The 57,671-nt window shown below is 69.4% G+C and carries 44 protein-coding genes, 2 pseudogenes and 1 riboswitch (1 of these 47 only partly in view); of the genes and pseudogenes, 14 read left to right on the forward strand and 32 right to left on the reverse strand.

The features are described 5' to 3' along the window. The 4 genes from AC0VYD_RS15305 to AC0VYD_RS15320 form a co-directional block, all read right to left on the reverse strand. Window positions 1-169, reverse strand: partial view of a rhamnulokinase gene (locus tag AC0VYD_RS15305; RefSeq protein WP_475476207.1) — the start only. It extends 1,346 nt beyond the left edge of the window; the window shows 169 of its 1,515 coding nt (coding positions 1-169); the start codon lies at window positions 167-169; its stop codon lies beyond the left edge, outside the window. Next, window positions 166-2,202, reverse strand: a complete 2,037-nt coding sequence (locus tag AC0VYD_RS15310) for a bifunctional aldolase/short-chain dehydrogenase (protein WP_475476208.1) — start codon at window positions 2,200-2,202, stop codon at window positions 166-168. Before AC0VYD_RS15310 ends, AC0VYD_RS15305 begins: the two co-directional genes overlap by 4 nt. Before the next feature lie 56 nt (window positions 2,203-2,258). Continuing rightward, window positions 2,259-3,494, reverse strand: coding sequence for an L-rhamnose isomerase (gene rhaI, locus AC0VYD_RS15315; protein WP_475476209.1), 1,236 nt, complete (start codon window positions 3,492-3,494; stop codon window positions 2,259-2,261). Window positions 3,495-3,740: 246 nt separating this feature from the next. Further along, the gene (locus tag AC0VYD_RS15320; RefSeq protein WP_475476210.1) at window positions 3,741-4,637 is read right to left on the reverse strand and encodes a helix-turn-helix domain-containing GNAT family N-acetyltransferase; all 897 of its coding nucleotides are present in this window, start codon (window positions 4,635-4,637) and stop codon (window positions 3,741-3,743) included. 93 nt (window positions 4,638-4,730) lie between these two features. Here AC0VYD_RS15320 and AC0VYD_RS15325 point away from each other — a divergent pair, with 93 nt between their 5' ends. The 3 genes and pseudogenes from AC0VYD_RS15325 to AC0VYD_RS15335 all read left to right on the forward strand — a co-directional run bounded on the left by AC0VYD_RS15325 (window position 4,731) and on the right by AC0VYD_RS15335 (window position 8,407). Further along, window positions 4,731-6,065: an FAD-dependent oxidoreductase gene (locus tag AC0VYD_RS15325; RefSeq protein WP_475476211.1), complete on the forward strand. Its 1,335-nt coding sequence runs from the start codon at window positions 4,731-4,733 to the stop codon at window positions 6,063-6,065. 125 nt (window positions 6,066-6,190) lie between these two features. Further along, a pseudogene (locus AC0VYD_RS15330) lies at window positions 6,191-7,288 on the forward strand (MFS transporter). A 66-nt stretch (window positions 7,289-7,354) separates the two neighbouring features. Beyond that, the gene (locus AC0VYD_RS15335; RefSeq protein WP_475476212.1) at window positions 7,355-8,407 is read left to right on the forward strand and encodes a flavin-containing monooxygenase; all 1,053 of its coding nucleotides are present in this window, start codon (window positions 7,355-7,357) and stop codon (window positions 8,405-8,407) included. 52 nt (window positions 8,408-8,459) lie between these two features. Here the strand turns inward: AC0VYD_RS15335 and AC0VYD_RS15340 are convergent, their stop codons facing one another. The 3 genes from AC0VYD_RS15340 to AC0VYD_RS15350 form a co-directional block, all read right to left on the reverse strand. Continuing rightward, a complete protein-coding gene (locus tag AC0VYD_RS15340; protein WP_475476213.1) occupies window positions 8,460-9,539 on the reverse strand; it encodes an ArsO family NAD(P)H-dependent flavin-containing monooxygenase in 1,080 nt (359 codons plus the stop codon). Between the two features lie 117 nt (window positions 9,540-9,656). Beyond that, entirely contained in the window at window positions 9,657-10,751 is a 1,095-nt protein-coding gene (gene arsB / locus AC0VYD_RS15345; RefSeq protein ID WP_475476214.1) for an ACR3 family arsenite efflux transporter, read from the reverse strand. After that, window positions 10,751-11,035, reverse strand: coding sequence for an ArsR/SmtB family transcription factor (locus AC0VYD_RS15350; RefSeq protein WP_475480276.1), 285 nt, complete (start codon window positions 11,033-11,035; stop codon window positions 10,751-10,753). Before AC0VYD_RS15350 ends, arsB begins: the two co-directional genes overlap by 1 nt. A 141-nt stretch (window positions 11,036-11,176) precedes the next feature. Between AC0VYD_RS15350 and AC0VYD_RS15355 the strand changes: the two genes are divergently transcribed. The 5 genes from AC0VYD_RS15355 (at window position 11,177) to AC0VYD_RS15375 (ending at window position 16,000) form a co-directional block, all read left to right on the forward strand. Then, entirely contained in the window at window positions 11,177-11,587 is a 411-nt protein-coding gene (locus AC0VYD_RS15355) for an arsenate reductase ArsC (RefSeq protein WP_475476215.1), read from the forward strand. 256 nt (window positions 11,588-11,843) lie between these two features. Then, entirely contained in the window at window positions 11,844-12,296 is a 453-nt protein-coding gene (locus tag AC0VYD_RS15360; RefSeq protein WP_475476216.1) for a helix-turn-helix transcriptional regulator, read from the forward strand. Window positions 12,297-12,306: 10 nt separating this feature from the next. Beyond that, entirely contained in the window at window positions 12,307-12,717 is a 411-nt protein-coding gene (locus AC0VYD_RS15365) for a VOC family protein (protein WP_191269248.1), read from the forward strand. 56 nt (window positions 12,718-12,773) lie between these two features. After that, a complete protein-coding gene (locus tag AC0VYD_RS15370) occupies window positions 12,774-15,179 on the forward strand; it encodes an ATP-binding cassette domain-containing protein (RefSeq protein WP_475476217.1) in 2,406 nt (801 codons plus the stop codon). A gap of 305 nt (window positions 15,180-15,484) precedes the next feature. Next, window positions 15,485-16,000, forward strand: coding sequence for a hypothetical protein (locus AC0VYD_RS15375; RefSeq protein ID WP_475476218.1), 516 nt, complete (start codon window positions 15,485-15,487; stop codon window positions 15,998-16,000). A 344-nt stretch (window positions 16,001-16,344) separates the two neighbouring features. On the opposite strand, the gene AC0VYD_RS15380 is transcribed toward AC0VYD_RS15375, so the two are convergent. The 6 genes from AC0VYD_RS15380 to AC0VYD_RS15405 form a co-directional block, all read right to left on the reverse strand. Beyond that, a complete protein-coding gene (locus AC0VYD_RS15380; RefSeq protein ID WP_191269243.1) occupies window positions 16,345-16,725 on the reverse strand; it encodes a VOC family protein in 381 nt (126 codons plus the stop codon). A 214-nt stretch (window positions 16,726-16,939) separates the two neighbouring features. Beyond that, window positions 16,940-17,758 (reverse strand): ABC transporter ATP-binding protein, encoded by an 819-nt coding sequence (locus tag AC0VYD_RS15385; RefSeq protein WP_475476219.1) that lies wholly within the window; start codon window positions 17,756-17,758, stop codon window positions 16,940-16,942. After that, window positions 17,755-18,789 carry a FecCD family ABC transporter permease gene (locus AC0VYD_RS15390; RefSeq protein WP_475476220.1) on the reverse strand — a complete coding sequence of 345 codons (1,035 nt, stop codon included), beginning with the start codon at window positions 18,787-18,789 and terminating at the stop codon, window positions 17,755-17,757. The genes AC0VYD_RS15385 and AC0VYD_RS15390 overlap by 4 nt, the downstream gene beginning before the upstream one ends. Beyond that, window positions 18,786-19,829 carry a FecCD family ABC transporter permease gene (locus AC0VYD_RS15395; protein ID WP_475476221.1) on the reverse strand — a complete coding sequence of 348 codons (1,044 nt, stop codon included), beginning with the start codon at window positions 19,827-19,829 and terminating at the stop codon, window positions 18,786-18,788. Before AC0VYD_RS15395 ends, AC0VYD_RS15390 begins: the two co-directional genes overlap by 4 nt. Further along, a complete protein-coding gene (locus tag AC0VYD_RS15400; RefSeq protein ID WP_475476222.1) occupies window positions 19,826-20,854 on the reverse strand; it encodes an iron-siderophore ABC transporter substrate-binding protein in 1,029 nt (342 codons plus the stop codon). The genes AC0VYD_RS15395 and AC0VYD_RS15400 overlap by 4 nt, the downstream gene beginning before the upstream one ends. Window positions 20,855-21,197: 343 nt before the next feature. Continuing rightward, on the reverse strand, window positions 21,198-21,962 hold the full coding sequence (locus tag AC0VYD_RS15405) for a helix-turn-helix domain-containing protein (RefSeq protein ID WP_475476223.1): 765 nt from the start codon (window positions 21,960-21,962) through the stop codon (window positions 21,198-21,200). 97 nt (window positions 21,963-22,059) lie between these two features. Here AC0VYD_RS15405 and AC0VYD_RS15410 point away from each other — a divergent pair, with 97 nt between their 5' ends. Beyond that, entirely contained in the window at window positions 22,060-23,040 is a 981-nt protein-coding gene (locus AC0VYD_RS15410; RefSeq protein ID WP_475476224.1) for an ABC transporter substrate-binding protein, read from the forward strand. Between the two features lie 51 nt (window positions 23,041-23,091). On the opposite strand, the gene AC0VYD_RS15415 is transcribed toward AC0VYD_RS15410, so the two are convergent. Together AC0VYD_RS15415 and AC0VYD_RS15420 are read right to left on the reverse strand one after the other, a co-directional pair. Next, entirely contained in the window at window positions 23,092-23,484 is a 393-nt protein-coding gene (locus tag AC0VYD_RS15415) for a VOC family protein (protein WP_475480277.1), read from the reverse strand. A gap of 92 nt (window positions 23,485-23,576) precedes the next feature. Next, the gene (locus AC0VYD_RS15420; protein WP_475476225.1) at window positions 23,577-25,154 is read right to left on the reverse strand and encodes an MFS transporter; all 1,578 of its coding nucleotides are present in this window, start codon (window positions 25,152-25,154) and stop codon (window positions 23,577-23,579) included. Window positions 25,155-25,241: 87 nt separating this feature from the next. Between AC0VYD_RS15420 and AC0VYD_RS15425 the strand changes: the two genes are divergently transcribed. Then, window positions 25,242-25,655 carry a winged helix-turn-helix transcriptional regulator gene (locus tag AC0VYD_RS15425; protein ID WP_475476226.1) on the forward strand — a complete coding sequence of 138 codons (414 nt, stop codon included), beginning with the start codon at window positions 25,242-25,244 and terminating at the stop codon, window positions 25,653-25,655. 259 nt (window positions 25,656-25,914) lie between these two features. Here the strand turns inward: AC0VYD_RS15425 and AC0VYD_RS15430 are convergent, their stop codons facing one another. The 14 genes and pseudogenes from AC0VYD_RS15430 to AC0VYD_RS15495 form a co-directional block, all read right to left on the reverse strand. Next, window positions 25,915-29,925 (reverse strand): MMPL family transporter, encoded by a 4,011-nt coding sequence (locus AC0VYD_RS15430; RefSeq protein ID WP_475476227.1) that lies wholly within the window; start codon window positions 29,923-29,925, stop codon window positions 25,915-25,917. Then, the gene (locus tag AC0VYD_RS15435) at window positions 29,922-30,623 is read right to left on the reverse strand and encodes a response regulator transcription factor (protein WP_475476228.1); all 702 of its coding nucleotides are present in this window, start codon (window positions 30,621-30,623) and stop codon (window positions 29,922-29,924) included. Before AC0VYD_RS15435 ends, AC0VYD_RS15430 begins: the two co-directional genes overlap by 4 nt. A gap of 199 nt (window positions 30,624-30,822) precedes the next feature. Continuing rightward, window positions 30,823-33,345, reverse strand: a complete 2,523-nt coding sequence (locus tag AC0VYD_RS15440) for an alpha-L-arabinofuranosidase C-terminal domain-containing protein (RefSeq protein WP_475476229.1) — start codon at window positions 33,343-33,345, stop codon at window positions 30,823-30,825. Between the two features lie 903 nt (window positions 33,346-34,248). Next, on the reverse strand, window positions 34,249-34,404 hold the full coding sequence (locus AC0VYD_RS15445; RefSeq protein WP_475476230.1) for a hypothetical protein: 156 nt from the start codon (window positions 34,402-34,404) through the stop codon (window positions 34,249-34,251). Continuing rightward, window positions 34,401-34,643: a hypothetical protein gene (locus tag AC0VYD_RS15450; protein WP_475476231.1), complete on the reverse strand. Its 243-nt coding sequence runs from the start codon at window positions 34,641-34,643 to the stop codon at window positions 34,401-34,403. Before AC0VYD_RS15450 ends, AC0VYD_RS15445 begins: the two co-directional genes overlap by 4 nt. A 304-nt stretch (window positions 34,644-34,947) precedes the next feature. Further along, window positions 34,948-35,235 carry a hypothetical protein gene (locus AC0VYD_RS15455; RefSeq protein ID WP_475476232.1) on the reverse strand — a complete coding sequence of 96 codons (288 nt, stop codon included), beginning with the start codon at window positions 35,233-35,235 and terminating at the stop codon, window positions 34,948-34,950. Between the two features lie 686 nt (window positions 35,236-35,921). Beyond that, on the reverse strand, window positions 35,922-36,293 hold the full coding sequence (locus AC0VYD_RS15460; RefSeq protein ID WP_475476233.1) for a hypothetical protein: 372 nt from the start codon (window positions 36,291-36,293) through the stop codon (window positions 35,922-35,924). A 435-nt stretch (window positions 36,294-36,728) separates the two neighbouring features. Further along, window positions 36,729-37,103, reverse strand: a complete 375-nt coding sequence (locus tag AC0VYD_RS15465; RefSeq protein ID WP_475476234.1) for a transposase family protein — start codon at window positions 37,101-37,103, stop codon at window positions 36,729-36,731. Then, complete coding sequence (locus AC0VYD_RS15470; protein ID WP_475476235.1) at window positions 37,057-37,401, reverse strand: transposase; 345 nt, start codon at window positions 37,399-37,401, stop codon at window positions 37,057-37,059. Before AC0VYD_RS15470 ends, AC0VYD_RS15465 begins: the two co-directional genes overlap by 47 nt. Further along, on the reverse strand, window positions 37,398-37,700 hold the full coding sequence (locus tag AC0VYD_RS15475) for a transposase (protein WP_475476236.1): 303 nt from the start codon (window positions 37,698-37,700) through the stop codon (window positions 37,398-37,400). Before AC0VYD_RS15475 ends, AC0VYD_RS15470 begins: the two co-directional genes overlap by 4 nt. A gap of 16 nt (window positions 37,701-37,716) precedes the next feature. After that, window positions 37,717-37,908 (reverse strand): annotated as a pseudogene (locus AC0VYD_RS15480) (transposase); the annotation flags it as partial. 547 nt (window positions 37,909-38,455) lie between these two features. Continuing rightward, window positions 38,456-38,947 (reverse strand): hypothetical protein, encoded by a 492-nt coding sequence (locus AC0VYD_RS15485; RefSeq protein WP_475476237.1) that lies wholly within the window; start codon window positions 38,945-38,947, stop codon window positions 38,456-38,458. Between the two features lie 11 nt (window positions 38,948-38,958). After that, entirely contained in the window at window positions 38,959-46,122 is a 7,164-nt protein-coding gene (locus AC0VYD_RS15490) for an RHS repeat-associated core domain-containing protein (protein ID WP_475476238.1), read from the reverse strand. A gap of 76 nt (window positions 46,123-46,198) precedes the next feature. Beyond that, window positions 46,199-49,720, reverse strand: coding sequence for a LamG-like jellyroll fold domain-containing protein (locus AC0VYD_RS15495; RefSeq protein WP_475476239.1), 3,522 nt, complete (start codon window positions 49,718-49,720; stop codon window positions 46,199-46,201). Between the two features lie 510 nt (window positions 49,721-50,230). Then, window positions 50,231-50,410, forward strand: a riboswitch (cobalamin riboswitch). Window positions 50,411-50,435: 25 nt separating this feature from the next. Here AC0VYD_RS15495 and AC0VYD_RS15500 point away from each other — a divergent pair. The 3 genes from AC0VYD_RS15500 to AC0VYD_RS15510 are packed head-to-tail and all read left to right on the forward strand — an operon-like array spanning window position 50,436 to window position 53,640. Next, window positions 50,436-51,482: an ABC transporter substrate-binding protein gene (locus tag AC0VYD_RS15500; protein ID WP_475476240.1), complete on the forward strand. Its 1,047-nt coding sequence runs from the start codon at window positions 50,436-50,438 to the stop codon at window positions 51,480-51,482. Between the two features lie 8 nt (window positions 51,483-51,490). Further along, window positions 51,491-52,582 carry a FecCD family ABC transporter permease gene (locus tag AC0VYD_RS15505; protein ID WP_475476241.1) on the forward strand — a complete coding sequence of 364 codons (1,092 nt, stop codon included), beginning with the start codon at window positions 51,491-51,493 and terminating at the stop codon, window positions 52,580-52,582. A 20-nt stretch (window positions 52,583-52,602) separates the two neighbouring features. After that, entirely contained in the window at window positions 52,603-53,640 is a 1,038-nt protein-coding gene (locus tag AC0VYD_RS15510; protein WP_475476242.1) for a FecCD family ABC transporter permease, read from the forward strand. A gap of 68 nt (window positions 53,641-53,708) precedes the next feature. Here AC0VYD_RS15510 and AC0VYD_RS15515 read toward each other — a convergent pair whose 3' ends face one another. Together AC0VYD_RS15515 and AC0VYD_RS15520 are read right to left on the reverse strand one after the other, a co-directional pair. Then, the gene (locus AC0VYD_RS15515; protein ID WP_475480278.1) at window positions 53,709-54,575 is read right to left on the reverse strand and encodes an NPCBM/NEW2 domain-containing protein; all 867 of its coding nucleotides are present in this window, start codon (window positions 54,573-54,575) and stop codon (window positions 53,709-53,711) included. A 610-nt stretch (window positions 54,576-55,185) separates the two neighbouring features. Then, complete coding sequence (locus AC0VYD_RS15520; protein ID WP_475476243.1) at window positions 55,186-55,689, reverse strand: SMI1/KNR4 family protein; 504 nt, start codon at window positions 55,687-55,689, stop codon at window positions 55,186-55,188. A gap of 177 nt (window positions 55,690-55,866) precedes the next feature. On the opposite strand from AC0VYD_RS15520, the gene AC0VYD_RS15525 reads away from it, so the two are divergent. Beyond that, window positions 55,867-56,646: a DUF4097 family beta strand repeat-containing protein gene (locus tag AC0VYD_RS15525; RefSeq protein ID WP_475476244.1), complete on the forward strand. Its 780-nt coding sequence runs from the start codon at window positions 55,867-55,869 to the stop codon at window positions 56,644-56,646. A 116-nt stretch (window positions 56,647-56,762) separates the two neighbouring features. On the opposite strand, the gene AC0VYD_RS15530 is transcribed toward AC0VYD_RS15525, so the two are convergent. Further along, window positions 56,763-57,548, reverse strand: a complete 786-nt coding sequence (locus AC0VYD_RS15530) for a sporulation protein (RefSeq protein ID WP_475476245.1) — start codon at window positions 57,546-57,548, stop codon at window positions 56,763-56,765. Window positions 57,549-57,671 lie beyond the last annotated feature (123 nt).

Here is a 57,671-nt window from a genome sequence, read left to right on the forward strand (position 1 = left end):
TGTCGCCGCCACGGCGCGGAACGGCCACCGGGGTGTTGGCGAACCGGGCGACCTCCTCCGTGCGCAGGACGCCGTCGAGGAGGTGACCGGTGATCACCCGGCCGCTGGAGGCCCCCAGGTCGATCGCGGCGTGCACCGCCGCATCCCTCTTCTCGGGCACGGCGCTCACCGCAGGAACGCGGCGGCCACGCCGCTGTCCACGGGCACGTGCAGTCCGGTGGTGTGCGACAGCTCCCCCGCGGTCAGCGCGAACACCGCGTTGGCCACGTGTTCGGGCAGCACCTCGCGCCCCAGGAGGGTGCGCTTGGCGTAGAACACGCCCAGCTCCTCCTCCTTGACCCCGTAGACCTCGGCGCGCTGGGCGCCCCAGCCGCCGGCGAAGATGCCCGAGCCCCGGACGACGCCGTCGGGGTTGACGCCGTTGACGCGGATACCGTGCTCGCCGAGTTCGGCGGCGAGCAGGCGCACCTGGTGTGCCTGGTCGGCCTTGACCGCGGAGTAGGCGATGTTCTTGGGTCCGGCGAACACCGCGTTCTTCGAGGCGATGTAGACGATGTCGCCGCCCATGTCCTGGCGGGTCATCATCCGGGCGCTCTCCCGGGAGACCAGGAACGACCCCTTGGCCATGACGTCGTGCTGCAGGTCCCAGTCGCGTTCGGTGGTCTCCAGCAGGGGCTTGGAGATGGACAGTCCGGCGTTGTTGACCACCAGGTCCACGCCGCCGAAGGCCAGGGCGGCCTCGTCCAGGGCCCGGGCGACCGCCTGGCCGTCGCTGACGTCGCAGGCCACGCCCACCGCGACGTCGGCGTTGCCGAGTCCGGCCGCGGCCTCGGCGGCCTTGTCCGCGTCGAGGTCGGACACGACCACGCAGGCGCCCTCGGCGGCCAGGCGGGTGGCGATGGCCTTGCCGATGCCGCTCGCGGCGCCGGTGACGAAGGCGATCCGGCCGGCCAGGGGCTTGGGGGCGGGCATCCGCTTGAGCTTGGCCTCCTCCAGGGACCAGTACTCGATGCGGAACTTCTCCGACTCCTCGATGGGCCGGTACGTGGAGACCGCTTCGGCGCCGCGCATCACGTTGATGGCGTTGACGTAGAACTCGCCCGCGACCCGGGCCGTCTTCGCGTCCTTGCCGAAGGAGAACATGCCCACGCCGGGGACCAGGACGATCGCCGGGTCGGCGCCGCGCATGGCGGGGCTGTCGGGGCCCGCGTGGCGCTCGTAGTAGGCGCGGTAGTCGGCCCGGTACTCCTGGTGCAGTTCGCGCAGCCGTTCCACCGCCCGCTCCAGCGGGGCGTCGGCGGGCAGGTCGAGCACCATGGGTCGGACCTTGGTGCGCAGGAAGTGGTCGGGGCAGGAGGTGCCCAGCGCGGCCAGGCGGGGGTGCTCGGCGGCGGCGAGGAAGTCCAGGACCGCGTCGCTGTCGGTGAAGTGGCCGATCTGCGGGTGGTCGGTGGAGGCCAGTCCGCGGATGACGGGGGCCAGGGCGGCCGCGCGTTCGCGGCGCTCGGCCTCGGGCAGGGCCCCGTAGCCCTCCAGGGCGGGGCCGAAGGGCTCGGGACGGCCCTTCTCCGCGAGGAAGCGTTCGGCGGTGCGGATGATCTCCAGCGAGTTGGCCTGGCACTGCTCGCTGGTCTGGGCCCAGGCCGTGATGCCGTGGCCGCCCAGCACCGCGCCGATGGCGTCCGGGTTCTCCTCGGCGATCGCGGCGATGTCCAGGCCGAGCTGGAAGCCGGGGCGGCGCCAGGGCACCCACACCACGCGGTCGCCGAAGCACTCGCGGGTGAGGCGTTCGCCGTCGGCGGCCGTGGCGAGGGCGATACCGGAGTCGGGGTGCAGGTGGTCCACGTGCGCGGCGCGCACCAGCCCGTGCATGGCGGTGTCGATGGAGGGTGCGGCGCCGCCCTTGCCGAAGAGGCAGTGGTCGAAGGCGGCGACCATCTCGTCCTCGCGCTCCTCGCCCGGGTAGACGTCGACGAGGGCGCGCAGCCGGTCCAGGCGCAGGACGGCGAGGCCGTCCTCGGTGAGGGTGCCCAGGTCGCCGCCGGAGCCCTTGACCCACAGCAGGTCGACGGGCTGCCCGGTGACCGGGTCGGTGGCACTTCCGGCGGCGGAGGTGTTGCCCCCAGCGAAGTTGGTGTTGCGCGGGTCGGAACCGAGGGTGTTGCTGCGTTCGACGAGCTGGTTGACGACGGGATCGGACACGTGATCTCCCTGTGGGGTGCGGGTGCGGGGTCGTGCGGCCGGTTCGGGCCCCGGGGTCACGCGCCCCACCCGGCCTGGGTGCCGCCCTTGCGTTCGGCGACGACGCGCTCCAGGTAGCCGGAGCGGGCGTGCGCCGCCATGGGGTCGGGGTCGAGCCCCTGCTCCTCGCGGAGTCCGGCCAGCATGGGGCGCACGTCGGTGTTGTAGGCGTCCATCAGGACGGCGTTGGCGCCGAGCACGTCGCCCGCCCGCTGGGCCGCGTCGAGGGCTTCGGCGTCCACGAGCAGGGCCTTGGCGGTGGCTTCCTGGACGTTCATGACCGAGCGGATCTGACCGGCGATCTTCGGCTCGATGTTGTGGCACTGGTCGAGCATGAACGCGACCCCGGTGTCGGTGGCCAGGCCCCCGCCGCGGGCCACCTCGTACATGATGCGGAAGAGCTGGAAGGGGTCGGCCGCGCCGACCATGAGGTCGTCGTCGGCGTAGAAGCGGGAGTTGAAGTCGAAGGCCCCGAGCTTCCCGGAGCGCAGCAGGAACGCGACGATGAACTCGATGTTGGTGTGCGCGGCGTGGTGTCCGGTGTCCACGCAGACGACGGCCCGTTCGCCGAGTTCGAGGCAGTGGGCGTAGGCGGTGCCCCAGTCGGGGACGTCGGTGGCGTAGAAGGCGGGCTCGAAGAGCTTGTACTCCAGCAGGATCCGCTGGTGCTCGCCCAGGCGGGCGTAGACCTCGCGGAGCGCTTCGGCCAGCCGGTCCTGCCGGGCCCGCAGGTCGTCCTGCCCGGGGTAGTTGGTGCCGTCGGAGAACCAGAGCTTGAGGTCGCGCGAGCCGGTGGCGTCCATGACGTCGACGCAGGCCAGCAGGTGGTCGACGGCCTTGCGGCGCACTCGGGGGTCGGGGTTGGTGACGCTGCCGAGCTTGTAGTCGTCGTCCTGGAAGACGTTGGAGTTGATGGTCCCGACGCCGATCCCGAGGTCGCGCGCGTGTGCGGCGAGGGCCCCGTAGTCGTCCACCCGGTCCCAGGGGATGTGCAGCGCGACCGTGGGGGCGACGCCGGTGAGGCGGTGGACCTCGGCGGCGTCGGCGATCTTCTCCCAGGGGTCGCGCGGGACCCCCGGCTGGCCGAACACCTTGAACCGGGTCCCGGAGTTCCCGAAGGCCCAGGAGGGCAGTTCGATGTGCTGGCGCCGCAGGGTGTCCAGAGCGTCGGCGCTGAGGCCTGCATGCGATGCAACCACGGTGGGTCTCCGTTCGGTTCGACGACTCTGATCCAGCCGATTGAATCGTTTCATTCCAAGCGGCACGAAATTACCCCCAGGCCACCAAGGAAGTCAATGCACATCGGGTGATCATTGCGCCTACCAGGGATGATGTGCTTGAATCGTTTTACAAACGAGGCGACAGGCCCCCGGAAGAGGGACCGGCACGGACCCGACCGCCCACCCGCGCCACCGACCGCCCGGACCCGGGGGCGGAACCGCCGGGCCCGCACCGGTCCCGGCGGTGCGGGTGGACTCACACCGGTGACGCGGGCCGGATCACACGGGCGGGCAGTCCGCCCCGTCACCGCACGGGGACACCGCGGCCGGGTCGGTCACGGCGTCCCGGTGTCGTTCCAGCAGTACGGTGTCGCGCCAGCGGCCGTGCTGCCTGGCGATGCGCTCGCGCACGCCCACGGTGCGGTAACCCGCCTGGTGGTGCAGGGCCAGCGCGGCACGGTTCTCCGGGAAGACCGAGGCCTGCAGGGTCCACAGTCCGCCGGAGTCGGCCTCGGTGACCTGCCGGTACAGCAGGGCCTTGCCCACACCGCGCCCGCGTGCGCGCTCGGCGACGAAGACGGAGGTCTCGGCCACCCCCGCGTACGCCTCACTGTCGGAGACGGGGGCCGCGGCGGACCAGCCGACCACCTCTCCCCCGGCCTCGGCGACCCAGCGGTGCCCCGGGAGCCACCTGCACCCGAGGACCCCCTGGTCGGGAACCCGGGTCTCGAAGGTGGCGTCGCCGGTGGCGATGCCCTGGGCGTGGATCTCGCGCACCGCGTCCAGGTCGGCGTCGGCCATGGGCCGGGTGGTGACGTCCTCGGGCAGGTCGGTGGGGCAGCAGGGACGGGTGTTGAGGACGCCCATGACGGCGTCGGCGGCGTGCGGCAGGCCGGTGCAGCAGGCGGGGTTGACCGCCACCCGGGTCGAGGTCCCGGCCCTCGTCAGGGTCACGAAGCCGACCTCGGCGAGTTTTCTCAGGTGGTGGGAGACCGTGGGCTGCCTGATACCCACCGTCTCGGCGAGCGCCCCCACACTGACGGAGCCCGGGGTGGTGGCGATGACGTGCAGCAGCCGCACTCGGGTGGGTTCGGCCAGGCAGGCGAACCATGCCGCGTAGGTCTCGGCGTCCGCCTGGGGCAGCGGTCCGGCGTCGTGTTCGGGCGGTGTGGTCATACCTCCATTATCGACGACAGTCGATGCTTGCGTCCATAGACACCCATCGATAGAGTCCTTCTTCATAGACATTGGTCGATCAAGGAGTGGGACATGACCGAGAAGAACCCCGTCGTGGTGATCGGTGCGGGCCCGGTGGGCCTGGCCGCGGCAGCGGAGCTCACCGAACGCGGACTGCCCGTCCTGGTCCTGGAGAAGGGCGACGGGGTCGGAGCCGCGGTGGCCGAATGGGGGCACGTGCGCCTGTTCTCGATGTGGCGCGACCTGGTGGACCCGGCCGCGGAGAGGCTGCTCGCCGCCGCCGGTTGGCAGCGCCCCGACGACACCGGCTACCCCACCGGCCGGGAGTGGGTGGAGTCCTACCTGAATCCGCTGGCCCAGGCCCTCGGCGAGCGGGTGCGCCTGGGCGCCGAGGTGGTGGGCGTCAGCCGCCTGGGCCGGGACCGGGTGGTCGACGCCGAGCGCGCCGAACAGCCCTTCACCGTCCGGGTGCGCACCGCCGCCGGACAGGAGCGCCTCCGGGCCAGCGCGGTCGTCGACGCCTCGGGCACCTGGGGCTCCCCCAACCCGGTCGGCGGCGACGGACTGCCCGCCCTGGGCGAGCCAGAGGCGGCCGGGCACCTCTCGCACCGCGTCCCCGACCTCACCGACCCGGACACCCGGAAGCGGTACGCGGGGCGGCGCACCGCCGTGGTCGGCCGCGGGCACTCGGCCCTGACCGCCCTGGTCTCCCTGGCGGAGCTGGCCGAGCAGGAGCCCGGGACCCGGATCGTGTGGGTGCTCCGCCGCGGCCGGGTGGGGGACGCCTTCGGCGGCGGGAACGACGACCAGCTCGCCCGGCGCGGGGCCCTGGGAAATCGGGCCCGGGCCGCGGTGGAGGCCGGGCAGGTCGAGGTGGTCACCGGGTTCCGCACCGCAGAACTGCGTTCGGCGCGGGGCGGACTGGTCCTGGTCGACGAGGACGGCCGCGCCCTGGCTCCGGTGGACGAGGCGGTGGCGCTGACCGGGTTCCGCCCCGACCTGTCCTTCCTCTCCGAGGTCCGCCTGGGACTGGACCCCGTACTGCAGGCCCCGGTGGCGCTGGCTCCGCTGATCGACCCCAACGTGCACTCCTGCGGCACCGTCTACCCGCACGGCGCGGCCGAACTGGCCCACCCCGAGGAGGGGTTCTTCCTGGCCGGGATGAAGTCCTACGGGCGCGCCCCCACGTTCCTGGCCCTGACCGGGTTCGAGCAGGTGCGCAGCATCGCCGCCCACCTGGCCGGTGACCACGGGGCGGCAGCCCGGGTCGAGCTGACCCTGCCCGAGACCGGGGTGTGCGGCGGAGCCGGGCTGGCCGAGGAGCCCGAGGCCGCCGAGGACGTCGGCGGCTGCTGCGGACCCGGCGCGCAGGAGGTCGAGCTGACCGGAGCGGCCCCGCTCCGGTGAGGCCGCTGGGCGACCGCGTGCTCGGGCGTGCCCCGGCCGCGCAGGCGGCCGGGGCGCGCCGGGGGCTGGCAATCCTGTGCGTCACCGTCACCACCAGCTACGGGGTGCTGTTCTATGCCTTCCCCGTGTTGGCCCCGGCGGTCACCTCCGACACCGGTTGGTCCCTGGCCGCCCTCACCGCGGTGTTCTCCGCGGCACAGGTGGTGGCGGGGCTGACAGGTGCCCTGGTGGGAAGATGGTTGCAGGGCCGCGGTCCGCGACCGGTGATGACGGCGGCGGCTGTGCTCGCCGTCCCGGCCACGCTGGGGATCGCCTCCGCCCAGAGCCTGTGGGCCTTCGCCCTGGCATGGATGGTGGCCGGCGCGGCGATGGCCGGGCTGTTCTACCCGCCGGCCTTCGCCGCCCTGACGCACTGGTTCGCGGCCGGTCGGGTGCGCGCCCTGACCGTGCTGACCCTGGTCGCGGGGTTGGCCAGCACGGTCTTCGCTCCCCTGACCGCGGCCCTGGAGGGGCTGTGGGGGTGACGGGGCGCCTATCTGGTGCTGGCCCTCGTGCTGCTCGTGGTGGTGGTCCCGTTGCACTGCTCCCTGCCCCGGGAGTGGTCACGGACCGCCGACGAACGCCCCGACGAGAAGGGGGCGCCGGTACGTGCGGTGGTGCGCAGCCGGGCGTTCTGGGCCCTGACAGCGCCCCTGGCCCTGGGGTCGCTGACGGTGTACGCGGTGGTGGTCAACCTCGTACCGCTCCTGGAGGTACGCGGTTTCGACACCACCGCGGCGGCCTGGGCGCTGGGCCTGGGCGGCCTCGGCCAGGTGCTCGGGCGGGTGGTCTACGCGCCGCTGGACCGGTGGATCCGCCCCGTACCCCGAACGGTGGCCGTGCTCGGTGCGTGTGCCGCGACGACACTGCTGCTGGCGCTGGTTCCCGGCCCCTGGCCTCTGCTGATGCTGGTGGCGCTGCTGGCCGGGACGGCCCGCGGCATCCTCACCCTGGTGCAGGCCACCGCGGTCACCGACCGTTGGGGCGCCGGGAACTACGCCGCCATCAGCGGCCTCATGCACACCCCGCTCATGCTCGCGATCGCCCTGGCCCCCTGGGCGGGTGCGGCGCTCGCCGGGCCACTGGGCGGCCATCCGCAGGCATTCGCCCTGTTGGGGGTGGTCGCGACCGCCGGAGCCGTCATCGCACCGGCCAGCCGGCCCCGGCCCCTCCCGAGGCCCTGACCCGTCACCGAACGCTCCACACCCACCTTCCACCCACACCCCTGAACAGCCGAAGAAGGAATCCGTATGCCCCCCGCCGAACGCTTCCCCCTGGCCGTCATCGGCGCCGGACAGGCCGGCCTGGCCACCGTGCACGCCGCCGACCGGCGCGGACTGCGCCCCCTCGTGCTGGAGGCCTCCGACCGGGCCGGCGGGTCGTGGCCGCACTACTACGACAGCCTGACCCTGTTCTCCCCGGCGCGCTTCTCCTCCCTGCCCGGCCGACCGGTGCCGGGTGAACCGGACCGGTACCCGGTGCGCGACGAGGTCGCGGCCTACCTGCGCGACTACGCCGCCCGCCTGGACGCCGACTTCCGCTACGGCCAGCAGGTGGCCGGGGTCGAGCGGAGCGGGAACGGGTTCCTGCTCACCACCGCTGACGGCTCGCGTTTCGAAGCGGTCACCGTGGTGTGCGCGACCGGTGGTTTCACCCGACCGCACCGCCCCGACCTGCCCGGACTGACGGACTTCACCGGGACCGTGGTGCACACCGCCGACTACCGCTCCCCCGCCCCGTTCACCGGTCAGCGGGTCGTGGTGGTCGGCGGCGGCAACTCGGGGGTGCAGATCGCGACCGAACTCGCCGGGGTCGCCCGGGTGAGCCTGGCCAGCCGGGCCCCGGTGGCCTGGGCCGAGCAGCGCCCCCTGGGGCGGGACATCCACTGGTGGTTCGCGCGCAGCGGTCTGGACGCTGCTCCGCTGCGCCGGTTGTGGGAGAGGGGCCCGACACTGGTCAACGACGACGGGCGTCACCGGGCCGCCTTCGCCTCGGGCAACCCCGACCGCCGGGAGATGTTCACCCGGCTGGACCAGGACGAGGTCACCTGGTCCGACGGGACCGTGGAGGGGATCGACTCCCTGGTCCTGGCCACCGGCTACCGGCCCGCGCTGGGCTACCTCTCCGGTACGGGCGCCCTGGACGGTGAGGGACGCCCGCTGCACAGGGGCGGGGTCTCCACCACCGTTCCCGGGCTGGGTTACGTCGGTCTGGAGTTCCAGCGCTCCTTCTCCTCGGCGGCCCTGCGCGGGGTCGGCCGGGACGCCCGACACGTGCTGCGCCGACTGCGGCCGCGGGCGTGACCAACGGTTTCCACGGGTGTGCCGGGGGCCAAGTCCTCCGGGCGCACCCGGGCTAGCGCTCTGCCAGCTCCCGGACGATCTCGGCGACGGCGCCCTTGGCGGTGCGCCCCGCGCCGATGATCGTGGCCGAGGCGGCGCCGGTCCAGTCCCCGTAGCCGAGCAGGTGCAACCGGGGTTCGGCGACAGCGCGAGTCCCCTCCACAGCCACCCGTCCGTCCGCGCCCAGTCGGCCCAGCGGTTCCAGATGGTGCAGAGCGGGCCGGAAACCGGTGCACCACAGCACCGCGTCGCAGTCCCAGGTGGTGCCGTCCGCCCAGGCCACCCCGGTGGGGGTCAGCCGGTCGAACATCGGCTCGGCCTTGAGCGCACCCCGGTCCCGGGCCCGGCGCACACTCGGCACCGCCACGATGTCGCCCAGATCGCCGACGCCCTGCGCGCTCTCCCCCCGTTCGGCAGCCTGCTGGCGGCGTGTGGCGATGGAGAACAGCGCCCGGCCGTCGACGTCGTCGGGCAGGAGCCGGGGCGGGCGCCGGGTGGCCCAGAGGGTTTCGGCGACCGGGGAGAGCTCGGCGAGGATCTGGGCCGCGGAGTTGCCGCCGCCGACCACCGCGACGCGCTGCCCGGCGAACTCTTCCGGGCTCCGGTAGTCGACGGTGTGCAGCTGCCTGCCCGCGAAGACTCCGCGGCCCGGCAGGTCGGGCAGGTGCGGGGCACGCCAGGTCCCGGTCGCGCTGATCACGTACCGGGCCCGCCAGTTCCCCCGGTCGGTGTGCACCCGCAGGCGGTCCCCGGCCCTCTCGACGCCCTCGACGTGGACCGGACGCCGGACGGGCAGCTCGTAGCGGCGTTCGTACTCGGACAGGTACCAGGCCGCGTGCCGCGCGGACGGGTACTCCCGGCCCTCCTCCTCGGGCATCCACCAGCCGGGCAGCATGCTGTGCCCGGCCGGGGAGAACAGCCGGAGCGAGTCCCAGTACAGCGGCCACGAGCCGCCCGGTTCCCCGCCCTCGTCCAGGATCGCGAAGTCGAGCCCGGTGCGCCGCCCGGCACGGCGCAGGAAGTAGCCCGCGGCGAGCCCGGCCTGTCCACCGCCGACCACCACGACGTCGACCTCGTGTTCGCGGGTGCCCATCCTCGTTCTCCGTTCCGTCCGGCGGGGCCGTCCCCGCCCCCGGTCTCGACCTCGGTCACGTGCTGCTGCGGTGCCCGGCCCGCGCACACCCGTGTGCGGGCCGGGCACCCGTTGTTCCTACCGGCGCTCGGGGGTGAACCTCTTGCGCCAGGCCAGCGAGACGTACACCAAAGCGACGAGCACCGGGACCTCGATCAACGGACCGACCACCCCGGCCAGCGCCTGCCCGGAGGTGACCCCGAACGTGGCGATCGCGACCGCGATGGCCAGTTCGAAGTTGTTGCCCGCGGCGGTGAAGGCCAGCGTGGCGGTGCGGTCGTAGTCCATCCCGATCGCCTTGCCGAAGGCGAAGGTACCGAACCACATGAGGGCGAAGTAGGCCAGCAGCGGGAGGGCGATGCGGGCCACGTCCAGGGGCTGGTTGGTGATCCGCTCCCCCTGGAGGGCGAACAGCAGCACGATGGTGAACAGCAGCCCGTACAGCGCCCAGGGGCCGATCCGGGGCAGGAACGCCGACTCGTAGCGCTCCCGGCCCATCCGGCGCTCACCGAGCGTGCGGGTGAGGAAACCGGCCACGAGCGGGATGCCGAGGAAGATCACCACGTTGAGGGCGATCAGCCAGGGGGACACGTCCAGTCCGCCGGTGTCCAGGCCCAGCCAGCCGGGCAGCAGGTCCAGGTAAAACCAGCCCAGGGCGCCGAAGACCAGCACCTGGAAGACCGAGTTCAGGGCGACCAGGACGGCGGCGGCCTCGCGGTTGCCGCAGGCCAGGTCGTTCCAGATGATCACCATGGCGATGCAGCGGGCCAGGCCGACGATGATCAGGCCCGTGCGGTACTCGGGCAGGTCGGCCAGGAAGATCCAGGCCAGCGCGAACATCACCGCCGGGCCGACGACCCAGTTGACGACCAGGGAGGTGACGAGCAGGCGCCGGTCCCGGGTGACGGTGTCCAGGCGGTCGTAGCGGACCTTGGCCAGGACCGGGTACATCATCACCAGCAGGCCGATCGCGATGGGCAGGGAGATCCCGCCGATCTCCATCGCGGCCAGGAGTTCGTTCAGGCCGGGGACCAGGCGGCCCAGGCCCAGGCCGACGGCCATGGCGAGCAGGATCCACACCGCCAGGAACCGGTCCAGGGTGGACAGCTTCGCCACCGCGGAGGCGTCGGTGCCGACGGGGGCGGCCTCGGGGGTGGTCTCGGGGCGCCCCATCAGCAGGGCCGCCTGTTCTGCGCGGCACCCGTGGAGCGGGCGGTGGCCGCCAGGTCGGCCAGCCCCGCGGAGAGGGACTCCAGGACCTCCGGGCACAGCCGGTAGTAGGTGAACCGGCCGCACGGCTCGGTTTCGACCACCCCGGCCTCGCGCAGCAGGCGCAGGTGGTTGGACAGGTTGGTCTGGCGTGCGCCCGTCTCGGCCGTCAGGTGCGTGGTGCACAGGGTCTCGCGGGCGAGCAGGGTGACGATCCGCATCCGGAGCGGGTCGGCCAGGACCTTCATCAGGTCATCATCAACTGACATCAGCATGCACTGATATTATCCCATCGACCGTCACCGGTGCGCCCCCGGGCACGCCCCCGCCGTCGAGGGGCGCCCCGGGACAGCACCCACCGTCCCCGAACCGGAACAGAGGCATCCACCATGGCCGGAACCGACAAACCGTCCGTCCTGTTCGTCTGCGTGCACAACGCCGGACGCTCCCAGATGGCGGCGGCCTGGCTGCGCCACCTGTCCGAGGGCAGGATCGAGGTCCGTTCGGCGGGCTCGGCCCCCGCGGACTCGCTCAACCCCGCGGTCGTCGAGGCCATGGCCGAGGCGGGGATCGACATCTCCGCCGAGAAGCCGAAGGTCCTCACCCACGACGCGGTCGAGACCTCCGACGTGTGCGTCACCATGGGCTGCGGCGACACCTGCCCGATCTTCCCCGGCAAGCGCTACCTGGACTGGACGCTCCCCGACCCCGCCGGTCAGGGCGTGGCGGCCGTGCGCCCCATCCGTGACGACATCCGCGAGCGGGTGGCGGAGCTGGTAGACGAACTCCTCCCGGGCTGAACCGCTCGGCCGTGACCGCCCGAGGCCGCTGCCCCGGTCGGTTCACACCTGTTGGCGCCCCCTGCCGTCCCCGCCGACGGAACGGCCACGGGCCGCCTCCCCGCGCCCGGTGCCACGCCGAGCGCGGGGAGGCGCAGAGCCGCCCACCGCCTCCGAAACCACCCGCCGAAATCGCTCCTGGTAGCAGGATCACGGCGGAGGAGGGCCCGAAGCCGCCCGGGCCGGACACTGGATGCGGCCGGGACGGCATGGCACGATGACCCGGGTGACCAGCAGAACCACCACCGAACAGCACCTGGGCGACCTCGCCCGGCTGCGCCGCGTACGCGACCGGATCGACCGCGAGTACGCGCAACCGCTGAACGTCGAGGCCCTGGCCCGGGACGCGCACATGTCCGCTGGGCACCTGAGCCGCGAGTTCCGGCGCGCCTACGGCGAATCGCCCTACTCCTACCTGATGACGCGGCGTATCGAGCGCGCGATGGCGCTGCTGCGCCGCGGCGGCCTCAGCGTCACCGAGGTGTGCTTCGAGGTCGGCTGCTCCTCCCTGGGCACCTTCAGCACCCGCTTCGCCGAACTGGTCGGGATGCCGCCCAGCGCCTACCGGATCCGGGCCGCGGACGAGACGGCGGGGATGCTGCCGTGCGTGGCCAAACAGGTCACCAGACCGATCAGGAATCAAGAAGCGCGGTCGGGGCGCCGGGGCTAGCGTTACGGACATGGACATCACCATTCACGCGAGCTTCCTTCCGCACACCGATCCGGAGGTCTCCCTGGCCTTCTACCGGGACACCCTCGGTTTCGAGGTCCGCGGCGACGTCGGATACGAGGGGATGCGCTGGATCACGGTCGGCCCCGTGGGCCAGCCCGACACCTCCATCGTCCTGGAACCGCCGGTGGCCGACCCCGGGGTCACCGACGAGGAGCGCAGGACCATCGTCGAGATGATGGCCAAGGGCACCTACGGCTTCGTCAACCTGGCCACCCCCGACGTCGACGGCACCTTCGAGCGGCTGGAGGCCAGCGGTGCCGAGGTCGTGCAGGAACCCACCGACCAGCCCTACGGCGTCCGCGACTGCGCCTTCCGCGATCCCGCGGGCAACCTCCTGCGCATCCAGGAACGGCGCTGACCCGGAAGGGCCGCCACGGAAGGCACACCCAGCACCGCCGCGCAGAGGGAGAGACGATGAGCAAGGCCCGGACGGCACGGACGCCGTCACCCGCACCGCACCCGGCCGACAGCCACGAGCTGATCCGGGTGCACGGCGCCCGGGAGAACAACCTCAGGGACGTCAGCATCGAGATTCCCAAACGCCGTCTGACGGTGTTCACCGGGGTCTCGGGGTCGGGCAAGAGCTCCCTGGTGTTCAACACGATCGCCGCGGAGTCGCAGCGGATGATCAACGAGACCTACAGCACCTTCGCGCAGGGTTTCATGCCCACGATGCCCAGGCCCGAGGTCGACGTCCTGGACGGTCTGACCACCGCGATCATCATCGACCAGGAGCGGCTGGGCGCCGACCCGCGCTCCACGGTCGGCACCGCCACCGACACCAACGCGATGCTGCGCATCCTCTTCAGCCGGTTCGGGCAGCCGCACATCGGTTCGCCGCACGCGTTCTCCTTCAACGTCGCCTCGGTCCGGGCCAGCGGTGCGATCACCGTCGAACGCGGCGACCGCAAGACCGTGAAGCAGACCTTCACCCGCACCGGCGGTATGTGTACGCACTGCGAGGGGCGGGGCTCGGTCTCCGACTTCGACCTCACCCAGCTGTACGACGACTCCAAGTCGCTCTCCGAGGGCGCGTTCACCATCCCCGGCTGGAAGTCGGACGACTGGTGGACCGTGCGGACCTACAAGGCGTCGGGCTTCTTCGACCCGGACAAGCCGATCCGCGACTACACCGAGCAGGAGATGCGGGACTTCCTGCACCACGAGCCGGTCAAGGTGAAGGTGGAGAAGTCGAACCTGACCTTCGAGGGGCTGATCCCCAAGCTCAGGAAGTCGTTCCTGGCCAAGGACAAGGAGGCGATGCAGCCGCACATCCGGGCCTTCGTGGAGCGCGCGGTCACCTTCACCCCCTGCCCCGAGTGCGGGGGCACCCGGCTCAGCGAGGCCGCCCGGTCCGCCAGGATCAGGGGGCTCAACATCGCCGAGGTCTGCGCGATGCAGATCAGCGACCTGGCCGGGTGGGTGCGCGAGTTGGACGAGCCCTCCGCCGCTCCCCTGCTGGACGCGCTGCGCCAGACCCTCGACTCGTTCGTGGAGATCGGGCTGGGATACCTCTCGCTCGACCGTGCGGCGGGCACGCTCTCCGGCGGCGAGGCGCAGCGCACCAAGATGATCCGCCACCTGGGCTCCTCGCTGACCGACACCACCTACGTCTTCGACGAACCCACCGCGGGCCTGCACCCCCACGACGTCCGGCGGATGAACAACCTGCTGCTGCGGTTGCGGGACAAGGGCAACACGGTGCTGGTCGTGGAGCACGAACCCGAGACGGTCGAGATCGCCGACCACGTCGTCGACCTCGGCCCGGGCGCCGGTTCGGCGGGCGGCACCGTCTGCTTCGAGGGCACGGTGGAGGGACTGCGCGCCAGCGGCACCGCCACCGGTCGGCACCTCGACGACCGGGCCGTGCTGAAGGAGAAGGTGCGCTCCCCCGGGGGCGCCCTGCGGATCCGCGGCGCGGGCAGGCACAACCTGCGCGACGTGGACGTGGACGTCCCGCTCGGTGTGCTCACAGTCATCACCGGCGTGGCCGGTTCGGGCAAGAGCTCCCTCGTGCAGGAGGCGCTGGCCAGGGGTAGCGGGGACGACGCCTCGGGCGTGGTCTCGATCGACCAGAGTCCGATCCGCGGTTCGCGGCGCAGCAACCCGGCCACCTACACCGGGCTGCTCGATCCGGTCCGCAAGGCCTTCGCGAAGGCCAACGGGGTCAAGCCGGCGCTGTTCAGCGCCAACTCCGAGGGAGCCTGCCCCGTCTGCAAGGGGGTCGGGGTCGTCTACACCGACCTGGGGTTCATGGCCAGTATCGCCACCACCTGCGAGGAGTGCGAGGGGCGGCGGTTCGACACCTCGGTGCTGGAGTACCGGCTGGGCGGCCGCGACATCAGCGAGGTGCTGGCCATGTCGGTGGCCGAGGCCGCCGGGTTCTTCGGCTCCGGTGAGGCGAGGACCCCCGCGGCGCACCGGATCCTCACCCGGTTGGACGAGGTCGGGCTCGGTTACCTCAGTCTCGGCCAGCCGCTCACCACCCTGTCCGGCGGTGAGCGGCAGCGGCTCAAGCTGGCCGTCCACATGGCGGAGGAGGGCGGTGTGTACGTCCTGGACGAGCCGACCACCGGCCTGCACCCCGCCGACGTCGAGCACCTGTTGGGCCTGCTCGACCGGCTGGTCGACTCCGGCAAGTCGGTCATCGTGATCGAGCACCACCAGGCGGTCATGGCACACGCCGACCGGATCATCGACCTCGGCCCCGGGGCGGGTCACGAGGGCGGCCGGGTCGTGTTCGAGGGCACCCCCGCCGAGCTCGTCGCCGCCCGCTCCACCCTCACCGGCGAGCACCTGGCGGACTACGTCAACGCCTAGTACCGCGACGGCAGGTCGCGGCGCGCGGGTCGCACACGGCAGCCGTGTGCGGCCCGCGCCGGGTTCGGCGCGTGGTCACGGGTCCTCTACGGGCCCGCTCGTGTGCTTGGCGGGTGCGGACCGGGAGGTCGGGCGCGGTCACTGCCAGGGGCCTGTTCGTGCTCGGTATACGACACCGTGTCCTCGGGGTTGCTCAACCTTGGTGTTGGCTTTCACACCCGCCCAATGTGGTTTCAAGCACTACCAAAGTGCTGGTCAGCGCATACATTGCACATATGAAGTTTATCGGATCGATACCCAAGTTCATGTTTGCCGTGACCACGAGCCTGCTGATCACCGCAGGACTGCTCCTGGCCGGAACGGGCGCCGCTTCCGCGGACACGAACGAGGACAAGGCCGTCGCCGCGACCCTCAACGACGAGCTGAGCTCCGACATGGCCGGCCACATGACCGACGAGTACGTCTCCCACGCACGTGAGGTGGTCGAGGCGGCGCAGGAGCGCGACCTGGACGAGCGCGCCGCCACCATCGCGATCGCCACCGTCATCGTCGAGACCCACATGAACAACTACCCGGGCGGTGACCGCGACAGCGTCGGCCTGTTCCAGCAGCGCGACCACTACGGTTCGAAGGAGGAGCGCCTCGACCCCACCTGGGCCGCCAACGCCTTCTATGACGAGCTGGAGTTCGTCTACCCCGGCGGGAGCTGGGACGACGAGCCGATCGGCGAGGTCGCCCAGGACGTGCAGCGCTCCGCCTACCCGGACCGGTACGGGTACCAGGCCGACGACGCCGAGGTCATCGTGAACCACCTCTGGTAACAGAGGGACCAAGAACCGGACATGGAGCGTGCAAACCCCGCTCTTGCACGCTCACGACACCCCGCCGGAGAACGGCAACGGGTTGGTCAGCAGGTAACAGGTAAACAGAACCCCTGGGCAAGAACGCCGCCGCGCACATCGTGCCGGCGGCGGCCCGTGGAACGGAGCCGGACCCCGCGGGGTCCGGCTCCGTTCTGCCGGATCCACACCTTGTTTTCCCCAAGCAGGTCAGGCCGCCCCGGCATCGCCGGGGCGGCCTGACGTGTCCCGGGTGCACGACACGACCCGCACCAGACCCGGGGCAGACCCCGGACCGCCTGGCGCCAAGGCGTGGCCGATGCGTGTCAGAGCGGGTTGAGGCGAGCCTTGAGCAGGCAGAACTCGTTGCCCTCGGGGTCGGCCAGGACATGCCACTGCTCCTGCCCCGTCTGACCGATCTCGGCCGGGCGCGCACCGAGGGCGAGAAGGCGTTCGAGTTCGGCGTCCTGATCGCGGTCGGTGGCGTTGACGTCGATGTGCAGCCGGGGCTTGCCCGGCTCCGGCTCGTCCCTGCGGCTGAGGATGATCGTCGGCTGCGCACCGCCGAACCCTTCGCGCGGGCCGATCTCCACCATCTCGCCGTCCTCGCGATCGAGTACGACGAAGTCCAGGACCTCGCACCAGAACCGCGCCAGCACCTCGGGGTCGTGACAGCCGAGGACGAGCTCACTGATACGACATGCCATGAACGAAACCTGCTCTCAGTTCGGGGAGCGGCCGGGGAGACCACAGGAGAAACCTCGTGAGGCCCCGTCGGCGGAACGACTCCGTGACCGTACCGAAGCAGGCAAAGGCGGGCAAAGTATTTTCGGGGCTGACCGGGCCCGGGCATCCGGGCAGGCTCGTTGACCACACGCGGTGGCGAAGTTGACTTCGATACACGGAGCTGGCTTCAGGACACTAGGCGTCGGCCTGCGCGTCCGCCCGGTGGTGCCTGCCGATGGGGAGCATGAGGGGTTTGCCCGAGGTGGGGTCGGTGATGATCCGGCTGTGCATCCCGAACACCGCGTGCACCGTCTCCGGGGTGAGCACCCGCTCGGGCGGGCCCGCCGCGTGCAGCCTGCCGGAGGCGAGCGCGATGAGGTGGTCGGCGTAGCGCGCCGCCAGGTTGAGGTCGTGCAGGACCAGCACGATCGTGGTGCCGCGTGCGGTGTTGAGGTCGGTGAGCAGGTCCAGGACCTCCACCTGGTGGCTGACGTCCAGGAACGTCGTCGGCTCGTCGAGGAGCAGCAGGTCCGTGCGCTGTGCCAGGGCCATGGCGATCCAGACGCGTTGGCGCTGCCCGCCCGAGAGCTCGTCGACGGGGCGGTCGGCCAGGTCGACCGTCCGCGTCGCTTCCAGGGCCTCGGCGACGGCCTCGTCGTCCTGCCTGCTCCAGCGGGAGAGCATCCTCTGGTGCGGGTGCCTCCCGCGCCCGACCAGGTCGCTCACGGTGATGCCCTCGGGGGCGACCGGTGACTGCGGCAGGAGGCCGAGCGTGCGCGCGACCGCCTTGGGCTGGAGGCGGTGCACCTCCTGCCCGTCGAGGAGCACCCGCCCGCTCCGGGGTGTCAGCAGCCGTGACATCGAGCGCAGCAGCGTGGACTTGCCGCAGGCGTTGGCGCCGACGATCGCGGTGATCCGGCCCGGCGGGATCGCGAGGTCGAGGGACTCGATGACGTCGCGGTCCTTGTAGCCGAGCGTCAGTTCCTCGACGAGGAGCGAATGGTCCGTGGTCACAGGGAGCCTCCCACGCGGTTGGTCCGGACGATGAGGTAGACGAGGTAGGGGGCGCCGAGCACGCCGGTGACGACCCCGACCGGGAAGCGGGTCCCGAAGGCGAACTGGCCGCAGAAGTCGGCGACCAGGACCAGGAGCGCGCCGACCAGCGCGGAGGGCACCAGCAGGGAGCCGTCCGAGCCCACCAGCCGCGCGGCGATCGGTCCGGACAGGAAGGCGACGAAGGCGATCGGCCCGGCCGCGGCGGTGGCGAAGGAGATGAGGCCGACCGCGCCGACGACGGCCAGGAGCCGGGTGCGGTCCACCCGCACGCCCAGGGCCGAGGCGGTGTCGTCGCCCAGTTGGAGTGCGGAGAGGTTGTCCGAGAGCCCCAGGAGCAGGGGGCCGAGCAGGAGCAGCGCGAGGACGACCGGGAGCGCTCCGTTCCAGGTGGCGCCGTTGAGGCTGCCGGTCAGCCACCGCATCGCCTCCTGCAGGTCCCACATGGCGGCCCGGTCGAGGATGTAGGAGGTGAGGCTTTCGAGCATCGCCGCGACACCGATCCCGATCAGGATGAGCCTGGTGCCGGAGACCCCGCCCTTGAACGACAGGGCGTACACGGCCAGGGCGACGGCCAGGCCGGCGACGATCGCGAAGGCCGACACCCCGGCTCCGTCGAGGGAGAGCACAACGATCGCGAAGGTCGCCGCCGCGCTCGCCCCCGCGCTGATCCCGATGATGTCCGGGCTGGCGAGCGGGTTGCGCAGCATGGTCTGGAAGGTGATCCCGCACAGCCCGAAGGCCAGCCCGGCGGCGACCGCCAGTACGGCCCGGGGCAGCCGGAGCCGTCCGACGGTGAAGGAGGCCCCCGGCACGTCCTGCCCGAGGAGCACCCGGGCCACGTCGCCGGGCGGGTAGAAGGTCTGCCCGACCATGAGGGTGGTGGCGAACCCGAGGACGATCAGGGCGGCGAGGACGCCGATCACGACGCGCCGTCGGCGCGCACGGCGCACCCGACCGCGGGCAACGGTCTCGACGGTGGAGATGCTCACAGGGCACGAACCTTCTGACGTCGGACGATGTAGATGAAGAACGGGGCGCCGACCAGGGCGGTCACGATCCCCACATCGATCTGTCCGGGGCGTGCCACCACACGGCCGACCACGTCGGCCGCGGTCAGCAGCGCGGCGCCGCCCAGGGCCGAGAACGGCAGCAGCCAACGGTGGTCGACACCGACGAGCAGACGGCACATGTGCGGCACGACAAGACCGACGAACCCGATCGGGCCGGTGACGGCGGTGCTCGCCCCGCACAGCACGACCGAGCCGACGGAGGCGCCGATCCGCAGGGCCTCGACGCGTTGGCCCAGACCGGCGGCGAGCTCGTCGCCGAGGGCGAGCAGGTTGAGCCCCCGGGCCGACAGCAGGCAGACGAGGAACCCGGCCGTGAGGAAGGGAAGCACGTGCGCGATGGACTCGTACGTGCCGCCGCCGACCCCGCCGATCTGCCAGGAGCGCACCCCGTCGGCGATGTTGTTGCGCGGCAGTACGACGGCGCTGATGAACGAGGACAGGGCGGCGGAGGTGGCCGCCCCGGCGAGGGCGAGCTTGAGCGGTGTCGCGCCGCCTCGCCCCAGCGAGCCGATGACGTGGACGAACAGCGCGGTCAGCCCGGCGCCGGTGATCGCAGTCCAGATGAAACCGGTGGCGGAGGCCACCCCGAGGAAGGCCATGCCCGTGACGACGGCGAGTGAGGCGCCCATGTTCACGCCCAGGATGCCGGGGTCGGCCAGCGGGTTGCGGGTCACGCCCTGCATGACCGCGCCGGAGACGCCGAGTGCGGCGCCGACGAGGACGGCGAGCAGGGTGCGCGGGATCCGTTTGGCGACCGCGGCCTGGTCGAACCCCTCGGCGGACCCGCCGAACGCGGCGACGATGTCGGCCCACTGGACGTCTCGGGAACCGACGGCGACCGAGGCGAACACGAGCCCCAGCAGGACGCCGAGGACGAGGAGCAGCCAGAGGGGTTTACCCCGGTGCGGGGGCCGTGCGGTGACGGCCCCCGCCTGGTCAGGGGACTCTCGCGTGATCACTGTGCCCCGTCAGCGGCCTCGGCCAGGAGCGACAGGTAGTCGTCGAGGACCCACGAGATCGACAGCGGGGTCGGGTTCGCGGCCGTGCCGAGCGGGCTGTCCCCGGGCAGGCTGACCACCGCGGAGTCGCGCACGGCGGGCATCTGAGACAGCAGCGGGTCTCCCTCCAGGGCGGTCACCAGCTCCTCGCCGCCGTAGGTGACGATGACGTCGACGTCGTCGAAGGCGTCGGCCCGTTCGGCGCTGTGGGTGAGGGAGAACTGGTCGGTCTCGGCGGAGGCGTCCGCGACGCTCTGCGGGGTCTGGAGTCCGATGTCGTCGAAGAACAGCGCTCGGGTGTCGTGTGTGGTGTAGAAGCTGACCTCGCTGAGGTCGGTGGTGTCCACGTGGGTGAGGAACATCGCCGAGGCGCCCTCGATCTGCGGGTACTCCGCGACCGCCTCGGTGATCTCGTCCTCGAGCCCGGCGACGAGCTCGGCGCCCTCGTCGGCCATGCCGAGTGCGGCGCTGTTCAGCTCGATCGTGTCCCGCCAGGACGTGCCCCAGGCGGTTTCCGGGTAGGCGACGACGGGGGCGATCTCGCTGAGGGTGTCGTAGTCCTCCTGGGTCAGCCCGGAGTAGGCGGCGAGGATCACGTCGGGCTGCGTGTCCGCGACCGCCTCGAAGTCGATGCCGTCCGTCTCGTCGAACAGGACGGGGGTCTCGGCGTCCAGTTCCTGGAGCTTCTCCTCGACCCACGGCAGGACGCCGTCGTCGTTGTCGTCGCCGAAGTTGGCGGCGGCCATGCCCACCGGCACGACGCCCAGGGCCAGGGGGACCTCGTGGTTGGCCCAGTTCACCGTCGCGACCCGTTCGGGCTCGGACTCGATGGTGGTCGTGCCGAGGGCGTGCTCGACCTCGACGGGGGTCCAGTCCCCGGAGGGTTCGGCGGCGCTCTCCTGGGCCGGGGCGGAGGAGCAGGAGGCGAGGGTGAGGGGGAGCAGCGCTGCCGTGGCGAGCACGGCCAGCCTGGGGAGACGGGGCATGGTTTCCTTCCGGTGGTTGGCCCTGGGCGCTGGGTGCGATGTCCTCGGGGCCTGGTCGCGTCGCCTCGGTGGAGTGTGCGGGCGCACCGGGCCACGGGCACGGCGGTCCTCGGGTGCCAGGGCCTGTGGTGCGTGGACGCGGGGGTGCGTCACCCCGACCACAGCGAATGCTTAGGTTTGCCTAACCAAATTTAGGGTGCACTCACCAGGTTCGCAATCACGCAGATGTGACACCGTTCTTCTCAAAACGGACAGAGTCCGCCCTACTCCCCCGCCGCCCCGACAGCTAACTGGCCGCCACGGCCCCCGCCCCCAGGCCCCGGAGGGGCCACCACGACAGGCGTCACTGCGAGCGGAAGCGCCCCGGACTCATCCCCGTCACCCGCCGGAAGACCGTGCCGAACGCGCTCGCCGAGTGGTAGCCGACCCGCTCGGCGACCTCCTCGATCTCCTCACCACCGGAGAGCAGCGTGATCGCGTGCTGCACCCGGGCGGCGGCCAGCCACTGGCTGAACCCGAGCCCGGTCTGCTCGCGGAAGGCCCGTGTGATGGTCCGGGTGCTCACACCGAGCCGCGAGGCCCACGCCGCCAGGGTCGTGGTGTCGGCGGGATCCTCGCGCACGGCGGCGACGATCGGGGCCAGCAGCGGTGACTCGGGGATCCTGAGCAACAGCTCGACCGGGGCGGGGACCAGCAGGTCGAGCACCAGCGCCTCGGTCTTGGCGCGTGAGTCGGGGGCCAGCCCCTCCTCGTTGAGCCGGTCGAGCAGCAGCCGCAGCAGCGGGGTGACCTCCACGGCCACGGGGGCCTCCGAGATCGCCGGGACCGCACGGACGCTGAAGTGCGCGGAGTGGTGCCAGGTGCCGGCGGGCGTCCGCCCGGAGTGCGGCGTCCCGGCCGGGATCCACAGCCCGACCGAGGGGGTGATGGTCCAGACCCGCGCCCCGACCTCGGCCGAGGAGGCTCCCCGCCGGTTCCACAGCAGTTCGTGCGTCGGGTGCGAGTGCTCCTCCCAGAACGTGTCCCGGTCGATGACCTCCTCCGTGCCGCGGACGACGAAGGGCACGTCGATCTCCCCCGCCGCGTAGCTGGGGAGCCGACGACTCATGTCTCGTGTGACCACGCCGTTCAGATTACGCCCCGCCGACCAGCCCGAAAGCAGCAAAGGGTAGCCTTGCCTTATTTTCCACGAGAAGGAGTTTCTGATGGCGTTGAGGCGTGTGGGAACGGCCGTGTCCGGCCGACGGGGCGGTGTGGCGGCGGCCGCGCTCTCGCTGCTGGTGCTCGCGGGCTGCGGAACGGCCCAGGAGGGCGGGGAGGACGCCGCCGCCTCGGACGGAACGTACCCGCTGACCGTCGAGACCTCCCACGGGGAGGTCACCATCGACGAGGCCCCCGAACGGGTGGTCGCCCTCGGCTTCGCCTCGGCCGAGGAACTCCTCTCCCTGGGCGTGACCCCGGTCAGCGTGGCCGAGGACCCCGAGACCCTCGACCAGAGCGTGCCCTGGATGGCCGAGGAGATCGCCGACATCTCCGACCCCGGCCTGATCACGGCGGACGGCGAACCCAACCTGGAGGCGATCGCGGCCGCCGAACCGGACCTGGTGATCGCCCAGACCTACCAGGTGAGTGACCAGGCGGCCTTCGACCGGCTGAACGCCGTCGCCCCGACCGTCACCCCCGCCACCGACGCCGCCAACGCGGACTGGGACGAACGGCTGCTCAAGACCGCCGAGGCCGTGGACCGCACCGCCGAGGCCGAGGAACTCATCGCCGGGATCGAGGCGGAGTTCACCGGGATCGGCGAGACCGTCCCCGGCATCGAGGACCGCACCTACCAGTGGGTCCGCGCCGACACGAGCGGGTACGCCTTCGGCAACGGGGCCCTCTTCGAACTGTTCGGCCTGCGGCCGGCCGACAACCAGGACAACACCCAGACCTCGGATCCGCTGTCCCGGGAGAACACGGCCGACCTGGACGCCGACCTGCTCGCCGTGTGGGCGCCGGGTGAGGAGGAGCGCGAGCAGATCGACGGGGACCCCCTCTTCCAGGGCCTGCCCTCGGTCGAGGCGGGCACCGTCTACTACGCCGACCTCGCCTTCGCCAACGCCATCAACTCCGCCGGCCCGATGAGCCTGCGCTGGCTCGCGGAGGAGCTGCGCCCGACCGTCGAGGCGCTCGGCTGAGCGAGGTTCCCCGCGGACCGGGCACGTTCGGTCCGCAGGGGCCCGGAACGCTCAGAACGAACGCTGGTCCCGGCGCAGGGGGTGGTCGTCGGGGATCTGGACCAGGACGATCCGCACCCCGTCGGGGTCGGCGATCCACGCCTCGACCAGCCCCCAGAACTCCGTCCTGGGCTCACGCAGACCCTGAGCCCCGGCTGCCGTCAACCGCTCGTACTCGGCCCGGACGTCACGCACCTGCAACCACAGGGAGAGCGGCGGTACCCCGGCGGTCTCGGAACTGCCGGAGACCTCCAGCAGCCCGTTGCCCAGGAAGAACACGGTCCCGAGCGCCTCGGGGTCCCCGAACTCGCGGTGCACCGCCAACCCCAGGACGTCGCGGTAGAAGGAGCGGCTGCGCGCGAGGTCGGTGGGCCGCAGCAGGATGCGGCTGCTCAGAACGTCCATGCCCGGCATGATCGCACCCCGCGCTCCCGCGGAGAAGCACCCGGGACCGGACACGGCGGCATGCGGCCCAGTGCTCCTGGCCCGGGACCTCCTCACTCACCCCCTGTGGCTCTGACCGTCTCCGGTGAGGCGGACCGCCGTGACGGCATCAACAGCAGGGTGACGGCGAAAGCGCACACGACGAACCCGGCTCCGACGAGGAAGGCCTCGTGGAAGACGTCCGCCCGAGCCTGGCGGACGAGCTCCGGGACCCCGTTCGCCGCAGCGGTCAGTTCCGGGACCATCCGGAAGGAGATCGCCGCGGCGACGGCGAGCCCGAGCGCGCCACCGACCTCCTGGCTGGTGTTGATCAGGCCCGCCGCCAGCCCGGACTCCCGTTCCTCGGTGCCCGCGAAGGCCGCGATCTGGAGGGGTACGAACGACAGCCCCAGGCCGATACCGGTCATGGCGAACACGGGTAGGACGTCCACCGGGTACGCGGCGTCGACGGGGACACGCCACAACAGCATCATCCCCGCCCCGGTGAGGGTGAGCCCGACCAGCAGGACTGGCTTGACAGCGATCCTGGTGACCAGGTTCGAGGCGATACCGGCGCCGATCGCGGTCGTGACGGCGAGGGGCACGTAGGACAGGCCCGTGCGCAACGGTGAATAGTCCAGTACCTGCTGCATGAAGAGGCTGGCGAAGAAGAACAGCGTGACAGTGTTGCCCAACAGGAGCAGGGCGACGAGGTTCGCCGCCCTCAGGGACGGACGCCGGAAGACCGACAGCGGGACCAGGGGCGCGGCGCTGCGGCGCTCGATCAGCAGGAACCCGAGCAGCAGCAGGGCCGCGACGGCGAATCCCGCGTAGGCGCGGACGGGGACAGCGCCCGCGTCGTCGACGGTCAGGCCGAGGGAGTAGATCAGCAGGACCAGTCCCGAGGTGAGCACGACCGCGCCGAGGATGTCGAAGGACGCCCGCCGTCCGGTGGACCGGCTCTCCGCGACGACGAACGGAGCCAGGAGGGCGCCACCCAGACCGATCGGCAGGTTGACGAAGAAGATCCACTCCCATCCGGGCCCGTCGGTGATCAGGCCGCCCAGGGTCACCCCGGCGACCGCGGCGATGCCGCTGAGCGCACCCCAGACACCGAGGGCCCGGTTGCGCTCGGCGCCCTCGGCGAAGTTGTTGCGCAGGAGGCTGAGCGCGGCGGTGGCGATGAACGCCGCGCCGAGCCCCTGCACGCCGCGGGCGAGGATCAGCATGAGCGAGAACTGGGCGAGGCCCGCCGCGAGCGAGGCCAGGGCGAAGACGACGAGGCCGGCCTGGAGCATGAACCGGCGGCCGAAGGTGTCCGCCAGCCGGCCGCAGAGCAGGAGGAACCCGCCGAGGATCATCCCGTAGGCCGTGACGATGTACGGCAGGTGAGCGGAGGGAACGTCGAGCTCGTTCTGGATGGTGGGCAGCGCGACGTTCACGATGGAGACGTCGAGAAAGGTCATGAAACCCGCGAGGCTCAGAAAAGCCAACACGAGACCGGGACGTCGAGGTGGATTCTCGACCGGTGAACGAGAAACACCGTACTCGGATTCTTGGGCTGACATGAAACTCCTGTCGAGGTATGGGAGAAATCCGATTCCAGGCAGCACGAAGCAGAGACGGAAAATGTCCGACAGCGGCCGTTGCATACGCCTTCTCACCAACGCGCCCTCAGAAGCTAGCAGCCCGGGTAAAGTAGTTACCTAGAGGAAAGTGACTTACCAGGAGGGATTTCCATGGTCATGGATTCGACCCGCCAGGAGCCGATCCGGTCCGACCAGGCCTGCCCGATCAGCCCCGTGGTGGACCTGGTCTTCAGCCGCTGGACCACTCCGGTCCTGTGGACACTGCACACCCAAGGCCGCCAGCGCTTCGTCGAGTTGCAGCGCAGCATCGGCACCATCACGCCGAAGGTGCTGACCCAACGGCTGCGGCAGATGGAGCGGGACGGCCTCGTCCGCCGCACCTACCATGCCGAGGTCCCGCCCAGGGTGGAGTACGAGATCACCGACCTCGGAAGCAGCCTGTCCCCGCTCTTCGCCACCCTGGCGGACTGGTCCGCCGCCCACCTGGACGAGGTGGAGCGGGCCCGCCACCAGTTCGACGACCAGGACTCCCGACCGGCCGATCAACGGGAACGGACTCCGTGAATGACAACGGAATCTCCCTGGCCCTGAAGTTCCTCCCCCGATAAAGCGGAATTCGCCGAGGACCCCCGAAACGGTCTGTGGCCATGGCGTTGAGTTGACCAACACCGGAAAGAATTTCGCTGGTCGAAGTCCTCGTACGCCCGGGCGGACGATCCCAGCGCCCGCGGCCCCCGAAAAAGGGAACGGCCCCGCCGAGCACTGCTGCTCGACGGGGCCGACACGGCGGGCGCCGCTGACCCGGAGGTACCGGTCCGCCGGGTCAGGTGCGGGAGTCCACCGGGGTGCGGGGCTCCTGGGCGCCCTCGCCGCCCCCGTCGCCTCCGTCCGAGCCCTCGCTGCCCCCGCCGGCGGCGGGCGCGGTCGCGTTCAGCCGGTCGCCCTCGATGTCGACGTTGGGCAGCAGCCGGTCCAGCCACCTCGGCAGCCACCAGGTGGCCCGGCCGAACAGGGCCATGACCGCCGGGCCGAGCGTCATCCGGACCAGGAAGGCGTCGATGAGGATGCCCACCGCCAGGACGAACGCGATCGGCTTCAACATCTCCACGTGGCCGAACACGAACGAGGCGAACACGCTGATCATGATGGCCGCGGCCGCCGTGACCACGCGCGCCCCCTGGGTGAAGCCGGAGGAGATCGCCGCCATCGGCTCGCTGCCGTGCACGAAGTCCTCCCGCATCCGGGAGACCAGGAAGACCTCGTAGTCCATGGCCAGGCCGAACAGGATGCCGATGACCAGGGTCGGCATGAAGGCCAGCAGCGGCCCCGGCTCGACGCCGAACAACGCGGCCCCGTGGCCCCACTGGAAGACCACCACGGTCAGGCCCAGCGAGGCGCCCGCGCTGAGCACGAAACCCAGCGCCGCCTTGACCGGCACGAGCACGGAGCGGAACACGACGGTCATCAGCACCAGGGCGAGCCCGATCACCACGGTGGCGAACACCGGGAGCGCGTCGGCCAGGCGTTCGGAGATGTCGATCGCGGCGGCGGTGGCACCGGCCACCACGATCTTCGCGCCGATCTCCTCGTCCACCTCGTCCTGGAGTCCGCGCACCTGGTGCAGCACGTCCTCGGTGGCGGTGTCGGAGGGCCCGCTCTCGGGGATCAGCACGATGATCGCGGTGTCCTGCACCTCGCTGAGCTGCGGCGGGAACACCTCCGCGACCCCGTCGACCTCCTCCATCCGCTCGGCGACCTCGTCGGCGGCGGCGGGCATGTCGGGCAGGCCGGTCAGGTCGGCCACCACGGCGAGCTGCGCGGTGTGGCCGGGCCCGAACTCCTCGCTGATGATCTCGTAGGCCTGGCGCTGGGTGGTGTCCTCCGAGCTGGTCTCGTCGCTGGGCAGGCCCAGGTGCATGCTGCCCAGGGGCAGCAGGAGCGTGCCCAGGACCGCGGCCACACCCAGGACAGCGATGAGCGGGCGCCTGGTGACCATGCCGATCCACCGGGCGCTCATGGTGCGCTCGGAGACCATCGCCCTCTCGGCGCGTCGGCCCAGCACCGGCAGGCGCCCGGCCGTGACCCGGTGCCCGACGAACCCGAGCAGGGCGGGCAGCAGCGTGATCGCCACCAGTACCGCCACCGCGACCGTGACCATCGCGGCCACACCCATGATGGTCAGGAACGGGATCCGTACGACCGACAGGCCGAGCAGGGCGATGATGACGGTCGCACCGGCGAAGACCACGGCGCTGCCGGCGGTGCCGATGGAGCGGGCGGCGGACTCGGCCGGGTCCCAGCCCTGCGACACCTGTTTGCGGTGGCGGGAGAGCACGAACAGCGAGTAGTCGATGCCCACGGCGATACCGAGCATCAGCGCCAGGATCGGGGCCGTGCTGGTCAGTTCGATCAGGCTGGAGGAGGCGTAGAGCAGCATCATGCCGACGCCGACGCCGATCAGCGCCAGCAGGATCGGCAGGCCCGCGGTGATCAGGGCGCCGAAGTTGATGACCAGCACCACCAGTGCGGCGACCAGGCCGACGGCCTCGCTCGCGCCCATGGCGGGCACCTGGTTGGTGATGGCCGGGCCGCTGAACTCCACGTCCATCCCGGCGTCGCGGGCCTCGTCGCCGGTGGCCAGGATCGCGTCGACGGTCTCCGCGGGCACCTCGCCGTTGCGGGCGTCCAACTGGACCTGGAGCATGACGGTGTCGCGGTCCTCGGAGAGCTGCGGGACCTGGTCGAGGATCTCCTCCTCGTCGAAGTCGGGGGCCTGGCGGGCCACCTCCGCCAGGGCCTGCTCCTCGGCCTCCGGTAGCTGCTCGGCGATGACCTCGTCCCGGTTGGGGGTCTGTGGCGGCACCAGCCCCTCGACCCCCTCGCGGGCGGCCTCCAGGGCCTCCTCCTCGCCTTCGGCGATGCCCTCCTCGTACTGCTGACGGGCGTCCGCCACGATGCCGTGCGGGCTGATGACCGTCTCGACCTTCGGAGCGTCCGCGAGTTCGTCGGCGGTCGCGCGGACGGCGTCGGCGTACTGTTCGTCCTCGATGACGTCGGAGCCCTCGGGGGCGCTCAGCACCGCGGTGACCGACTCGCCGGTGGTGGAGAAACGCGCCTCCATCAGGTCGGTGGCCTGCTCCGACTCGGTTCCGGGGATGCGCAGCGCGTCGTTGAGCGGGGCGCGGAACATCAGCGCCGCTCCGGCTGCGACCACGAGGATCAGCAGCCAGGAGACCACGACCAACCATCGTCTGCGGTAGGCGAACCCACCCAGACGGTAGAGCAGACCAGCCATACTCGTTCCTCTCAACCCTGTTCGCTTCGCCGCCAGCCCATCCGACCGCGATGAGGCGAAATGCCGAGAACCATGAGATTTCGATGAGAACGCGACGCCACCGGTGAGATCATCGTCACGGTGGTGCGCCAGGGGGTCCGGTTCGGGGTCGGGCGGGGCCGGGAACCGCAGGGTGACCGTGGTCCCCTCCCCCGCGTCGGAGGCGAACTCGGCCTCGCCGCCGTGCGCCCGCATGACGGCCCGGACGATGGGCAGCCCCAGCCCGCTTCCGGGGCGGCCCGACGCCGAGGCGCCGCGGTAGAAGCGCTCGAAGACGAAGGCAGCGCTCTCCTCGTCCATGCCGGGACCGCCGTCCGCGACCTCCAGGACGACCCGGCCGTCGACGCGGCGCAGCCGGACCGTCGCCGGGCCGACCGCCGGGGTGTGCACGCGCACGTTGGCCAGCAGGTTGGAGACGACCTGGCGCAGTTCCTGTTCGTCGCCGACCACGAGCCCCTCCGCGGAGGCCTCGGTGCGCCACTCGCGTTCGGGTTGGGCGGCGCGGGCGTCGGCGACGCTGTCGGCCACGATCCGGCCGAGTTCGACGACCTCGTGCCTGGGGGCGGGGCGTTCGTCGAGGCGGGCCAGGTAGAGGAGGTCGTCGACGATGGCGGCCATGCGCTCGGACTCCTGCTGGGAGCGGGTGATCACGTCGGGCCGTCTGGCGACGTCGACCACCCCCTGGGCGACCAGTTGCAGGTAGCCGCGGATCGAGGTGAGCGGGGTGCGCAGTTCGTGGGAGGCGTCGGAGACGAACCGGCGCAGCCGCTCCTCGGAGCGCTCGTGGCCGTGCAGGGCCCCGCGCAGGCGCGCCAGCATGCGGTTGATGGACAGGGTGAGGCGGCTGACCTCCACGGCGGCACCGGGGGCGGGTTCGGGCACGCGGCGTTCGAGGTCGCCGAGGGCGATGGCCTCCGCGGTCTCAACCACGTCGTCCAGGGGCCGCAGCCCCCGGCGGATGACCGCGGTCCCGGCGAGCAGCGCGAGCCCCAGCATGGCCAGGCCGACCAGCACCTGGATCGCGACCAGCCGGTGGACGGTGGCCCCGACCGGGTCCAGGGGTTCCCCCGTGAGCACGACCGTGTCGTGGTCGGGCAGGTCCAGCACCATGACCCGGTACTCCGAGCCGTCGTGTTCGACCGTGAACACGCCCTCGGGCGCGTTGTCGGTGTCGATGTCGCGCACCAGGGTCGGCCCCGCGCCCTGGAGCCGGTGCACCCGGGGATGGGGGTCGCCCGGGGCGCGGGTGACGAACTCCGCGACGAAGTCGCTGGGCGTGCGGATCTGCTCGACCAGTTCGTAGGGGTCCTGGGCGAAGATGTCGTCCTGGTGGGCGCGGACGAAGGCGGCGCTGGTCTCGATGCGTTCGTCGACCCGGTCGACCAGGTAGGAGCGCAGGAAGGTGGCGCTCGCCGCCGCCACCACGGTCAGGGCGAGGAGCATCAGCACCGCGTTGAGCACGACCATGCGGCCGCGCAGGGTGCGCCACGGCGCCCTCACCTGGTCTCCCCCTCCCGGAGGGCGTAGCCGAACCCCCGCTGTGTCTGGATGAGGTTGGGGCCGTGCGCGCCGAGTTTGCGGCGCAGGTAGCCGACGTAGGTGTCGACGATGTTGGAGCCGCCGGAGTAGCCCTCGCTCCACACCTCGTCGATGATCTGCGGGCGGGAGAGCACCCGGCCGCTGTTGAGCATCAGGTAGCGCAGCAGGTCGAACTCGGTGCGCGAGAGCGGGACCGGGTGGCCCGCCCGACGGACGACGCAGGCCCGTTCGTCGAGTTCAACGTCGGCGAAGCGCAGCAGGCCCTCCGCCTGTTCGGGTCGGGGTCCGGGGCGGGTCCGGCGCAGGACGGCCCGCACCCGGGCGACGAGTTCGTCGGTGTTGAACGGCTTGGTGACGTAGTCGTCGCCGCCGTAGGTGAGCCCGGCGACCCGCTCGCTGTGGGCGTCCTTGGCGGTGAGGAAGACGATTCCCAGGTCCGGGCGGGAGCGCCGCAGGGCACGGCACACGTCGAACCCGTCCCCGTCGGGGAGCATCACGTCCAGTACGACCAGGTCGGGTCCGAAGGCGTGCGCGGCGGTGTGCGCCTCGGCTGCGGTGGCGGCGGTCCGCACGTCGAACCCGTGGAACTCCAGGACGGTCGCGACCATGTCGAGGATGTTGGGTTCGTCGTCGACGACGAGGATCTTGGCTTGGAGCATGGTCCGTCCATCACAGCCGAAGCGGATGAGAAAGGGATGAGAGCCCAGGTCACGCGGTTGCGCGGGGTTCGGGGCCCGGCCCGATCGTAGCCCTGGCCCATTCCCCGGCCGGCCTCACCCCCGCGACAGGTAGGGGCGCACCGGGGCGCCCGCCGGGCACCGGCTCTGCGGTGCCCGGCGGGCGCGGTGCCGCCGTGGGCTACTCCTCCGGGGTGAGGCGCATGAAGGTGACCGAATGCGCCGGGAAGGTGTGGGTGAACGTGCTGTCCACGCCGTCGATGGTGGAGGTCTCCGGGCTGACGGGCCGGTCGCTCGCCGTGTTCTCGGCGGCCGGGTCGGCCTGCAGGACGGTCAGCTCGGCACTGGACCCCACCCGCGCGGAGCCCAGGTCGATCGACGTGCGGGCCGCCTCGCCCTGGGCGTTGACGACCTTGACGATGAGCTCTCCGGTCTGCTCGTCACGGGTGACGACCTGACGAAACGGTTCGGGCTCGGACGCAGTGAAGCTGCCCCACTCCTCGCCGTCGAGGTGGAGGGTGACGTCACGTCCGCGCACCTCGACGCGGATGTCGTACGCGCGGCCGGACTCCACGGTGGTGCCGTCGGAGACGACGAGGCTCTTCGCGCCGCCGGAGGCGCGCTCCACCGCGGACTGGGTGTTGTTCCACCCGCCCAGGTTCCACCAGTAGTAGTCATCGGTGCCCTGGATTCCGAACCCGACGAGGAAGCCCTCGGCGCCCTCGCGCTTGGTGGCGGTCACCTCCAGGTCGTAATCGGTCCACCCGGGGTCGCCGGCGGTGACCATCGTGTTCTCACCCGAGGGCTCGGTCTGCACGTAGGCGCCGTTCTCGACGGTCCAGTTCCCGGCGTCGGTGACGTGGGTCCACTGGTCGGCGCCGGAGGAGAAGTCGTCCTCGAGCAGTGTCCCGCCGTCGGCGGAGGTCACCCGGACGTCGTCGTACTCGGCACTGGTGTTCCAGGTGGACAGTCCCACCGCGCCGGTGATCGGCCCGCTGACACCGGGGGTGCCGGAGGCGGTGCTGGGCACCACCCGGTCTCCGGTGTTGGTGGAGAAGAGCCGCTGCACCTCGTAGTTGGCCGAGCCCCAACTGGTGCCGTTGTTGAACCAGATCATGTCGGGGGTCCATTGGGTGCCCCAGTCGGCGGCCAGCAGCGGGGCGTAGGAGACCATCTTCACCACGTCGGCGTTGCGCTCCAGCCCGGTCATGTAGGCGGCCTCGGCCAGGGCGTTGGAGAACTGGTTGCCCTGCGAGGCGAACTCGCCCAGGTAGACGTCGGGGCCCTCGCGGTCGTAGGAGTCGTAGCGCTCGTTGTTGGCCAGGAACCAGGCCGGCGAGTTGTAGTAGTGCTCGTCGACCATGGCGGCGTCGTGCTCCCGATTGAGTTCCCAGGCGCGATCGAAGACGGTGCCGCCGGAGGCCGGTCCGGAGTTGCTGACCACGGTGACGTCGGGGTACTCGGCCTCGATGGCGTCACGGAACCGCAGGAAGCGCTCGAAGAACGCGTCGGGCAGGTTCTCCTCGTTGCCGACCTGCACGTGGGTCAGACCGAACGGCTCGGGGTGGCCCATCTCGGCGCGCACGCCGCCCCACTCGGAGTCGGCCGGACCGTTGGCGAACTCGATGAGGTCCAGGGTGTCCTGGATGTGGCGCTGCAGCAGTTCGGGATCGTCGGTGACCCGGTTCTCACCGCAGCCGGTGACCAGGGCGGGCACGACCGGCAGCGGCATGGCGCCGAGGTCCTCGGCGAACCGGAAGTACTCGTAGTAGCCCAATCCGTAGGACTGGTTGTAGCCCCAGAAGTTGTGGTTGGTCGCGCGCTCCTCGACCGGTCCGACCGTGTCTTTCCACTGGAAGGAGCGCTCGGGCGGCCAGTCGGGGGCTTCGTAGGCCTCATGGCTGCCGGTGTTGACCAGGCAGCCGCCGGGGAAGCGGACGAAGCCCGGGTCGAGTGCGGCGATCTGCTCGGCGATGTCCTTGCGCAGGCCATTGTCATGGCCCTTGAAGGTCTCGTGCGGGAAGAGCGAGACCATGTCCAGATCCAGCACGCCGCCACCGCTTCCGGTGACCGACAGCCGACCGGCGGCGCTGGAGGCGGTCGCGGTTAACGTTCCGGTGTACTGGGCCCAGTCGCCCCGGACGTCCAGGGACAGCGGCTCGGCCAGCGACTCGCCCTGGGCGTCGTGCAGCCGCACGGTCACCGGGTCCGGGCGGCCCGGGGATTTCACCCACACCGAGAAGTCGTATTCCTCCCCCTCGGTGACGGGAATTCCGGTGGAATATCCGCTGTTGACCACGCCGTATTCGCTACCGTCGGTGGGCAGTACGACCCGGAGGTAGTTGCGGTTGCGCTCGTTGAGCCGACCGGAGTTGTTCACCACTCTGGCCTGGCCGTCGGTGTTTTCGGAGTCTGCCTCCTCCCAGGCGGTCATGGGGGTGTAGTTCCCGTTGTCCGCGGTGCTGTATTCGAAGGAGCGGTTCTGCACCAGTTCGGCGTAGAGTCCGCCGTCGGCGGCGTGGTTGATGTCCTCCATGAAAATGCCGTACATCTGGTCGCTGATCTGCGGCCCGGCCGTGGAAACGTCGATGTCGATGCTGTAGTCGGTCGCTGCCGACGCGGGGGACGCCGTGGTCACGACGCACAGCAGTCCGGTGAGAAGCGCACACGTGGTGCGCGCCGATGTCCTTCGGTTCGCTGGCAAGTCTCCTCCGAGGGGGTATACCGACGCCGAGTGCCGGTCGGTGGTTGCGGGATATGGCGAGTCGCTCAGGCGAGTCTTCTCGACGGCGATAGGCGTTGCAAACCAGGGACCGGGGCGCGTATTACACGACCCTTGTCCCGGAGTTCTCTATTTGTATGTTAGCGCTAACATTATGAGTATGATTCGATCAACTTCGGCCGAATGTATTTTTCTAGATATAACTTCGCCACCACGGAGGTGTCAAGGGGTGTTCTGCGAGTGAAACACGCGCGCCGGTTTCACCTGCGGGGTTGGACCCGCCCGCATCCCACCGCACTCGCTGAACGCGAGCGGTACGCCAGCCCCCGCTCTCCCGCGGGCGTCGGAGGTGGCCCATGAGGCACACGAGCCAAGCGTCGTCCAGGGGGGCGATACACCGGTCCGCCTGAACGAAGTACACCTGGCCGTCAGACCATGCCCCTGAAACTTCAAGCCACCTCCGCCAAGGTGACCAGGGTGCCCCGATTACCGTGCCGCACTGCCCCCGTCACGCCGAACCTTGCGCACCACCCGCGAACACCACGAGAACACCGGCTCCCAACAATCGAGGTGCTGACTGAGCAGACCGCAGCCTGCACGAAACCATCACCAGCGCTCGAAACACTGTGAGCGATGGTCGCCTCATATCCGGTGATTGCACAGCTCGAGAACTCCAAGTGCGCCTGGAGCATTAATCCTGAAAATGGCTCCAAACGAACCTCGAAAAACTTTCCCAACGAAAAGAAGGAAACGAATCCCCCTCTTGATGCATCAACACTATCGGATCAAACGCATCTCTAGAGTTCATCCAGTAGACTTGATACCCTTGATGCGACGCAAAGATAACACTTTCGCTGTCGATGAATTCACCAACCCCCTCTTCGATCAAAAAACTTTCATTTCTTGTTGAAAATTAACTACTTGCGGGTAAAATATATCCGTTCCAACAAAAAGCTTTCCTGCAACCCCACCCAGGTTTACCATGAAATTTTCATAGGCCCCCGGCAGGCGACCATCCAAATTCACACGAAGTTCGATCAACTCTCCTTCGGAGATGCCCCGAACCGAATCCCCATCTGACTGGAGCCTCTTGGCAAGGTCATTGAAATTAATGATATCAACCCCAGGAAGTATTTACTTGGACACCAGGAAATTTCTCCGAGAACTGAGAAATAAGCCCCTGGCAGGATCAGCGATTGGCGGACGATATCGGCCAAAGCTTCCAGCACCACCAGTGCAGCCCCGGTGCGGGTCCGGCGGTCATCCTCTTTGAAGGTCACATCCCGAACTTGGTGCACTCGCTTCTCCACCGCCCAGCACCCGCTAGCGTGAGTGGCCAATTCCGCAGGTCAGACCCATTTATGGATCAGTAGCCAGAACCCCCTCACCGATATTGACGTCCTCGATGGGCTTGGTGGACCCATCGGCCATCACCACACCCATGCCGGGAACGAAGCTGTTTCTTTTACCACCCGGACAGATACTGGAAATTTTCTTGTTGGCCTTGTTCAGGCCCTTGACACCCTTGATCAGATCACCGGCCAGGGCAGAGATCCTCCGGCCCGATTCTGACGCTTTGCCCCATCACAGCCCCACCACCTCACCACGGCGTATCCCGGTCATCACCGCTAGGTGGAAATGGTGCAGGAAGTGTCGGATCTGTTCGACCGTCCATACCGTTACTGCCGACCGAACGTCCTCGTGCGCCCATTTGGCCACGGCCTGGGTGATCCACACCACCGGTCGCGCGCTCTGCCCACCCTCCAACCGCAACCCGTTCGCCAGATTGGAGTCCAGCAACCGCTCGCGCACAGCGGTGTTGAACGCTGCGCGCAGCGTGGCCCGGATCCGCTGCACTGTGGCCGGAGACACTTGTCCCCGGCCGGAGTGGTGTGTCGACGGATCTACTTGAAGGCCTCCTAGACCAGGCTGGGGTCAGCTCCTCCAACGGCACCGCGCCCAGATGAGGTGTGAGGTAGCGGTGGGTGTGCTCGACGTAACTGGTACGGGTCAAAGGCCGTAACCGGGTGCGGATGGTCAGCCACCGATCCAACCACTGCGACAGCGTCAACACTGCCGGACCGTTGTCGACCCCCTCAAGTTCCCGGGCCTGGCGCAGCCCTTCACGGGCGGCTTCCCGGGAAACGAACCCGCCCCGGCGCAGGCGACGCCTGCCGCCTGGTGTGTTCGAAGTCCAGGGTGAAGTACCAACTTCCGGGATCGCTCCTCGACAGCCCCGAACAGCGACCCTCCCTGGCCTTCGCGTTCTTGAATCCTCGGCACCCGCAACGCTTGTACACCGAACCCGATCCAGACATGACCAACACCCCTGAAACCAGTATCCGCCCCAGAAAGCGTGTGCCCCACACCCCCAGGATGGGCGACCTTCAGGTTCGCTCACTGCGCCCCGAGTGACGGAAGGCAATCCCGACACACGCTGCAGTCTCTCCCAACCTCGGTTCGAGATAGTTACTGACGGACAACCATGACATCAGGATATTCGAAGATTCCCACCTTCCAACTCGATACAAGCACTTACTTCACAAAACCATCTACAGCTATCCCGAAATTCTATAATCACTCCACCTACCAAAGAAAACATATTCAATTTGCCTCTGCAAGGCTCTAACGCCAGGAGACATAGAGTCAGCAACCGAAACTGCTCCATACATGGACCTAAAGGAGGTTTTTAGATCCAAGGACAGCCAATCATCGAAATTTGGCACCAGAATTGCAATCGGCCGACCACCGGTCGCATAAAAATCCCAAATTGCGTCAGTAAAAAGCCCCCACGAAACTTCACTTTCTCGTCGCAATCCCAGAATCTGCAGCACCCTTGCTGCAAAAATTCTTTCAGAAGGATCCAGGCCAAGAACAACTTTAACTACATCGAAACCTGCATCCGACAGCGAGCACCGAACATCCTCCACGAAGGAGGTCTCCACCAATTTTGGGTGACCCGAACCCGAGGGAAGGGACTCGTGAATATCGATATGCTGCGCATGGGAAAAATCATGCCGAACCCAAGGCGGTCTACCTGAATTAACAACAGCCACAATGTGGACCTCTTACCTCAATAAAACCGTCATAATAACTAGAGTGCCAGACTTCTCCACGCCCCCAAAATACGAGCCTTCCATCCGGACGCTCTCGACCCAGAGTAGGAAATACGTCAGTCTCAACATAGTGAGCCTTTTTCATCCTGCTTCTCGGAGTTGAAGGACGAGTACAGCTCGGGTGATCTCGCCTGCCCGTTGTGGGCAGCAGTGTAGGCGGCGCAGGATGTCCCAGTTCTTGAGCTGGGCGATGGCCCGCTCCTCGGGTGAGCGCAGCCGGGCGTGCTCGGAGTTGACTTCCTTCTTCCATCACGGCTTGTCGCGGCCCTTGAACGGGCAGAACACCACCTCGGACAGGCCCACGTACCTCTTGTCTCCCAGCCCGAGCAGCCCTGCGGCCTTGATGCGCTCGGCGATCTTCCACACCCGGGCCGCCTTGGTGTCGTGCACCGCTGCGGGCAGCGACCAGGAGGTCCACAGCGGTTCGCCGTTGGGGGCGGCCACCACCTGGACGTTCATCCCGTGTCTTTTGTGCTTGCCCGGGTAGAAAGGCTGATCGGCTTTGATGCGGTCGCAGGCGATGAGGGTCCCGCCCACGAGCAAGAAGGCCCAGCCCTTAGAGCGTGTTTGAGAAGGGTCAGGAAATGAGGTCTTCGCTTGTCCAAGCACGCTGACGAACGGCATCTCGTCCCCGTGCTAGGCGGCGGGCCATCTGGCTGATCGCGGCCCAGCGCACCATCGCCTCGGACACCGCCGGGTCGCGCTCGTAGTCCCTGGCCAGACGCCGGTGAGCGGTCAACCACGCCAGCGAACGCTCTACCACCCACCGCCGCGGGATCACCGCGAACCCCACCTGGCTGGGAGCCTTGCGCACGATGTGCACAGTCGTTCCCACGAACCTCTCGGCCCAGGCCACCAGCCTTCCAGCGAACCCTGCGTCAGCGAACACGAACCGCACCGGCGTGCACAGGTACAGGCTCAACAGGGTGGTCCTGGCCCCGTGTCCCGGTCCTGAACCGAGGCAGCCATCACGCACACCACCAGCAACAGCCCCAGGGTGTCGGTGACGATGAACCTCTTGCGGCCGTTGACCTTCTTGCCCGCGTCATAGCCCCTATTCCCCTGGCCGACGGTGTCGGTGCCCTTCGTGCTCTGGGAGTCGATGATCCCGGCCGAGGGCTCGCCCCCGCGTCCTTGCGTGCTGCGCAGCCGGCGGCGCAGCACGGCCATGACCTGCTCGGTGACCGTGGCTTCCTCCCAGCGGGAGAAGTACCAGTACACGCCTCTGCCAGGGCGGGAAGCCCACGGGCAGGTGCCGCCAGGAGCAGCCGGTGCGCACCACGTAGCCGATCGCGTCCACTACATCGCGGCGGGGGTGCTTCTCGGGTCGGCCACCGGTGTTGGCCGGTGGGAGCAGGGGTTCGATCAGGGCCCACTGGTCATCGGTCAGGTCAGAGGGGTAGGTCGGGCGTCGCGGCATGGGGGGCATACTCGCGGCCTGACGGCAGCAGCGTGGGCGAAGTGCCCGGACCGTTACCCCTTCTCAAACACGCTCTCAGACTCCTCACCCGAAACGGTCTCGTCCCCTTCAGGGGCATCACGTTCACTCGTCGGGTCAACGGTGATCTGCACCAGGCTCTTGGCACCCGACCCCACGATCGTGGCCAACACCGTCCGGGCCGACTGCTCACCCGTTTCTGGATCAGTGGCAAGGACCTTCTCACCGATATCGACATCCCCGATCGGCTTAGTGGACCCGTTAGCCATCACCACCATGGCCCCAGGAGCGAAACTGTTACAGAGTCCCCACCTGGATGTTCATGCCTTGGTGTTGGTTCTTACCGGAATAGAACGGCCGGTCAACTTTCTCACAGGAGGCCTATCGCCTCCCACCAGGCACAATCCCGAGAATGACACTACCGCAGACAAGCATCCCGTGAATCACGAAAAACCAGAACTGCAACTAAAGTACCAGGAACACCTCACCTGCAGAAGGCAAGCATCAAACTGCAAAACTAACTTGCAGGGATTAAAGATCAATGTCCACCTCGACACCGATTCCTAAATATCTTACCCAGGAAGTAATTATCCTGCAGTCCAGGATGAATAAAAACAATTTCACGGAACAAGCCATCCATCACTGAAGCCAAATTATTGTGGTACTCACCAATTGATACCTGGGAAACCTCTCGCGCCAGGTCAGAGGCAATCAAGACGTCACCACCATGCCGCATAAAATACATCCGAAAAGACATATCAGCAGGTTCAACCTGAGAACCTTGATGAGCCTGCAGCTCTTTGCAAGCCAACTCCAGCATCAGGAAATAATCAATCACTGGACGAAAATTTTTACTGTCTCCGAACTCAACACCACCAATGGAGAATTCAACCCTGGCTCGAAAAAGGTCGTGAATGATTGCGCTTCCATCGACCTCCGACCAAGGAACCCGCCTCCCCTCTTCATTCACTGGATTCCACCCTGAAGACCAGGAGCAATCCCCCTCATCTGCAATAAATTCGATCCACACAATCGCCACCATTAATACATATAACGAGGAGCCACAGACGTGAAGTTATCATCCTTGATGAACAATCTCAATCCATTTTGACCATTCATTCCAATTTCAGGTTCATCGAATTCTTGGTCGAGATAGTAACCACTTCTCGGATCATTCTTAGAGCGCTCTGACCTCGCCCCATTTTCAGCAGTGGATTCAACCAGTCCTCTAAATTGATTTTTATCTACGATTTCCGAAGATAGGACGTTTCCACTCTTTCCCTCTTCATGGTATTCTCCTCCATATTTATGCTTGCTCCACGCATGATCGATCGCTCCATCAGAAATGGTTACCTTACAATTGTGGTTGAGGACATCCAGCGACTCTGTCGCCACATGGTAGGTGTGGACGCCCTGCACGGTCAGGTTATGGACCGTGGCCGTCTGGGTCCAGGCCTGGACCGCGCTGACCTGCACCCAGGTGCCGGACGAGGTCTGCAACCACATCCCAGGAGCGAGGTCGATCGCCTCCACCCACAGGCCCAACTCCGGCACCCAGAACGGGTGGCCGTCGGTCGCCACGATCACGTCACCGACTGCTACCGGCCCCGGAGCGCCCTCAGACCCCTCACCCGAAACGGTCTCGTCCCCTTCAGGGGCATCACGTTCACTCGTCGGGTCAACGGTGATCTGCACCAGGCTCTTGGCACCCGACCCCACGATCGTGGCCAACACCGTCCGGGCCGACTGCTCACCCGTTTCTGGATCAGTGGCAAGGACCTTCTCACCGATATCGACATCCCCGATCGGCTTAGTGGACCCATCGGCCATCACCACCGCCGTCCCGGGAACGAAGCTGTTTCTTTCACCCCTCGGACAGATACCGGAAATTTTCTTGTTGGCCTTATTCAGGCCCTTGACACCCTTGATCAGATCACCACCCAGGGCAGAGATCTTCCGGCCCAGCTCCGCCGCCTTACCCCAGCGCAGACCGTATTTCGCCGCAATCTTGGCAGGCAGCCCGCCGACGAACATCAACGCCACGTTGACCGCGGTCTCACCACACGCACCCAGATCACCGGAGGTGAAACACTCCAGCCCGGCAGTGATACCGAGCTCGTCGGCCACCAACTGCGCCAAACCGGTCGCCGCAGAGATCAGCTTTTGCTTTGCTTCTTCTTTCTCAGCCTGGGCTTCACGATAGGCCTTGGACTGTTTTTGATCCTGATAGGTCGAGCCACTACTTCCGGACCTGGATCCGGATCCAGACCTCGACGAGGAAACCCTGTCGGCCCAATTCATTGCGCGCTGAACTGACGGAAGGGCGTAGACGTTCACCCCGCGCTTCGCGAAATAGGCGGCAGCCGTGTTGATCACAATCCGAACAACACGAGCAGCCAAGGCCATGATAAAGAGACCATCGGGGTCCGTGAAGGAAACCGGGTTGTTGTTCGCGTAGACGTACCCGTGCATCTGCTGGTGGTCGGTCACGTCCATGACCGGGTCCGGGGAAATGAATCTCCCCAGCGTCGAGTCGTAGGCTCGGGCTCCGATTTGGGTCAACCCTGTGGAGGCGTCAACCGTGCCGTTGACGAAACCACGCTCCGAAGGCCAGCTACCGGCAGCTTCCCCGCGCTCGGTACCGAACACGCTCATGTACCGGTGCGTCGCCTCACCGGTGCGAGCATCGACGGCGACCTGGCCGGTGCCGTGGTGGTCGGCGTGGATCCACGACAGGGTGCCGTCGTTCTGTCGGACCGCGACCGTCTCCCCGGCGTGGGAGTAGAACCGGGTGGCCTCTTTGACCAGGTCTTCCTTGTCCAGGCGCAGTTCCATGCCCGGCAGGTAGAGCGTGGTGGAGGCCGGGTCCTCACGGATCAGCCGCTGCCCGTCGGCGTCGTAGGTGTAGGAGGTCTCCGAGCCGTCCTCCTCGGTGACCCGGGCCAGGTTGCCTTCGGCGTCCCACTCCAGTTCCTGGTCACGGGAGGAAGTGGTGCGGCCGGTCATGTTCCCGGCCTCGTCGTAGGAGTACTCCTCCAGCCGGGTCCCGCCCGGTCCGGACTCCTCCACCCGGGTCAGCGCCTGGGGCGCCACGTCGGTCGCATCGCCGTGCTGGTAGGTACGGGTGATGTCCCCGCCGGGAAGTCCGTGCTGGACCTCGGTGGTGCGGTTGCCGAGCTGGTCGTAGGTGTACTCGTGCCAGTACGGAGCCGCACCGCCCAGGGCCTCGGCGGAGGGTTGGGCCGCGCACGCCTCCTCACCGGTGGCGTCGGGGGTCCACACCCCGGTCATCCGGCGCATGTGGTCGTAGGTGAAGCACTGCACGTCCGACTGGAGGTGTTCGGCGGTGGGTTCGTCGCGCAGGCTGAGGACGTTGCCCGCGTCGTCGTAGCTGTAGTAGCGGTGCACCAGCGACCCGGTGAGACCGCGTTCGGGCACCAGGGTGGTTTCGGCCACCCGCCCCGTAGCGGGATCGTAGTCGCGGGTCATCCATGTGGCGTCGGTGGTCGACGAGTCCCCGGTGTCCAGGGCGATCTGGCGCAGTTCACCGAGCCCGTTGTAGACGGTGTCGGTGACGTATTCGGTGAACCCCGACATGAGGGTGGGCATGCCCAGCTCGTTGTAGCTGTAGCCGATGGTCTCCTGACCCAGCCCGCCGGCGGCGGGCATGGACAGGCTATGGACCGAACCGTCGACGTTGTACTGGGTGGAGAAGCGATAGCGCCCGGACAACATGGGTTGGCTGTCGGGAATGCGGATCTCGGTGGTGGTGGGCCGGTAGAACTGGTCGTAGCGCACCACACGGGAGGTGTAGGCGTCCCCGCCGTCGTAGCGGGTGGACGAGGTCAGGTGGCCCTTGGCGAGGGTGTCGTAGACCCACTCGGCCCGTTTCTCCCCTTCCGGGGAGTCTTCGTACAGCCCGACCTGACGGCCGATCTCGTCGTAGGAGTAGGCCAGGGTCTGCCCGCGGGCGTCGGTGGCGGAGACCATCTGGTCGAGCTCGTTGTAGCCCATCGTGGTGGTACCGCTGATGGGGTCGTCCGTGCGCACCAGACGGCCGCGCAGGTCGTAGGTGTGCTCCCAGACGTTGCCCTCGGGGTCGGTGACCGTGGCCAGCTCGTCGTTCTTGGCGTAGGTGTAGGTGATGGCGTCGTAGTCGCCCTCGGGGGTGCCCCCGTGGTGGGTGCGGACCTCGCTCAGACGCCCCTGGGCATCCACGATGGAGGTGGTGGCCACCGCCCCGTCGGGTGGGGTGACCAGGGTGCGCTCGCCGTGGTGTTCGGTGCTGGTGCGCCAGCGCTCCTCACCCAGGGCCACGTGGATGTTGTCGGTGACCCGTCCCGCGCCGTCGTAGACGGTGACGGCCTGGCGGGGGACGTCGGCGTCGTTGGCGACGACGAACAGGGTGTCGGTGGCCTCGTCCTCGTTGTAGTAGGGCTCGCGTTCCCGGACGACCTGGCCGCGGGTGTCGTGGAAGGTGTCCGTGACGAGCCGACCGCCGCCCGGAGCGGGGCTCTGGGTCTGCCGCGGACGTAGGAAGGCGTCGAAGATCTCGTGGCTGGTGGTGTACTCGGTGCGGGTTTGCAGGGTGTGTGTGGTGATCGAGGTGGGTGCGTCCTGGCGGACGTGGTACTCGAACTTCGTGGTGGGGGTGTCGGTGGCCTGGTCGCGGTCGGGCAGCCACACTCCGGTGAGGCGGCCGAGCGGGTCGTAGGCCATGGTCATGGTGCGGCCGTTGGCGTCGGTCTCGGAGACCGGAAGGCCGCGGGTCGGGTCGACCTTGGTGCTCGTGGTGTGGCCGACGGGGTTGGTCTCGGTGACCGATGCGGGCAGGCCTTCGGAGGTGAAGGTGTACTCGGTGGTGGTCACCCCGCCGGAGGCGTCGGTCTCGGAGACGGTGTTGCCGAAGTCGTCGAACCCGGTCTGGTCGACCGTCTGGTAGACGGGCTCGCCGTCGGCGTAGGAGTCGAGCTTCTGGGTCCTGGTGGGCAGGCCCTTGGTGGGGGTGTCCCCGTGGTCTCCGCCGTCGTAGGAGACCAGTTCGTCGGTGATGACGTCCTCGGGGCGGTTCGGGGTGTCCGCACAGTCGACGGCAAGGGTCTCGACACGGGAGACGAGGTTGAGGATGCGGGCGTCGGTGTTGTTGACGTAGGTGGTGTTGACGCACTTCTCGTCGCCGTCGACGTCCACGTCACCGTGGTCGCGGACCCGGGTGACGGCGCCGTCGTCGTTGACGGTGTTGTCGACCCGGGCCTCAAGCCAGGAGTCATCGGCGAGACGGGTGAGGCTGATGACCTGTTCTGTCGCGATCTTGGTGGCGGTCTGCTCACCCCAGTCATGGGTGACCTTGGCGGTCTGCTTCCACCAGGGGGTGGTGATCTCCCGGGAGATGTCCTGGCCGCCCTCGCCGTCGCGGACGATGACCTCGCGGACGGTGCCGTTCAGTTCCTTGTGGTCGGTGTGCTCGACCCCGCGGGAGTCGGTGACGGCCACGGAGCGTTTACCCGAGGGCTGCTTGTCCTCGTGCATGCCCTGGAAGTACAGGTACTCGGTCTCGGTGCGTTCCTCGTCCTCATGGCCGGTGCGCACGATGACGCGGTCGTAGCCGCGCCAGTCGGCCCAGGTGCGGTACTTGTCCTTGACCATGCCGTCGGCCTCGGTGTACCGCCAGGCCGGGTCGCCGACGTAGTCGTAGCTGGTGGTGAGCGTGGGCTGGTCCGAGACCAGGTCCACTTCGTTGACCTCGGTAACCACGTACTTGTGGAACCAGTCGGTCAGTTCCACCCCGCCCTCGGGGGTCCACAGCACCGGGTAACACCGCTTGGTGTTCTCGTGCGGCTCGGGCGTTTTCCCGGGTTCGCACTCGGGTTGGGAGTAGTTGATGTCGAACTGGCCGCCGGACTCGGTGTAGATCGAGGTGATCCGCCAGCGCAGCATGGGGGCGATGTCGTCGGAGGGCGAGTCGACCCGGTTGGGCATCTGGGTGCCCGCGAAACTGATCTTGGGCAGTGACTCGGTGCCGCCGACCTTGCCGACGTGTTCGATGGAGTCCAGCCACAGGGTGGGGCCGGTGCCATCCCCGGATTCGGGGAAGGAGTGCTCCAGTTTCCAGGTGTCCACGTCGGTGTAGGAGTCACCGTCGCGGACCTGGGTGGTGACGGCGTCGAGCTTCTTGGTGGACCAGAAGGTCGGCGAGTGCCGTCCGGAGCAGGACTCCCCCGACTTGCAGTCCTGGTCCAGGGGCACGTCGGGCCAGTGCTCGGCGTTGCCGGAGGTGCGCTTGTCGGCGGCGCAGTCGAAGGAGTCGGTGACCAGGCACCGCTCGGAGTCGGAGAAGAGCACCCGGGCCGGAGCGGTGGCGTAGACGTCGTCGCTGCGCAGCCCGTACTCGATGCGCTTGACGTTGGCCGCGCGCACGTAGGGGGTGGCGGTTTTGGTGAGGTTGCGGCCGTAGTGGTTGGTCTCGGCGTCGTAGTAGAACGTCATGACGTTGCCGTGCACGTCCACGACGTAGTCGAGGTTCCACTTGTTGGCCTGCTGGCACCAGGAGTCGGCGAAGTCGGAGTCGTAGCAGGGCTGGCCCGACTCGGGGGCGTAGACCGGCAGGGTCTGCGCCGATTCGGTCTCCGGGTCGCCGCTGGACCAGCCGGGCAGGCGGTTGCGGCCGAAGAAGTACTGGGTGCCGTCGGGGGTGGTGACCTTCCAGTACTCGCCGTCGTGGGCGCCGTTGTCGGCGCCGGTGAGGCGTTCGACCCTGGTGCCGTCGTCGTTGGACAGCCGGTAGGAGCCGTCGTCGTCCTTGATCAGCGCGCCGGAGTGGCCGGTCATCGACAGGGTGACGTTGTCGGTGTTCCAGCACAGGTCGCCGGTCTCGTGCCCGGAGTCCACACAGGCGGAGTAGCGGCGTTCGATCGCGCCGGGGGCGTAGGCGAACCCGTCACCGATCCAGGAGGTCTGGTTGTTGGAGGTGGCGATGCGCCCGTCCACCCCGCCGGAGGAGTAGCCCAGCCCGACCGCCGGGTTCAGGTCGCTGGGGGCGGGGGGTGTGGCGAAGGCGTAGGACCAGGAGAAGTCGCCGGACTGGTTGTTGACGTTCCAGCTGGAGGCGGCCGAGAGCTGGGTCGCCCCGTAGTCGCCGTTTCCACCGGCCGGGGCGGCGGCCAGAGCCACCAGGGATCCCTGGGGTGCGGCGCTCACCCGGGCGGTGATGTGGTTTTCCCCGGTGTCGTTGTCCAGGAGCACGGCCGAGTCATGGGCGGCGGTGTCCTCGTCCGCACAGGACTCGTCGAGCACGCACTCGTCGAGCTCGACCATGGTCAGACGGGAGGCGTAGTCACCACCGAAGGCCTCGGCGAAGCCGGAGTAGTCGACGCCGAGCTCGACCGGCGCGACCGACGCGGAGTCGTCGGTGCGACTCACCCGCAGCAGCAGACCGTTGACCCCGGCCTGCTCGGCCTGGTCCCGGTCCAACACCTCGACCTGGGCCGAGGCGACCGGTTCCGGTTCGGGGACCTCGACCGGCTCGACCGGCGCGGGGGCCGCGGGAGTCCGGGATTCCTCCTCGGCGGCGCTCTCCTCGGGCTCGGAGGGGTCCGAGTGCCGTTCCCGCTCGGCGGCGGTCCCGTTCCCTCCGCGGTCGGCCTCCTCGTCCGTTGCGGTGGCGTCGGGATCCTCGGCGGGTGCGGCTTCCCCGTCCGCGGACTCGGGTTCTTCGGACTGCTGCTCGGCCGCCTGCTCCTCGGCTGCCTCTGCTTCCTCGGCCGCCTTTTCCTCCAGGTTCCGGGCGGCCTCCGCCTCCAGCACCTCCTGCCAGTGCTCGGGGACCTCCCAGTCCTCGAACTCCTCACCGCTGACGGCCCCCACGGTGACCAGTGAGTCCTCCTGGGCGCTGAGCGTCCGCGCCCGATCCTGTCCCAGGTCGACGTCGACACTGGTGGCCTCCGGCCAGGCCACGGAGGCCGGGGAGGTCATCGCGGCCTCGGCGACCGCGTCGTCCTCGGACAGGGCCTCGGTGACCGCCTCGCTCCCCTCCACGGAGGGTTGTTCGGCCACCTCCGGGCGGGGGTTGTAGGCGGTGGCCGAGGCCGGGAGCGTGTTCAGCAGCCCGGCGAACACCACCAGGGCCACGGGGTAGACGATGGCGCGGCGGATCGGTCCGGGCCTGGTCGAGGGGGCGGGTTCAGGGGTGTCACTGCGCGGGGTCACAGCAAGCCTCCTGTCACCCCGCCTTCCGGGGCGGGGCGACGGTTACGAGGGGAAAGGGGCGGGGGTGGAGCCTGGGTCAGCCTCGCGGAACGGGGATCCGTCCCGCGTAGACCTGGGAGAGTTCGCGTTCGTTGAGCACGCCTTGGTAGGTGTGGGCGTCGTCGAGGTCGCCGGACCAGAAGTAGGTGTTGGCACCGCGGTGCTGGCCGCTGCCGATGCGCACCGGTCCGTCGGCGTGCCAGGCGTGGTCCACGGCCACACGGGATTCCTCGAAGCCGTTGACGTAGAGCACGAGCTGGCCGTTGGTGTGGTCGTAGACCCCGGCCAGGTGCACCCACTCCCCCAGCCGGGCGGGGGTGGTGGAGTAGGCGTAGGTCCATCCGGCGGCCCCCTCGGTGGGGGCGTCGTCGTGCGGGGCCATCTTGAAGGTCCAGTTGCCGTTGGAGCCCTGGTAGCCCAGGTGGAAGCCGCTCTGGAACTCGCCGGCCTGGCTCAGGGCGGAGACGTTGACGCTCCCGCCGGTCTCGTCCAGGCGTGCCCAGGTGGCAACAGTGAAGCTGCGGTCGGTGCGCACGGCCGGTCCGGTGGCCTGGACGTACTCGTCGTCACCATTGAGCCGCACCCCGGGTGAGAAGGTGATGTCGTTCTCGGCGCGGTCCCAGGCGGTGCCGGGGTCGGCGTGCAGGGTGGCGTCCAAACCGTGGTCGGTGGAGTCGGCCACCTCGGTGCCCTGGTACTCGTCCAGCGCCCAGCGCCCTTCGGGGGCCAGGGGCCGGTTGGCCAGTCTCCACACCTCGGAGTGCTGCTCAGCGTCGGTGACGGTCTCGTCCAGGACCAGGCGGTCCCAGACCTTGACGTCGTCGACGGACCCGGGCCAGTAGTAGTTTCCCGCCCCCTGGAACAGTGCACGGCCGACGGTCAGGGGGCCGGTGGCGTTCCAGGAGCCGGTGTGGGTGGACGCTCCCTGCCGGACGCCGTCGACGTAGAGGACGAGTTCTCCGGTCTGGGAGTCGTGGGTGCCCGCCAGGTGGGTCCACACCCCGGTCTCGGCGGGGGCGGAGGAGGTCACCACGGCCCACTCCCGGGAGCCGTCCCAGTGCTGGTCCTCGGGGGACATCTTGAACACCCACTCGCCGGTGTTGCCCTGGTAGCCCAGGTGGAAGGCGCTCTGTTCCTCGCCCTCCTGGGCCACCGCGGTGTGGTGGGCGTGGGCGCGGTCCAGCTTGACCCAGGCCGACACCGAGAAGGTGCCGCTGGTGTCCACGGCCGGGTAGTCGGCGTTGATCTGGTCGTAGGGGCCGGGGTCGCCGTCGGTGTAGCCGCTGGTGTGCACGGCGGTGCCGTTCAGGCGCGGGGTGGGGTTGGTGTCGGGGTTGTCGACGGCGCCGACCCGGCCGCGCACCCACTCCACGCCTTCGGAGAGGGTGGCCCCGCGGTCGGGGTCGACGGCGTCGGCGGCGCGGTCGCCCTGACCCTCGTCGAAGGCCAGGTGCGCGACCGGGTCGCTGGGCGGTGCCACCAGGAAGGTGTGGGCCAGGACGCAGTCGGAGGAGTTGCCGAAGGCGTCCACGGTGCGGGCGTAGATCCGGTTGGGTCCCTCCAGGCGGGGTGTGAGGGTGACGGTCACCGATCCGCCGGGGGTCTCGGGCTCGACCTCGGTGACGCAGGAGTCGTCGTTGAGGGCGTACTTGTAGCCGGTGGCGTCCTCGACCCCGTTGTTGGAGAAGGTGAACTCGCCCGGCAGCCCGGTGGAACCGTGGAAGGCGTCCCCGGCCGGGTAGTCGGTGGAGGTCACCTCCGGGCCCTGTTCGGGGCGGTCGGTGCTGACCGTCAGGTAGCAGCGGGTGGACCATCCCGACCAGGAGACGCCGTCGTTGGCGTTGGCCCGGTAGGTGATCAGCACGTTCTCTGGGAGAGCGCCCGAGCGCACCGACTGGAAGGAGCCGGAGGACCACACGGCGATGTCGGTCCTCGCGGTGTCCACGTCATCCAGGCGTTCGCCGTCCACCCACCACGCGAAGCGGGTCTTGACCTTCTGCCGGTTGGCGGAGGTGGAGTCGCGGTCGCGCACGTAGGCGGTGAAGGTGGGGCGGGTCTCGTTGATCAGCCGGGGGTCGTCGGGGTCGGTGGAGCAAGGGCCGCCGTGGGAGTCCGACACCTGGGTGGGGATCTCAGGAGGGTTGTTGTAGTCCACCTGCAGGGTGGGGTTGGAGGCGAAGCGGCGCCAGTCCCAGTTACTGCTCGAACGGGTCTCGTTGCCGCGCAACCCGACCGTCGTGGTCGCGTGCCCGGCGTCACGGCTCCACACGTACCCGTCGGTGGCGTTGAACTCCACCGACGGGGAGGCTCCGCCGGGGCAGTTGGAACGCCCCGCGTTGATGGTGCGGGTGTCGAGCCTGGTGTTCCAGAACGAGGACGGGTTCTGGGAGTTCCAGGTGGTGTTGGAGGTGATCGCGTTGGTGCGCCACAACTGGACGCGCGCGTCGGTACACCCGTAGGCGTGGGTGACCTTGGCGCGGAACGTGGCGCGGGTGATGTCGGCGTCACGGGTGCGCGAGTCGACGCGGAACCGCCAGAACGCGCGCTTGGTGCTGCCCTCGTTCGGTTCGTAGCCCACGCCGGGGGTGTGCGAGGTGGAGTAGTTCCAGTACGACTGGCCGGGGTAACTGCGGTTGACGTAGGTGCGCCCCACTCGGCTGACCGCCACCGAGGGGTCGATGTAGACCGGGTACTGGGTGGCCTCGTCGGTGAGCATCGCCGCGTCCGGGACCAGGCGGATGCTGTCCGGGGCCAGATCGACGTCCAGCAGCGCGGTGCGGGCGCCGGTGGGTGCCATGACCGTGGCGTCCTCGGCCATGTCCTGTTCGCCCGATGAGTCCCACATGGCAGGGGCGAGGGCGCTGAACACGCTCTCCTGGCCGCGATCGCCAATGGCGTCCAGGTTGCCGTGCTCACCGAGCCGCATGGTCACGCCTTCGGTGGCCAAGCCGAGCTCCAGATCGGCCAGCATCTCGTGCCGGGCCGCCTCCGGGGTGTGCACCACCAGCACCTGGCCGAAGCCGTCGGCCCCCGCGGTCAGCACCAGGTCCACGTCGGGCAGCACGTCCGGGTAGGTGGCCTTGTCGGCCTCCAGTACCGGTGCGGGCAGGTCCTCGTGCCAGCCCAGGTCCACCGAGTTGGAGCCCAGCCCGATGCTCGCCAGCGCCGTGTCGCCGCCGCCGGAGAAGGCGATGTCCGCGGCCGCCGCCCTGGGGCGCACCCTGCCGTCGGAGTCCGTCACCAGGTCGGTGTCGACCGGGGTCCACCCGCTGCCGTTGCGCACCCGGACCGGGTGGGCGTTCTGCTCCATCGTGAAGCTGCCGTCGGGGTTGGCCAGATGGCGTGTGGTCTCGGTGGTAGCTCCGGCGATCTCCACCGGCTCCCCGGTCTCGTTGGCCCGGGTGACGGCGGCCTGCTCGAAGAGCTCCGCGGTGGAGGCTGAACCCTCCTGAGGGGACGGACCGGGTTCCTCCTGTGCGTGCGCGGTGGAGTGGAGGAAGGGGGTGAGCAACGCGGCTGACAGGGCGGCAGCGGTCACTGCTCGCACGGCGCGGGACATGGCGGTGTGCTCTCTAGGCCCAGGTATGGGGGATGGCCGAGCTGTGGGGGCGCCCCGGTTGCGGGACGGCCTCGACCGTTTCCTGAAACCGAGAAGGAAGTTAACAGGACAAAGTGAACACGGAACCCGTGACCCACTTCACTCAAGGCACCAGAATTCCTTCGGCCTGCACTCTCCTCCGCAATTTTCCCAAAAGATGCACTTTTGGCCGAGATCGGACGACGGATCAAGGTTTGAACCTGCTGATCCGGAGATCTCGGGTTCACCTCCTGTCGGGCGCGGCACGGAACCACAGGCCAGGGCCTCGAACTCCTGTGACCCGGTGGTGCCCCGCGTGCACGGTCCCGGGGCGGGTCCGGGCCGGAACCGGCCTCGCCGCGCCAGGAGCCCGGTCACGTCATCCACGCACCCGCTCCCGCTGCCGATCCGGGGGCCCGGCGGCAAACGGGAGCGGGCTTCCCCGGGGAAACCCCGGTGTACTACCGTGATCCGTTGATTACCGACACAAGTTCATTTCGTCGACGTCGCAGTGCACGGGAAGCCGGTGGGAATCCGGCGCGGTCCTCGCCACTGTGACCGGAGGGCGCCTCCCACACGCCACCGGACCCGCACGGGTCCGGGAAGGGGGCAGGCGCGGGGCACAAGCCCGACTCCGGGAGCCAGGAGACCGGCTGCGACCGTCCGCGTCATCAAACCACGAAGGATGGTTTGTTCGATGAAGCCCACCGACGCACGGGCGGCCCTGGGCCGTGCCCGTTCCGCCGCCGTTCTCGCCCTGCTGCTGGCCGTGACCGCCTGCGGCGGGTCCCCCTCCTCCCCCGCCCCGGAAGCCGCCGGGGAGACGATCCGCAACTGCGACGTCGACGTGGCCGCGGCAGAGCCGCCGGAGCGGGTGTTCGCCGCCTACCAGCCCGCCATCGAGACCGCCCACGCGCTGGGCATCAGCGACCGCCTGGTCGGAACGGCGTTCCTGGACGCCGAGGTGATGGACGAACACGCCGCCGCCCAGGCCGAGCAGGAGTACTACCCGAACCTGCCGAGCCTGGAGGAACTGCTCAGCCACGAGCCCGACTTCGTGCTCTCCGGGTTCAACGGCGTGTTCACCGACGAGAGCCTGGGGACCCGGGCCTCCCTGCGCGAACTGGGCGTCGAGAGCTGGATCCTGTCCCCGCTGTGCCCGAGCGAGGACGGCCGCACCGACGAGACCATCGACCCCGCCACGGTGACGATGGACAACGTCTACGCCGACCTGCGCGACCTGGGAACCCTCTTCGACGAACAGGAGCGCGCCGAACGGGTCATCGCCGACATGGAGGCCACCGTGGAGGAGGTCGCCCAGGCCCTGGAGGGCCGCGTGGCGGAGGAGGACCGGCCTACAGTGATGATCGGTCGGCCCAGCGACCAGGGGTTCCGGGTGGCCGGCGGTCCGGACTTCTCCACCGAGATCATCGACCTGGCGGGCGGGGTCAACGCCTTCGCCGACCTCGACGGCAGGCGCAACCACGACGTCGCCACCGAGGACGTGATCGCGCGCGACCCCGACTTCATCCTGGTCGACGTGTGCTGTGACGCGCGGATGACCTCCGCCGACGCCGCCGACCAGATCGAGCAGATCATGGGAGACCCCGCACTGGCCAACCTGACCGCGGTCACCGGGGGCCGGGTCGAGGGGTTCACCTTCGCCGACCGCTCCGCGGGCGTGCGCAGCGCGGACGCGGTGGCCAAGGTCGCCGGGACCATCCACTCCGACCTGTTCGGGTAGGCCGGGCGATGGTCGACCGTGTGGCCGAAAGGCCCCTGTCCCCCGCCCCCTCCGAACCGCGCAGGCAACCGCGGACCCCGTCCGGCGGCTCCGGGATGCTCAACGGTCCTTGGGGCCGAAGCGTCGGGCTGGTGGTGGCGCTGCTGGTGCTCGCCGGGGCCCTGTTGGCGTCGGTACTGGTCGGCTACCAGCAGTTGTCCGTAGCCGACGTGTATGCCGCCTACGCCGGTTTCACCGGTTCGGACACCGACCTGGTCGTGCGGCACCTGCGGGTGCCGCGCACCCTCGCCGGGCTGGCCGTCGGGGCGGCCCTGGGCGTGTCCGGGGTCCTGGTGCAGGGGGTGACCCGCAATCCCCTCGGCGACCCGGGGATCCTCGGCATCAACGCGGGGGCGGCCCTGGCCGCGGTCCTGGCGATCAGCGTGCTCGGGGTGTCGGCGCTGCTGGGCTACGTCGCCTTCGCCTTCCTGGGCGCGGCGGTGGCCGCCTGCGCGGTCTACGCCGTCGGGTCGCTGGGCCCGGACGGGGCCGGCCCGGTCAGGCTCGCGCTCGCCGGCGCCGCGATCTCGACCCTGCTGGGGTCGCTGACCTCGGCGATCATCCTGCGGGACCGCGCGGGCCTGGACGAGTACCGGTTCTGGGTGGTGGGTTCCCTGGCCGGGGCCGACGGTGCGGCGCTGCTCCAGGCGCTGCCGTTCCTGGTCGCCGGGCTGGTGCTGGCGGTGGCGCTGGCGCGCCCGCTGAACGCGGTGGCGCTCGGTGACGAGCTGGCCCGCTCGCTGGGGACTCGGTTGTGGCTGGTGCGCGGGGCGAGCGCGCTGGCGGTGGTGCTGCTGGCCGGGACGGCGACCGCCGCGGCCGGTCCGATCGGTTTCGTGGGGGTCGCGGTCCCGCACATCGCGCGCGCCCTGGTCGGCCCCGACCACCGTTGGGTGCTGCCGTGGTCGGCGGTGCTGGCGCCCGTCCTGCTGCTGGTCGCCGACGTCGTGGGCCGGGTGGTGGCGCGCCCCGAGGAGCTCCAGGTCGGCATCGTCACCGCTCTGGTCGGTGCGCCGTTCTTCATCCTCCTGGTGCGACGGCGAAGGGCGGCGGGACTGTGACCGGGTGTTCCGGAGTGCTGATGCCGGGCACGGGGGTAGTCCGCCTGGGCGCTCTGTCGGTGCGGGTGTACTGGCCCGAGGCAGCGCTCGGCGCCCTGCTGGCCGCCCTGGCCGCGGCGGTGGCCCTGGTCTCACTGACCGTGGGCGACTTCGCGATGGGACCGGAGGAGGTGGTGGGCGCGCTCACCGGGCACGGCGGTGTGATGGCGGCTCACGTGGTGGTGGAGATGAGGCTGCCGCGCGCCCTGACCGCGCTGGGGGTGGGCGCCGCGCTGGCGCTCTCGGGCGCCCTGTTGCAGAGGCTGGCGCGCAACCCGCTGGTCAGCCCGGACATCATCGGGGTCAGCGCGGGCGCCACGACCGCTGCGGTGCTGGCCATCGTCGCCTTCAGCGGTACGGCGTTGACGGTCGCGTCCAGTGCCCTGGTCGGGGCCGTGGGCACCGCACTGCTGCTGTACCTGCTCGCCTACCGGCGGGGGGTCAGCGGGCAGCGGCTGGTCCTGGTGGGGATCGCGCTCACCGCGATGCTGGGCGCGGCGACCTCGTACCTGCTGACCCGCACCGAACTCACCACGGCGCAGCGCGCCATGCTCTGGCTCACCGGCAGTCTGGCGAACCGGGAGTGGCCGCACGCGGCGACGGTCGCCCTGGCACTCGCCGTCCTGGCGCCGGTCGCGTTCGCGCTGGCCCGTCCGCTGGCACTGCTCCAGCTCGGTGAGGACACCGCGATCGCCCTGGGCGGCCGGGTGCAGCTCTCCCGGGCCGTCCTGCTGTTCACCGCGACCGCGCTCGCGGCCATGGCCACCGCCGTCGCCGGACCCGTGGCGTTCGTCGCGCTGGTGGCCCCGCAGATCGTGCGACGGCTGCTGCGGGAGCGGGCCGTCGGGCTGTTTCCCGCCGCTGCCTGCGGCGGGCTGATGGTGGTCTGCGCGGACCTGCTCGCCCGCACCGCCTTCGGCGGGAGCGAGGTACCGGTCGGTGTGGTCACCGGGATCCTGGGAGCCCCCTACCTGCTGTACCTGCTGGCGCGCGGCGGCAGGGCGGGCCGGGGCGGGTGAGGCGGGACCCGCCCGCCGGGCCTCCTCGGGACTTGCGCGGGCGGATCGGAACTTGCGCGGGTGGCGGGTCAGCGCGCCACGGTGGGGTCGGCCCAGACGGCCGTCCCGCCCGAGTTCTCGACCCTCTCCGCCTCCAGGCGCAGCCTCAGGGCGCCTTCGACGTCGACGGAGACCTCTTCGGTCCGGCCCAGGGTGAGGGTGTGCGTCGCGAGGAGGTTGTTGTCCGCGAGCACCCGCACAGCGACCGTCACGTCACTCGGGGAGTCATCGCTCAGGCCCACCAACGCCTCGAAGGTGGTCCAGTCCCGGCCCAGGTCGAACTCGACGGAGCACGTCTTGCAGCTGTTCAACCGGACGGTCTCCGTGTAGTCCTGGCCGTCGACGGTGTAGGTGCCGGTGCCGTAGTGGTGCCCGCTCTCCTTGACCTCCAGCCGGGAGAGCCCCCATTGGCCGCTGGCCTCCACCGGGGTTCGTGTCGGGGAGGGGTCCTCATCCGATGGAGGGGGGCCGTCGGCGGTCCCGTCCTTCGTCCTTTCCGTGTCGTCGTCCTCACCGCTCACGGGATCCGCTGTGGAGGAGGACGAGGAGCTTTCGTCCTCGGAACGCTGCTCCTCCCGGTCCTGCCGCATCACCGCACCGCCGTAGCCGATGCCTCCTCCGAGGATCAACCCCAGCAGTACCGTTCCCGCGATCACCGCGGACAGAGCTCCCCGGGTCAGTTCCAACGGCTTGCGCGGCCAGGCCAGGCCCTCGTCGTCCTTCCTCCCCGAGACCCTGACGAACAGGGTGACGCAGGCGGCCACGGCCACGACGATCGCGGTGAGGGCCGCACTGACCCAGGCGGCGAACTCCCAGGCGGAGTCCCTGGTGATGCCGCCGCCCACCCAGAGGACGAAGAACGCGAAGCCGAGCAGGGCAGTGATCGCCAGCAGCATGGCCAAGAACCACATTTTCGACATGTGAGGATGATGTCGCAGGTCGGATGCGGCCGCCATTCCAATCTGGTTTTTTGTCCGGTCAAGCAAAGTATTCGGCCCGAAAAAGATTTATGGCCGCTATCCCTTGCCGTGCACCGTATGGACTCGTGCGCGTGGACCTGCGGCTTCGCGGCTCACCGGACCCGATGCCCAGGGCCTCCCGATCTGCCAGACGCGACGGACGAGGCTGCCGTGGCCCTTGCTCCCGGAACCGAGGGCGGCTGCGGATACCGTCCACCCGTGACGACAACGTTCGATTTCTTCGTTGCTCTCGCCCAGGAGCTCAGGATCCGTAACGGGTCCTGCGAATTCCTCCGTGCCTACGCCGCTCACCGGGCGGACGGTCCGGACGAGAGCGACGGGTGGAGAGAGGCCGAGCTTGATACGGCCGGGAACCGGCTGGTCCTACGCCTGTCGACAACGGCGCGGGCCTTCTCGTGCGCGGTCTGGCCCCCGAGGCGCTCGACCGGTTCCGGGACCTGACACGGGGCGAGCGGCTGGACCTCTGACCGACCGGGCCCGGGCACCCCCTTTGCGCACGGTCAACGGCTGTGGCGGCCAGCCCCGTTCACCGGCACTGCGCGTCGATGTACCCCTGGAAGTCCGGGAACTCCTCCCGGGCCCGCCCGAGGATCTCCCCCGGATCACGGCAGGCGTCGGGGGCGTGCCGTCGGGCGACCTGCAGAGCGCCGGGGTCGGGCTCGCAGGGACCGTCGTCGCTCCACCCCATGGCCTCGCACGGCCCGTGTCCCTGGGCCACCAGCCACAGGAAGGCTCCGAGATCGGTGGCCATGACCGCGAGCTCCCCCTCCGAGCCGAGGAAGACCACGGGCTGCTCGGTCAGCGGCCGACCCTCCCGGACCAGCCACAGGCCGGTGTAGCCGCCCGAGCCCTCCATGCCGAAGAAGCGGAGCTCGCTGCCGTCGACCCCCTCGTTTCCGGTCCACAACCGGTACCACCACGCGGTCTCGTCAGGGTGCTCGAAGGCTTCGTACATCTCGAAGTCCATGTCCCGGGCGCCACGGGTCCTCCTGAGGTCTTCCAGCATCGGGGGGAAGGAGAGATCGATCATGGGTGGACGGTAGCGCTCCGTACGGACATCAGCCCGAGGGGCCCGCGCCTGCGGCGCACCCGGCCAGGATCACGGACTCCGGCTCCCGGCGGGTGGTCCCGGCCCCACTCCCCCGGGGCTCCGTGCCCTTCGGCACCCACGGGTGTCCGATACCTGCGGGCATGCTAGCTTCGGACCGTGGCAGGATCTCAGGAGCCGACGTCCCGCACCGTCCGCGAGGAGGTGCGGCGCAGGCTGCTCGCCGCCGGAAGCGTTCTCCTGGCCCTGTCCCTGCTGGCCGGGTGCGGGCAGGAGGCGGGCTCCGGTGAACCGGGCGATCCGGAGGAGAAGAGCTACGAGGGCGTACCCGAACTGCTCATCGTCGAGAACGACAACGCCGCGCTGGAGATCGTCCCCGGCGGCACCGACGAGGTGCGGGTACAGCGCGAGGCCGAAGGAAACCCGAACGGGGACTGGGAACTGACCGGCGACACCCTCCGCCTGGAAACGGACTGCGCGGCGTTCTCCGACTGCCGGATCCGCTACCAGGTCATCGTCCCGGCCGACACCGCACTGACGGTGGCGACCGACGAAGGCCCCGTCACCGTGTCCGGGTTCAGCGCCCCGGTCGAGATCAGCTCCGGGAACGGCGGCCTCGACATCTCCGACGCCACCGGACCGCTCACCCTGACCTCGGTCAACGGGGACATGAACCTCACCGGGATCGGTTCGGAGAGCCTGAGCGCCGCCACCGACAACGGCGACATCGACGCCGCGTTCACCGAAGCCCCCTCCGAGGTCGAGGTCAGCACCAACAACGGTGACGCCACGATCGCCCTGCCCGGCGGCCCCTACGCCGTGTTCGAGACCTCCGACAACGGTCGGGTGGTCGCCGACGTCCCGGTGGACGAGGCCAGCGACAACACCGTCACCGCTCGGACCGGGAACGGGACCATCTCCCTGATCCCGGCCGACTGACCTCCGGCCCGGATCCCGTCCCCCGCGTCATCCCAGGGACATTCGCGGCCGGCGCCCCTCATGACACTCGCGGGGAGCGGCCCGGGGCCCGGGGAGCGCCCCCGGGCCCGCCTGGCTCAGAAGAAGTCCCTGCGGCCCGCCAGGGAGTCGATCCACTGGTGCAGGTGGCCCGTCCAGTCGCGTCCGGCGCCGTCGTGGTGGTTCACGGTGAAGCGGTGGAAGGTGTCGCGGCCCTCGGAGAAGAGCAGGCCCGGCTTCTTGTCCAGCTCCAGCACCACGTCCACACCGTGCTCGTCGGTGACCAGGGACAGCTCCAGTTCGTTCAGGCCCCGGTAGCGGCTGGGGGCGTGGAACTCGATCTCCTGGTAGAAGGGCAGCCGCTGCCGGGTCTGGGCGATGCGGCCCCGCTCCAGGTCGGCGTGCTTGAAGGTGAACCCGAGGGAGAACAGGGAGTCCAGGATGGCGGCCTGCGCGGGGAGGGGCTCGATGCCCACCGGGTCCAGGTCGCCGGGGTCGACCGCGTTCGCCACGTGCAGGCGGGTGTTCACACCGAGGTTCATGCGGTGCAGGTGACGGCCGCGGTAGGCGGTGACGGGGGTTTCCCAGGGCACGAAGAGCTCGAAGGGCACCTGGAAGCGCTGTCCGGGAACCAGGGCCACGCCCTCGCCCAGGCGTACCCGGTGGAACTCCATGTCGCTGTTGACCTCGTGGTCACCGACCTCGGTCTCGACCCGGGCCTGGAGGCCGACGGTGAGCTGCTCGACCTGCTGCTCGACGTCGCCGCCCTCGATGACGACGGTGCCCCGCAGGGAGCCCCCCGGAACGGTCACGGACGAGTCCAGAGAGGTTTCCACCGAGGCTCCACCGAATCCGATACCGGCGAGCAGACGCTTGATGACCATGGATACTTCCTTTTCCCGGTGGGTGCGTGGCCGGGAGCGTCGGGGATGGCGGGCGCACCCGGAGTCTGGGGGTGCGGCCGGGCCCCTGTGATCGTCCGGCCGCACTTGGCTGGGTGCCCGGGC

This window comes from Nocardiopsis sp. iso_40 (assembly GCF_056173285.1).

Excerpts from the sequence above, each read along its gene's own strand:
- AC0VYD_RS15510 (WP_475476242.1), top strand. The coding sequence starts at position 52,603 with ATGCCGGGCACGGGGGTAGTCCGCCTGGGCGCTCTGTCGGTGCGGGTG.
- AC0VYD_RS15530 (WP_475476245.1), bottom strand. The coding sequence starts at position 57,548 with ATGGTCATCAAGCGTCTGCTCGCCGGTATCGGATTCGGTGGAGCCTCG.
- AC0VYD_RS15340 (WP_475476213.1), bottom strand. The coding sequence starts at position 9,539 with ATGGGCACCCGCGAACACGAGGTCGACGTCGTGGTGGTCGGCGGTGGA.
- AC0VYD_RS15375 (WP_475476218.1), top strand. The coding sequence starts at position 15,485 with ATGTTTGCCGTGACCACGAGCCTGCTGATCACCGCAGGACTGCTCCTG.
- AC0VYD_RS15335 (WP_475476212.1), top strand. The coding sequence starts at position 7,355 with ATGCCCCCCGCCGAACGCTTCCCCCTGGCCGTCATCGGCGCCGGACAG.
- AC0VYD_RS15370 (WP_475476217.1), top strand. The coding sequence starts at position 12,774 with ATGAGCAAGGCCCGGACGGCACGGACGCCGTCACCCGCACCGCACCCG.
- AC0VYD_RS15515 (WP_475480278.1), bottom strand. The coding sequence starts at position 54,575 with ATGCTGCTGGCGATCACTGCCCTGCTCGGCTTCGCGTTCTTCGTCCTC.
- AC0VYD_RS15355 (WP_475476215.1), top strand. The coding sequence starts at position 11,177 with ATGGCCGGAACCGACAAACCGTCCGTCCTGTTCGTCTGCGTGCACAAC.
- AC0VYD_RS15435 (WP_475476228.1), bottom strand. The coding sequence starts at position 30,623 with ATGCTCCAAGCCAAGATCCTCGTCGTCGACGACGAACCCAACATCCTC.
- AC0VYD_RS15360 (WP_475476216.1), top strand. The coding sequence starts at position 11,844 with ATGACCCGGGTGACCAGCAGAACCACCACCGAACAGCACCTGGGCGAC.
- AC0VYD_RS15380 (WP_191269243.1), bottom strand. The coding sequence starts at position 16,725 with ATGGCATGTCGTATCAGTGAGCTCGTCCTCGGCTGTCACGACCCCGAG.
- AC0VYD_RS15505 (WP_475476241.1), top strand. The coding sequence starts at position 51,491 with ATGGTCGACCGTGTGGCCGAAAGGCCCCTGTCCCCCGCCCCCTCCGAA.
- AC0VYD_RS15410 (WP_475476224.1), top strand. The coding sequence starts at position 22,060 with ATGGCGTTGAGGCGTGTGGGAACGGCCGTGTCCGGCCGACGGGGCGGT.
- AC0VYD_RS15425 (WP_475476226.1), top strand. The coding sequence starts at position 25,242 with ATGGTCATGGATTCGACCCGCCAGGAGCCGATCCGGTCCGACCAGGCC.
- AC0VYD_RS15325 (WP_475476211.1), top strand. The coding sequence starts at position 4,731 with ATGACCGAGAAGAACCCCGTCGTGGTGATCGGTGCGGGCCCGGTGGGC.
- AC0VYD_RS15520 (WP_475476243.1), bottom strand. The coding sequence starts at position 55,689 with ATGATCGATCTCTCCTTCCCCCCGATGCTGGAAGACCTCAGGAGGACC.
- AC0VYD_RS15365 (WP_191269248.1), top strand. The coding sequence starts at position 12,307 with ATGGACATCACCATTCACGCGAGCTTCCTTCCGCACACCGATCCGGAG.
- AC0VYD_RS15495 (WP_475476239.1), bottom strand. The coding sequence starts at position 49,720 with ATGTCCCGCGCCGTGCGAGCAGTGACCGCTGCCGCCCTGTCAGCCGCG.
- AC0VYD_RS15320 (WP_475476210.1), bottom strand. The coding sequence starts at position 4,637 with ATGACCACACCGCCCGAACACGACGCCGGACCGCTGCCCCAGGCGGAC.
- arsB (WP_475476214.1), bottom strand. The coding sequence starts at position 10,751 with ATGGGGCGCCCCGAGACCACCCCCGAGGCCGCCCCCGTCGGCACCGAC.
- AC0VYD_RS15350 (WP_475480276.1), bottom strand. The coding sequence starts at position 11,035 with ATGAAGGTCCTGGCCGACCCGCTCCGGATGCGGATCGTCACCCTGCTC.
- AC0VYD_RS15465 (WP_475476234.1), bottom strand. The coding sequence starts at position 37,103 with ATGCCGTTCGTCAGCGTGCTTGGACAAGCGAAGACCTCATTTCCTGAC.
- AC0VYD_RS15400 (WP_475476222.1), bottom strand. The coding sequence starts at position 20,854 with ATGCCCCGTCTCCCCAGGCTGGCCGTGCTCGCCACGGCAGCGCTGCTC.
- AC0VYD_RS15420 (WP_475476225.1), bottom strand. The coding sequence starts at position 25,154 with ATGCAACGGCCGCTGTCGGACATTTTCCGTCTCTGCTTCGTGCTGCCT.
- rhaI (WP_475476209.1), bottom strand. The coding sequence starts at position 3,494 with ATGAAACGATTCAATCGGCTGGATCAGAGTCGTCGAACCGAACGGAGA.
- AC0VYD_RS15415 (WP_475480277.1), bottom strand. The coding sequence starts at position 23,484 with ATGGACGTTCTGAGCAGCCGCATCCTGCTGCGGCCCACCGACCTCGCG.
- AC0VYD_RS15405 (WP_475476223.1), bottom strand. The coding sequence starts at position 21,962 with ATGAGTCGTCGGCTCCCCAGCTACGCGGCGGGGGAGATCGACGTGCCC.
- AC0VYD_RS15500 (WP_475476240.1), top strand. The coding sequence starts at position 50,436 with ATGAAGCCCACCGACGCACGGGCGGCCCTGGGCCGTGCCCGTTCCGCC.